Raw genomic sequence first — 56769 nt, 5'->3', positions numbered from 1 at the left:
AAGTCAGGCTTGGATTGCGGGAAAATCGATATCAGTCAACGCCACGTTGTTCAGGTAGTTGGTCAGCGTCTGCGACGCCACATGCGCCACCACTTCAACGATCTTCGCGTCGTTGATCCCGGCGGCGCGGGCGGCGGCGATCTGGTCGCTGGTCAAGTGGCCGCGACTTTCGGTGATCTGGCGGGCGAGCAAGGCGAAGGCATCGAGCTTGCCTTCACGGGCGCTGAGAATCTCCTGGCTGGACATCCCGGCCTTGCCGGCGAACAGCGTGTGGGCCGCCAGGCAGTAGTCGCAGCCGTTGACTTGAGAGGTGGCGAGGGAGATTGCTTCCTTCTCGGTGGCGCTCAGGGACGTCTTGCCCAGTGCCGCCGAGTTTTGCATGTACGAGGCCAGCACCGCCGGGGCGTGGGCCAGTACGCGGAATACGTTGGGCAGGAAGCCGATTTTCTTCTCCACGCCTTCCAGGAATGGGCGGGTGGCGTCGGTAGCGTGTTCAACTGGGACAATGCGAGTCATGGTGATTCTCCGGTTTGAAGCGCGATGGGCGCTGGGTACGGAGGTCATGCTATTGATTCGGGCTGGTCAATTGGATGCAAATCGTCGACGATATGCGACAGATCGTCCAGAACTGCTCCCGGGAGCCTCTCCATGGATCGCTTGTCCACCTTGCTTGCGCATTTCGGCGTCAACGCCGGCACCTTTCACAGCGGTACGTTCTGCGGCGTGACGGCCTTCGATGGCAGCCAGACCGGGGGCCACGTGCACCTGCTGCAGGCCGGCGAGGTCGGCCTGAAGCTTGCCGATGAGCGCGAGCTGCACCTGACCGAGCCAACCCTGATCTTTTTCCCCAGGCCGTATCGCCATCGTCTGTTCGCCACCGAAGCGTCCGGCACGCAACTGGTGTGCGCGTCGCTGAATTTCGACGGCGGCTCGGGCAATGCCCTGGCCATGGCATTGCCGGATTATCTGGTGCTCAAGCTCGATGAAATCCCGACCCTGGCCAGCACCCTTGAGTGGTTGTTCAACGAGGCGTTCGACGGCACCTGCGGCCGCGAAGCGGTAATGGATCGGCTGTTCGAGCTGCTGGTGATTCTGTTGTTGCGGCATATCCTGAGCACACGCAACCAGCAACCGGGGATGATGGCGGGTCTTGCGGATGCGCGTCTGGCAAGGCCTCTGAGCCAGATGCACGAAGCGCCGGCCAAGGCCTGGAGCGTGGCCGAGCTGTCGGTGCTGGCGAACATGTCCCGGGCCAGCTTCGCCGAACACTTCAAACGCGTGGTCGGTCAGGCACCGGTGGATTATCTGGTGAGCTGGCGCATCAGCCTGGCGCAGAAGCGCTTGCGCGAGGGCAAGCCGATTGCCTTGATCGCCGAGGAGGTGGGCTATGAAAGCCCGTCGGCGCTGGCGCGGGCGTTTCGCCGCAAGACCGGCGTCAGCCCCCGTGAATGGAGGGGCTGAACGATGACCACGGACCTTGTAGCAGCTGACGAAGCCTGCGTCCGGCTGCGCAGCAGACGCCAATTCGGATACTTCGGTCTGACAGGAAGAACGCATGCGCAGGTCTCACGACTGCTGCGCAGTCGGACGCAGCCTTCGGCAGCTGCTACAAAAGCGGCCACAAAAGCGGCGTGGCTACTGGAGGATCTGGAGGAAGAGCGCGAATACAGTTCGCCGGTCTGTTATCTCGATCAGTTCCCCGATTACTGAGATGCGAAGTTGTTCAATGACTTTGTCGTCGTACAAGCGGTAATCTCGCCGGCTCGCATGTAAAAACAATAATCAGGAGTCACCGATGCATCCGATCCGTCTCGGTCTGGTGGGCTACGGCAAGATTGCCCAGGACCAGCACGTCCCCGCCATCAGCGCCAATCCCGCGTTCCAGTTGGTGGCTGTCGCGACCCAGGGCCAGCCTTGCCCCACGGTTGAGAACTTCAAGTCCCTGAGCGAATTGCTCGAGAAAGGCCCGCAGGTTGACGCAATCGCGTTCTGCACACCGCCTCAGGGCCGTTTTGCTCTGGTCCAACAGGCGCTAGCCGCGGGCAAACATGTGCTGGTGGAAAAGCCGCCTTGCGCCACCCTGGGTGAGGCGATGGCGTTGGCGAGTCAGGCCAAGGAGCAGGGTGTCAGCGGCCTGTTCGCCTGGCATTCGCGCTACGCCCCCGGCATCGAAGCCGCCCGCGACTGGCTGGCCAGCCGCACCCTGCAAAGCGTACAGATCGACTGGAAGGAAGACGTGCGCAAATGGCACCCCGGCCAGGCGTGGATCTGGCAGCCCGGTGGCCTGGGCGTGTTCGATCCGGGCATCAATGCGCTGTCGATTGTCACTCATCTGCTGCCGCTGCCGTTGTTCGTCGAGGCTGCCGAACTGCGCGTGCCGAGCAACTGCCAATCGCCGATTGCCGCCTCCATCAAGATGTCTGACGCGCACCACTTGGATGTGCGTGCGGAGTTCGATTTCGATCATGGTCATGACGAGCTGTGGAGCATCGAGATTCGTTGCGCCGAAGGCGTGCTGCGCCTCGACAACGGTGGTGCGCTGTTGAGCATCGATGGCGTGCGCCAGAGCGTTTCGGAGGAGGGCGAGTACGCGGCGGTGTACCGGCATTTCCAGCAGCTGATCCGCGACAAGGCCAGCGATCTGGACCTGCAGCCGTTGCGGCTGGTGGCTGACAGTTTTTTTGTCGGCAGCCGTGAGTTGGTTGAACCGTTCTACGATTAATGAGCGCGATGCAGGAGCGAGTTCGTTTGCGAACTTTGCTCCTGTTACATTTTGGCAGGCCAAATTCAAAGCTGTCAGTAATGCGGCAGAAGTCGAACTTGTTAATAGTGTTCAGTCTCTTGCATAAGATCTGATCCGCTTTAGCTGACGTTGTTCTTAGATAAAAATAAACTAATTTTGCCGATAAATAGTTGGAACTTTTTCTGAAGTAGCCAGCATAATGGCCACCCCGTGACTCACGCGAACAGGCCGTGGTCCGGGGAGAAGCCCGATCAAAGCCACAAGGATTATGTGTGCTATCCGTGAACTAATGACGCGGTGAGCGCTGACGCTCTTTATTTTCCGGTAGTAAGAGCATCAGCAAGTTCAGTTAATGAATAGTGTTCCCTTGGTATTACAACTAAGTCTCTGTGTGTAACTGTAGTGGAACACCCGGGAAGATGTTTATGCACACAATTCGAAATACTCTAGTGGTCGTGAATTCCCGGCAATCCGGTGATCTGATTCTGGACCGCGCCAGGATGATCGCGAACTCCACCCGCTCACATCTGCATCTGCTGGCATGTGAAAAGGGCAATCATCATTCTCCATGGCTGAGTCAGCTACAGGATTCCCTCGTGCAGGAAGGTTTGAGTGTCAGTGCCCAGCACGACTGGCAGGGCAGTGCACACAAGACCATCATCGCCGCGCAACAGGCCGAAGGCTGCGGCCTGGTGATCAAGCAGCACCTGCCCGACAACCCGCTGATCAAGGCCTTTCTCACCCCCGATGACTGGAAGCTGCTGCGGTATTGCCCCAGCCCCGTGCTGATGGTGAAAACCGCCCGGCCCTGGATGGGCGGCATCGTTCTGGTGGCCGTGGATGTCGGCAGCGGTGACGTGGAGCATCACGTGTTGCACTCTGGCGTCGTCAGCCATGGCTATGACATCGCCAAACTGGCCGGTGGCACGCTGCACATGATCAGCGCCCATCCCTATCCCATGTTGTCCTCCAGCGACCCGATCTTTCAGCTCAAGGAAAGCATCCACGCGTATTACCGCGAGCTGTGCCTGAGGTTTCAGGCCGAGTTCAACATCAGCGATTCGCGCCTGCACATCGAGGAAGGCCCGGCCGAAGTGCTGATTCCCTTCTTGGCGCACAAGCTTGAAGCAGCTGTCACGGTGATCGGCAGCGTCGGGCGTTCGGGGCTGAGCGGCACCCTGGTCGGCAACACCGCCGAGATGGTGCTGGATGCGCTGGACAGTGATGTGCTGGTACTCAAGCCCGATGACATCATCCTGCACCTGGAAGAACTGGCCGCTCCACCGTCCAGCCCGGAAATCGACACCGACCTGACCTCCTGGCCGTACACCCACCACAACCATCACCCGTTCGTGCAGGCCCATGATCACCTGGCCCCAGACGTCGCGACACCTGCCAGCAATGCGGAGAAATTCAAACTGACGGGGCGTTGAAGGCACTTCGGGTATCACAGAGACCTGTGGGAGCGGGCTTGCCCGCGAAGAGGCCGGCACATTCAACCTTGATGTTGACTGACTTGACGCCTTCGCGGGCAAGCCACGCTCCCACAGGTTTCGGGTTGTTTGCGGGTTTTATGATCGACGCAAGAAACTGTGGGAGCGGGCTTGCTCGCGAAGAGGCCGGCACATCCAACATTGATGCTGGCTGACCTGACGCCTTCGCGGGCAAGCCCGGCTCCCACAGGTTTTGAAGGCGCTCGAAGGATTTTGGTCAGCCCTGAAATGCCTTTGATTTATGTGATTTTGATATCAGTGCTATGTGATTGGCGCTGTTTATCGATCAATTCGTGAGCGGTAAGTTGCTTCTCTGCGATATCAAATCGAGAGCAAGCAATGATTCAGTATTTCTTCCGCCATCACGCTTCGCCGGTTATCAACGCTCCGGGCTCCGGTTGGCTGGCGACAATCAAAAGCCGCATCACCCTGAAGGCTACATTGATGGCCGCCATGCTTGGCATGGCTGGCGTCGATGCCGAGGCTGCGGACTACAAACAGAACCCGTTCACCCTGACCTACGGTGGCGCGCTGACGAAGAACGAACCCGGCAAGGTCAACCTCCATCCGGTCACCTACAAGCTCAATGGCCTGGACATTGCCGCCAACGTCTACACGCCGGCCAACTATGACGTGGCGAAAAAATACCCGGTGGTGGTCGTGGCGCATCCCAATGGTGGGGTGAAAGAACAGGTCGCGGGCCTGTATGCCCAGCGCCTGGCGGATCAGGGCTACATCACGATCACGGCGGATGCGGCGTATCAGGGGGCCAGTGGTGGCGAGCCGCGTAATGTCGACAAGCCTGCCAACCGCATCGAAGACATCCACGGTATGGCGGACTTCATCGCCCGCTATCCCGGCGTCGACAGCAGGCGTCTGGGCTTGCTCGGTATCTGCGGCGGTGGCGGTTACTCATTGGCGGCGGCGCAGACCGACAAGCGCTTCCAGTCAATCGCGACCTTGAGCATGTTCAACTCCGGACTGGTTCGCCGTAACGGCTATCAGGACTCGCAAATTTCCACTGTCGAGGAACGCCTGCAACAGGCGTCGGCAGCCCGCGCCCAGGAAGTGGCTGGCGGTGAAATTCTCTACGTCGGCGACGCCAAACTGACCGATGAGCAGATCGCCAAACTGCCGTTCGACCTGTATCGCCAGGGTTTCGAGTACTACGGTAAGACCCACGCCCACCCTAACTCGACGTTCCGTTACAACCAGAGCAGCCTGCTGGATCTGATGCGCTTCGACGCAACGAACCAGATCGAGTTGATCGACAAGCCATTGCTGATGATCGCTGGCAGCAAGGCCGACAGTCTTTACATGTCACAGCAAGCCTTCGCCAAGGCCGCCGGCACCCAGGACAAACAACTGTTCACCATCGATGGCGCGACCCATATCGAGACCTATTGGGTGCCGGAATACGTGGACGTCGCGATGGGCCAGTTGACCGCTTTTTACGCCAGAACTCTTTAATCCAGAACTCGCTGACTTGAACGGATACCTCCTCATGAAAAATACCTTGATAGGCATCGCGGTCTGCGCTGCAGCGCCTTTTGCCGACGCCGCCGGTGCAGGCAGTGCCGATGAATCTCGCCGCACCGAACAGCAGATCAGCCGAGCCGGCAGCCAGGCATCGATGGCGGGGCCGGCGGATTATTTCACCGGGCGTGTACGTGTCGATCCGCTGTTTCCCGCCTCGGACGAGATCAATGCTTCCGGCGCTTACGTCAGCTTCGAACCGGGTGCGCGTTCGGCCTGGCACACCCATCCCGCAGGACAGCGGTTGGTGGTGACGTCCGGCCTAGGTCTGATCCAGGAATGGGGCAAGCCTGTGCAGGAAATCCATCCGGGCGACGTGATCGTCTGCCCGCCGGGCGTCAAGCACTGGCATGGCGCCGCCCCGGCGAGCGCCATGACGCACCTGGCCGTGACGGGCACGGTGGATGGCAAGAACGTGAACTGGCTGGAAAAGGTCACCGATGAGCAGTACAACGCTCGTGGCACGTCGACCCCAGCTGTTGCGCCACCGGTTTCGCAAACACTGTCCGCGAAGCAGCGGGCGATCCCGTCAATTGCTGCCGCCATGGCCACCAGCAACATGCCGGTGCTCAATGCGGCGTTGAACCAGGGACTGGATGCGGGGCTGAGTGTCAGCGAGGCGAAGGAAATCCTCGTGCAGCTCTATGCCTACAGCGGTTTTCCTCGCAGTCTCAATGCGCTTGGCGAGTTGATGAAAGTGGTCGAGGCACGCAAGCAGCGCGGTGTGCAGGACGATCCGGGGCGTGAGCCGGGTCGCGTTGTTCCTGTCGGAAACGAACTGTTGGCGGCGGGCAGGGCGAACCAGACACGCATTGCGGGTGCGCCGGTCCAGGGGCCGCTGTTCGACTTCGTACCGGTGATCAATCAGTACCTGCAGACGCACCTGTTCGGCGACATTTTCGAGCGTGACAACCTGGACTGGCAGAGCCGTGAACTGGCCACCGTCGCCGCGCTGGCCGCCACGCCCGGCGTCGAGTCACAACTGCGTTCGCACATGGCGGCCAGCCTGCGGGTCGGCTTGACCGTTGCGCAGTTGCGCCAACTGATTCAGGTGCTGGCCGAGCAGGGCGATACCGCTGCGGCCAAGCGTGCCGGCGAAGCGCTGGACACCGTGCAGGCCAATCAACCCGGATAACGCAGGGATTCGCGCAGTAACGTGAAGGCCGGAGAACTCTGGCGCCGGCTCGGATAATAGAGGTGGTAGCCAGAGAACGGTTCGCACCAGTCTTCCAGCACGCGAATCAGGCGACCTTGCGCCACATGTTCCTGGACCAGGTCCTCCGGCATGAACGCCAGCCCCAGCCCTTGAAGAGTGGCTTCCAGGCGCATGGCGATGTTGTTGAACACCAGTTGGCCTTCGATCCGCACCTTCAGCTCCTGTCCGCCTTTCTCGAACTCCCAGAGATAGAGACCGCCGTGCGTCGGCATACGCAGGGTTATGCAGTTATGCGCCATCAGATCACTCGGAATGAGCGGCTTCGGATACCGGCCGAAATAGGCCGGAGATCCCACAACCGCCATGCGCATGTCGGGGCCGATACGCATGGCAATCATGTCCTTGGCCACTTGCTCGCCCAGGCGAACACCCGCGTCGAAACCCTCGGCCACGATGTCGGTAAAGCCGTAGTCAACGATGATTTCGATGTTGAGATCGGGATTGTCCGGCAGCAGTTTCGCCAGCACCGGATGCAGGACCGTGATCGCCGAATGCTCACCGGCGGTGATGCGCAATTTGCCCGCCGGTTTGTCGCGGAACTCGCTGAGCAAGGCCAGCTCGGTGTCGATTTCTTCAAACCTGGGAGCGATCACCTTAAGCAGATGTTCGCCCGCTTCGGTGGGGGAAACACTGCGTGTGGTGCGAGCCAGCAACCGCACCCCCAGTCGCTCCTCCAGTTGACGCATGGCCCGGCTCAAGGCCGGTTGCGACATGCCCAGGCGGGCAGCGGCGCGCGTGAAGCTACGCTCTTGAGCCACAGCCGAGAAAATCGCGAGTTGATCGTAGCTTTCGACGGTCATTCATGCGGCTCTGATATGAAAGGACCTTGATTATGGCATCTGAGTGCCCAATCGTCCGGGTCTGTGGTCATCTACAGATATTGCGCTGTCTCTGTGGGAGCGAGCCTGCTCGCGATGGGTTGCATTGGCGCCGCGGGGTATCAGGTATCCCGCGTAATCGTTGACCACCATCGCGAGCAGGCTCGCTCCCACAAGGTTTCTGGGGGTGTTTGCGGATTTTGTTATCGACACAAGAACCTGTGGGAGCGGGCTTGCCCGCGAAGAGGTCGGTACATTCAACATTGATGCTGGCTGGACTGACGAATGTTTACTCCAGCAACGAAAGAGCCTTGAGCAGCTCGTGCAGGCCTTCAGGTACCAGCGGGGAAGTGGGGCTGAAATCCGAGCTGTCACACCATTTGGCATGAAAGGGGGCGCCGTTGCTTTCGTGGCCTACTATCTGCTGGTTTTCGTAGACACGTTCGTCGTCGAATTTTGCGTCGTAGATTTGGACGATTTCGTGCCCGGGCTTGCCAGCGTAGGTGAAAAGGCTTTCCAGAGTGCCCAGCAGGCGGAGGTCGTGAATCGACTGGTCCAGCTCTTCCTGCACTTCCCTGACGATTGCTTCGGCGCTTCGCTCGCCAAACTCGATGCCGCCACCGATGGGGCGGTAGAGGGTCTGTTGATTCACATCGTCGTAAAACTCGTTGACCAGGATTTTTCCGCGATGGTGAAAAATGCACAGGGCGAGGGCGCGGATGCGGTGTTCGGACATCGGTAAAGCTCCATGGGGAAAGCGGTTTGGGGCAAGTCCATTTTTGCGATCGACTGGCGGGGGGTGAATCGAACTGTAGGAGCGAGCTTGCTCGCGATGGATGAAGGGACACAGCGGGGCATCAGGCTTCCCGCGTTATCGTTCACGGCCATCGCGAGCATGCTCGCTCCTACTGGGTTTTGTGTTCTTCGCAGATTTTGTGATCGACACAAGAAACTGTGGGAGCGGGCTTGCCCGCGAATAGGCCGGCGCATTCTACATCGATGCTGGCTGGCCTGACGCCTTCGCGAGCAAGCTCGCTCCTACAGTTTTCACATTGACTACTTGGCTTTTGCTTTGTTGAGCGTATCGACGAATGACCCCTGGGCATTTTGAGTGCAGGCTTCGATGACCCGTGGGGTCACTGTGAGCGTGCCATCGACGTCCATCACGGCATCGACCGGCTTGCCTGCCTTGGTGAACCCTTCGGCAAAGAACACCGCATTGGGTTGATATTTCTCATCGATCTCCAGGAAGTCTCCGCATGTCCATTTGTCGACAGGCTTGGTGGGTGCTTTTGCGGCCAGTACGCTTGAGCTGGCCAGTATTGCGAGGGTAAGGACTGACACCTGCTTTGCATTCATAGAACTAACCTCCATGCCGCGCTGCGTGAGTGAGAACGTAAATGCTGGTTAATTGCATTTGCGGAAGATTCACTATAGGTCAGTGCGGACTTTCTGCATGATCGCCACCACAGGGGTTTTGTGTTGTTTGCGGGTATTGCTTCTACAGTTGGTGAGGGTTCCCTCGTGATTGGAGAGGCGATATGCCGATTGCCAAGGTCATCGTGCTGTTGGGCGCGTGGATGGTGGTGCAGGCGAGCGCTGTGGAGATGCCGCCACAGGCTCAGGCCTGTGTTGCCTGCCATGGCGCCACCGGTGAAGGGACGCCTCAGGCGCCGATGCTTGCCGGGCTTTCGGCCTCTTACATCAGCGCCCAGATCGAAAACTTCATCGCCGGCCGGCGCAGCAATCCGGTGATGTCGGCCATTGCCCAAGGCTACAGCGATGCGACGTTACGCAATCAGGTCGCCGCCTATTTCGCCAGTCAGGGCACGACGCCCAGGCTCCAATTGCGCGGCGAGCAGATCGCATCCACGCCCGCAGAGCAGCTTTACTACCAAGGCGACCTGCAACGCGATCTTCCCGCCTGCTACAGCTGTCATGGCCCTTCTGCGGTGGGCGGCGGTGCGTTTCCCAGGCTTGCCGGGCAACAGGCGGCCTATCTGAAGGAACAGCTCCTGGCCTGGCAAAGCCGGCAACGCAGCGGCGACCCGGACGATCTGATGGGCAACGTCGCCCGCAAGTTGAGCGCGGGCGATATCGATGCACTGTCCAGTTACCTCTCCGGGATTCGATAAGGAGCACAAGCCGATGACTTCATGGCGAGGTTCGATGGCGGTGTGGCTGGCCTTGGTCTGGCTGACCTTTGTGACGCAGGGCATGGCCGCACAACCGGACATGAGCGTGGAACTCCAGGCCCAGCCCAAGGCGCCTTTGGACTTCACACCACGAGCGCTGACAACCGTCCCAAAAGGCGATTTCGGCGACAAGGTGCGCCGAGGCTACGAGCTGTTCGTCAACACTCAGCAACTCAAAGGCCGCTACGTCGGCAACCAGCTCAACTGCGCCAATTGCCATCTGGGCAACGGCGCAAAAGCCTGGTCGGCGCCCTTGTGGGCGGCCTATCTCGCCTATCCGTCCTTCCGCGCCAAAGACAATCGCATCGATACCTTCGCCGAAAGGATTCAGGGCTGTTTCAACTACTCGATGAACGGCAAGGCACCGGCCCTGGATTCGCCGGAAGTGGTAGCGCTGTCGGCGTATTCGTACTGGATGCTGATGGGCGGATTGCTGGACAAGGCCGGCAAGCCTGACGCCCCCGTCCCGGAGCTGAGCGACCAGCAACTGCAGTTGGGCGGCAACGGCCAGTCACTCTCGCTGCCAGCGCCGATCGCGCAGCAGGCGGATCGTCAGAACATGCCGGGCCGGGGCTTTGCCACCATTCCCGCACCACCGTCACCGCCGTCGCCTGATCGCGGGCGACAGGTGTACACGCAACACTGCGCCATCTGTCATGGCGCAAACGGCGAGGGCACCGCGATGGCCGGCGTACCGGTGATGCCGGCACTCTGGGGCGATGACTCCTACAACTTGGGCGCCGGCATGCACCGGATCAACACCGCTGCGCAATTCATCTTCGAGAACATGCCGCTGGGCAAATCCGTCCAGCTCGAACCACAACAGGCCTGGGACGTAGCCGCCTGGATCAACAGCCAGCAACGCCCGCAGGATCCGCGGTTCAACGGCAATCTGACCAGCACGGCCAATGCGTTTCATCACGGGGAGCAGTGCTTCTACGGGCAAACGGTGGATGGCGTGGTCGTGGGCAACTCCAGCCCTGTAGGCGTCCGATAGTGCGCAAATCGCCGGTGCTATGATCGATGCATTTCCACTTCGCCAAGAGATTTTCCATGGATCGCCTGTCCACGTTGCTGTTGCAGTTCGGTGTGCGCGCAAGCCTGTTCTACAACGACAGGCTTTGCGGCAAGGCGTCGTACGGCGGGGCGGATCAGCTGGGGCATATTCATCTGCTGCAGGCCGGTTCCGTCACTTTGCGGGGAACTGATCGCAAGGAAATTTTGCTGACCCGGCCCAGCCTGATTTTTCTTCCACGGCCCAGCCGCCATCACCTGTTGGGTGGTAATCCCGAGGGCGCTCAACTGTTGTGTGCGTCCATGGAGTTCGAGGGCGGCGTCGATAACCCGTTGACGGCTTCGCTGCCCGATTGTCTGGTGCTTTCGCTGGATGAGTTGCCGCTGCTGGCCGACGTGTTGAAGTGGATGTTCGCCGAGGCAGCCGAAGTGCACTGCGGCAGGGAGGTGGCGCTCAATCGCCTGTTCGAGCTATTGATCGTCCTGCTGTTCCGCCATCTGCTCGATCACCACCAGTTGCACACCGGCATGATGGCCGGGCTCGCCGATGCGCGGCTGGCGCGTTCGCTGATGCAGATGCACGACACGCCTCAGCACGGCTGGTCGATCGAAGAGCTGGCCCGTGCCTCGAACATGTCCCGTGCCGCCTATGCCGTGCATTTCCGCACGGTGATCGGGCAGACGCCTGCGGATTATCTGTTGAGTTGGCGGATCAGCCTGGCGCAGAAGCGTCTGCGTGAAGGGCGACCGATTGCGCTGATCGCCACTGAGGTCGGTTATGAAAGTCCATCGGCGCTGGCGCGGGCATTTCGGCGAAAGACCGGGTACAGCCCGCGGGATTGGATGAAAGAAAGGGAGATGGCCTGAGTTACATTGACTTCATCAGGCCATATCAAGTGCTTCGGCTTATCGGGTTTCCAGTGCAGACAACGAGTGACCGGCAACAAAGATCGAAGCGGCCAGCAGCCCGATGTCCTTGAGCAGGAACTGTCCCGGCGCCACCGAAATCCCCGGGAAGCCAAGGCCGGGCTCGATCACCCCCGGCGTCGAGAACATGAAGCTCAAGGTGGTAAAGAACAACCCGGCGGACAGCGCACCACCGATCAGGGAGAGCTTGGGCGACAGCAGGCGCGCGGCGATCAGCAACCCGATCGAGACTTCCAGAACACCCAGCAGGGCCGAGAAGGTATCGACACTGAACAGGTCATAAACCCAACCCAGCAAAGGACTGTTGCTCACCAGCGGCACCAGGCCCATGGCTTCGTAGTGGGTGAACTTCATGCCGCCGAACCAGAAGTAGATAACGGCCAGGGCCAGGTAGATACCGTAGGTGCCCAGCGCGGTGATTTGGCTACCGAGGGTCGAGCGGTCGACGAGCTTTTGAGTTGCGTGGTTTTCGAGGTTCAGGGTTTTCATGATCAAGGCTTCCAATGATGTGATGACAAAGGTTATTGAGCAGCCCCTGTTGGTGTTTGGGGGTGACGTCATTGTTGTCTTTGCCTGCACGGCACTGGCTGCCGAGCGTATTGCGTTTAATGCAGATCGTCTTGACAGAGGAGCGCCCGTGAGACGCTCCATAGGCCGGTATCAGTGTCGTTTCACAGCAGCAACCATGATCAATCGGGCCACGTCCTGTTTGAGCAGATAGACGGAAACCACCAGCAATACGAGATCCTTCAAAAGGAAGGCCGATACGATTGTCATGGCAGGGAAACCACCGGCGCCTTCGTGCCAGGCACCTGGCGCGAACGGCATGATCGTGATGGTCCCCATGAAGGTTGCACAAGAACCCAGAGCGCCGAGAACTCCAAGTTTCTTGTTCCAGAAACCCAGAAAAATCAGCAAGCCGAAAGTCCATTCCGCCGTCCCCAGGAAGATGCTGGTGCCCTTGACGCCCAAGACCGGAATCGTCCACGAAATGAGTGGGCCGTTGGTGATCAGCGGAAGCAAGTCGGTGATTTCTGCCACGAACCATTTGTCGTAACCGAACCAGACAAAGATGACGACCATGGCGGCGCGAAGCAGGTGATAGTCCAGGTCGCGCTTGAGCAGTACCGAGCGACCGAGTAGATCGATGAGGTAGTTCATGATGTTTTCCCCATCGGCGCGGATGAGTGTCTGGCGCCGGGGGCGCCTTCGCTTGCGAAAAGCTGGATATGCAACATGGGTAGCTCCATTGATGAGTGTTTCGTCGTTGAAGCCATCATATGAAGAGCCTTTGATACCTGTAAGTCGATATGGTCTCGTAATAATGCTCAAAAGTTCCAATCGTGAAGGTTGGATACTTTCGCAACGAAAAGAGTCGCCCAACTCGCCTCGCGCTGGGAGCGTCAGGACAATTGATTCAAAGGTAGAATGCTTCGAGTAACCTTTTTGATTGAATCAAAAAGGTTACGTTGAGGCGCGGCATCGACAGGCATCCGGCAAGCGGATACCAAAGACCCAGTCAGATGCCGCCGAGGAATTCACAGAAGTTTCTTGCGCTGGCGATGCGCTGCGGCCTTGGCGCGATTTCCACACACCGCCATGCTGCACCAGCGACGCTTTTTACCTCGGGTATGGTCTACGAACATCAGCGTACAACCGGCACCCTCGCAGCTTTTGACATCGGCAAAGTCTTCCTCGCAGATGAATTTTGCCAGCACTTCACCGATCGGCAGCAGCAGGGATTCAGGTGTTTTCCAGCGTCGACGCGGCTGAAGCTGCAGGCTGGCGGGACCCTGGTTGGCGAGGGTGATCTGCGTAAAGCCGTCGTCTCTTTCAAGCAAACGGTTAAGCGTCGCTAACTCGTCCATGACCTCAGGGGTCAGCGGTGTTCCCTGATGCTTGAGAACGAATGCTCTGAACCAACCCCGCAACGCCCTCGCTTGTGCAGCGACGCCATCCAGCTCACCAGGCATGGCACTTTGCGCGACGCCCTCCAGCGTTTGCCGGCTTACCCACCCCGACTGTTCCAGCCAGTCCAGCAATCCGTCGGCATCGCCAATCCAGTCAACGATTTCGTCGATCGGGGTCGCAATTGAATTGAGGAAATCCAGCGCCGGGGCATCTGCGATGAAGATAGCCGGTTCGCTCAAGTGGGTACGCATTGGACTCTCCGCCATTACAAAGCTGGCAAAAATAGTAACCGGTCAAAATATGTTTGACAAGTTACTCAACCGTTAATAACCTCATAAACGGAATCAGGCAGGTTACTTTTTGGGCGCCGCCATGCTATCGCAGATGGATAGTCGTGGCGGTTTCCTCTGGCGACGAAATGAATTCGAACAGGCCTTCACGGCCCATCAGGAGCACCTCATGAAAGCGATCGTTCTAGAAAAATTCGGCGGCCTGGACAGTCTGGTTTACCGGAACATCCCTGAGCCGGTGGCTCAGGATGGTTTCGTGGTCATCCAGATCAAGGCGTTCGGAATCAATCACGCTGAAATGCACATGCGCCGTGGTGAATGGGCGGAATCGGCGCCTGTCAGCGGAATTGAATGCGTGGGCATAGTGAAGTCATGTCCCGGCGGCGAATTCCCGATCGGTGCGAAGGTGGCCGCGCTGATGGGCGGCCTGGGTCGTACGATCAACGGCAGTTATGCGCAATACACGCGAGCGCCGGTTTCCAACGTCGCATTGATCAATGCCGAGTTGCCCTGGGCGGAACTGGCCGCAATCCCGGAAACCTATGCGACGGCGTGGACATGTCTTTTCCGCAACCTGGAAATCGAGAAGGGCCAGACACTGCTCATTCGCGGCGCAACATCGTCTTTCGGGCAGGCAGCTTTGAAGCTGGCGGTGAATGCGGGCGTCCGGGTGGTTGCCACGACCCGTAGTGAAAAACGCGCGCAGATGCTGAAAGCTCTTGGCGCTTGGGCCGTTGAGTTGGAGGGGCCGCAATTGTCGACCCGAATCGAGGGCGCGAAAACCTTCGATTCGGTACTTGATCTGGTGGGTAACAGCACGGTGATCGATTCTCTGGCGATCGTGCGTCGCGGTGGCCGCGTGTGTCTCGCAGGATGGCTGGGCGGGCTTGATCCGATCGCGGACTTCAATCCGCTGCTGCAGATGTCCAGTGGCGTCTATCTCACATTCTTCGGCAGCTTCGTTTTCGGAACTGAAGGTTTCCCGTTATCCGATGTGCCGTTGCAGGCGATTGCGCAAGAAGCGGAGGCCGGGCGGCTCGATGTCAAACCGACCCGGATCTTCAGCTTTGAGGAGATTCATGAGGCTCATCGCGTCATGGAAGCAAACGAAGCGGCCGGCAAAATGGTCGTTGTCGTCGACTGAATTCCCTTCACATTACTCGAATCAGGAGGCTTCAATGGCGAAGTCGGTTGCGATTGTCACAGGTGCAAGTCAGGGAATCGGTCGCGCGACTGCGATCCGGTTGGCGAAGGACTTCGAAGCGATAGTGCTGGTGGCCAGGCATCGTGAAAACCTCGAGGAAACCGCAAGGTACGTTCACGAGACAGGGGCCGAGTCGTTGATCATCGATGCCGATATCGCCGCACCAGGTGTGCCGAAGGTGGTGATAGATCAAGTGATGGCGAAGTTCGGCAGAATCGACGCCCTGCTGAATATCGCCGGTGCAGTACCTCAAATCGATCTGTTCGAGATGACTGACGACCAATGGGACCAGGCGACCGAGCTCAAGCTGCACGGCGCGCGACGGCTTACGCTGGCTGCGTGGCCGGCTTTGAAGGCATCCGCAGGTGCGGTGGTCATGATGTCCGGCAACTCGGCGCAGGTACCCAAATCCGGGTACGCCGCCGTGGCGGCCATCAATGCAGCCATTGTGGCTCTGGCCAAGGCTTTCGCGGATCGTGGAATTGAAGACGGCGTCCAGGTGAACAGTGTGATGCCGGGGCCGGTGATGACAGGGCGCAGACGATCATTTGTGCAAAAGTGGGCGTCTGCCAATGGCATGAGTGACGAGGAGGCGCTGATCAGGTTTCCGCAAAATGCCGGAATATCCAGATTCGGAGAACCTGAAGAGATTGCAGACCTGTTGGCCTTTCTGGTTTCCCCTTCCGCACGCTGGATAACGGGGTCCGCTCTGCGCATGGACGGGGGAGAAGTGAAAGCCGTTTGAGTTTGCGCTAGCCTTTCACCATTCCAGCCATGACCTGAACCAGGTGCGAATCGTTGTACGCACCTGGTTCAGTCATTCCCGCTAGAGCGGACGCGGGGTTTCATCCCTGATTTGATCGACGCATATCCCCCGGTGTCATGCCCATGCGCTGAGCGAAAGCGCGTCGAAACGCAGCCACCGATTGATAACCCACCCTCTCGGCGACGACCTCGGTCGGCAACGTTGTGGAGGTCAGTTCATTCGCCGCAATGGTCATTCGCAGGTCAGTCAAAATAGCATTCGCCGATTTGCCGACCTTTTCCTGGAAGTGGCGGATAAGGGTTGCCCGGGACATGTTGCACAGGTCCGCCAGCTCAGGGAGTGTCCACGGGTGAGCAGGGTCGTTGAAAATAGCGGTCAATGCGGGAGCGAGCCTCGGATGTGCAGCCATCGCCAACAAGCCGGTCGGCGTATCCGCAGACTCGCTGGCCAGCCGCAATGTCATCGTCAGCAGCGCGGCGGACAAAGCGTTCAGCATGGCGTTGCCGCCCAGGCTCGCAGCGATGGATTCTGCCCTCATCAAGTTCAGAAGGCTGGCCAGTTGCGCAGCGGTCTGAGTGTCAGGCGAGTGTGCCGGGTTCGATGTGCGGACAATCAGGGTTCCGGGCAAGTATTCACGGATGAAGCGATCATGGGGCGGTGTGATCACGAAACGGCCACACAGCATCTCCAGTCGCTCTCGGGTACCGGCGTTCTCGCTAACCACCAGATTGAGCTCATTACGGTGAATTGCTTGCGCAGGGATTTCTCCACTCCCGTCGTTGAGCACATGCCGAGATCCATCGAGCACCACCACGACATCACCTGCCTGTAATCGCCGGGGGATACTCATGCCCGGCGTTTGCAAAGTGGCTGTACCCCGCAATATCACGTGGTAGGGCATCTCTCCCGGTTCCGAGTCTTCATAGGCTACTTGCCAAGGGGCTCCGTACGCACAACGGATTTCCAGCCGACCTCTTACAGTCATCATGTCCAGCAGGCGACTCAGCCAGTCCAGCTGAAGGGGTGAGGTGGTCATGAACATCTCCGATTTTGAGACTTTTGAGCGCTAAAGCTGGCAATTGATCTCTACAAGTTCATGACGCACCGCCCTGACGCCGCTTGCGGAACTCGGCGACCTTATGCCGGTTTCCGCACAACGCCATGCTGCACCAGCGCCGTTTGTGCGACTTGGTGCGGTCGTAAAACATCAGTGAACAGTCCGCGCTTTCGCATTTACGCACGAGGTTGAAATCGCCTTCGGCCAGTAGTTCGGCGGCGTTGTAGGCCAGGCGGCCAAGGCGCTGGTTGGTGGCCTCAGCCTGGCGGAAGCGATCGAGCAGCGGGGCGCCGGCTTCCTCCCAGATCAGTTGCGGCACCGCTTGCAGCAGAAAGCCATTGAGTGCCGCCGGATCCGCCAAGCGATTCTCCCGGCGAGCGGCGAGCAGGTCTTCGATGCAGTCGCGCAACGTGCGCAATCGGGCAAGCAAATGCCCGTCACCCACCACCATTTCATCCGCCGGTCCAAAGCCGGTCTGCTCCAGCCACTGCGCCGCATCGGCATCACTGGTCAGCAGATCGCGGCGCTGGCCGTCGACCATCATTTGAGTGTTCAACAGATCTAGCGCCGGGTGGTCGGCGAGTATCAGCGGGGCGGGCAGTTCGATGGGGGAGGTGGTCATGACAATTTCCGATGAGTCGATGTGCAGAGTGTAACCGATAAAAAGCATTTGACTAGTTACAAATCCCGTGCAGAATGGAAATCAGTAACCGGCAAAATCAATTTAACAAGTTACATGAGGGCTTAGCCATGACCATTTCTCAACACATTCAGGTTGCCTACAAGTCCGTCGAAGCCGATGGCGTGAAGGTTTTCTATCGCGAAGCGGGCGCTGCGGATGCACCGGTGCTGTTGCTGTTGCACGGATTCCCCAGCTCGTCGCACCAGTTCCGTGACCTGATCCCGCTGCTGGCGGACAAGTACCGGCTGATCGCACCGGATCTGCCGGGTTTCGGCTTCACCGAGGTTCCGGCGCAGCGCAATTACCGTTACACCTTCGACGCCATCGGCGAGACGATTCGTCAGTTTGTCGATGTGCTGGAGCTCAAGCGTTATGCGATGTACTTCTTCGACTACGGCGCGCCCACCGGCCTGCGCCTGGCGCTGGCCTATCCGGAGCGGGTGAGCGCGATCGTTTCGCAGAACGGCAACGCCTATCTTGAAGGTCTGGGGGAGGCCTGGGCGCCGATCCGCCAGTACTGGGCAGACCCGTCGCCGGCCAATCGGCAGGTGATCAAGGATGCCATCCTGCATCTGGAAGGCACTCGCTGGCAGTATGTGGAAGGGGTGAGCAATCCTGATCTCATCGCCCCCGAGGCTTACTATCTGGATGCGCTGCTGCTGGAGCGGCCGGGTAACAAGGACATTCAGCTGGACCTGTTTTTCGACTACCAGAACAACCTGAAGCTGTATCCGGCGTTCCAGCAGTTCTTCCGTGATACGAAGGTGCCGACGCTGGCGATCTGGGGCAAAGGCGATCCGTTCTTCATCCCGCCGGGGGCTGAGGCCTACAAGCGCGACAATCCGAATGCTGTTGTGGAGTTGCTGGATACCGGGCACTTTGCACTGGAGACGCATGTCGAGCACATTGCTCGGCGGATTGTCGAGGTGGTGGGGGAGTACATTGACTGAGTTGGGCAAACCTTAAGTTCAGTCCGTTGAGCCAGAACGCGATCCTTGTAGCAGTCGAACGCAGGCTTCGCCAGTTGCTACATGGATCGAGTTCAGGATTAGCAAAACGGGATCCGGACTACCTGGCTTCCGGTGGTCGTCAACGATGATGTGGGCTTCCTGATTTCCCGCGGTGTCTGGGCCTGCATCGCGTGCAAGCTCGTTCCTGCTGTGAAGAGGGGCGTGAATCAATGTAACTCCCGCTCATCCAGATACTCATTCAGGCACTGGATAAACGCCTGATGCTTGCGCGTATGCCGCCGGTGCGCCGGGTAAATCACATGAATCTTTCGGCCGAACTGCTCCGGATCGAGGTCGGCTTCGGGCAGCAGGTGCACCAGTTCGCCGCGCCTGATGTACGGCGCGGCGCTCCATTGCGGGCAGAACTGCAAACCCCGGCCAGCCAGCAGCGCGCTGAACAGTAAATCGTAGTTGTCGCTGCTCAGGCGTGGAACCGGCTGCGGGATGCGCTGGCGTTCGCCGTTGTGTTCGATCCACCAGAAATGCGGGTTCAGGGCCGGATGGCGGAACAGCAGCCAGTCATGCTGAGCGAAGGTGTCCGGTTGCACGGGCAGCGGGTTGCGTTGCAGGTATTGGGGGCTGGCGCACAGGAGGATGCGGTTGGCGGTCAGGGGGCGGGTGATCAGGTCGGGCAGCTCCACCGGGCCGTCGCGCACGGCCAGGTCGAAGCGGCCTTCGGCGAGGTCGACGAATTCATCGGTCAACACCACGTCCAGGCGCATCTGCGGATACAGCTCCAGAAAGCGACAGCACACCGCATTGAGAAAGGCCGGCGCGAAGGAGGGCGGGGCGGTGATGCGCAACAGGCCGTACATCTCGCTCTGCAGCTGATCGATGTCTTCCCGGGCCTGCTCCAGTTGCGTGAGCACTTGCCTGGAGCTGGCGAGGAAAAGTTCCCCGGCTTCGGTCAGGGCGATTCGCCGCGTGGAGCGCTCGAACAGGCGCGTGCCCAACTCTTCTTCAAGGTGGGTGATGGCGCGGGTCAGTGCCGAGGTGGTCTTGCCCAATTGCGAGGCGGCCCGGGTGAAGCTGCCCTGGTCGGCGGTCTCGACAAACATGGCGATGGCGCTGAGCTGGTCCATTCAGTGTTTCCTGTCTGGAAAGTATGAGTTGCGTGGGGTGAGTATTCTGCACTGTCACGTACTTCGCTAGTCTCCGGCCATTCCAACAAGAAAAAGGTGTGGGACGATGAAGCGAGTATTCCTGTCGGCATTGGCGGTGGCCATTGGTCTTTCCTCAATGGAAAGCATGGCGGCGACCGACTTGATTTTGCATAACGGCAAAGTCTTCACGGCGCAGCAGGGCAAAGGACTGCAACAGGCCGTCGCGGTGGAGAACGGAAAGGTCGTCAAAGTGGGCAGCGACTCCGAGGTGATGGCGCTGAAGGAGCCCGGCACTGACGTCATCGATTTGCAGGGCAAGGTGCTGATGCCCGGCTTCATCGACACCCACAGTCATGCGGTGTTTGGCGGGGTGAAGCTCAAGTCCGCCGACCTCGAAACGCAAATGCTGCCGTTCGACGAACTGGAGCAACGCCTGCGCGAATGGCGCGACAACGGAAAGGCCCGGCACGGCGACATCCTGAGCGTTAGCGGCACGCCCTCGACCTACTGGAGCGAGGTGGCGGAGTTCGAAAAGCGCTTCAACCAGGGTGAATGGAAAGACACGCCGATCCTGTTCCTCGGCTGGGATTACCACACCGGCTGGGCCAACAAGGCGTTGCTCAAACGCGCGGGCATCGATGCTGCGCGGGTCAAGGCGCTGACCGGTGAGGCAGTGGCGACCATCGGCCACCACCCGGACAACACGCCGAACGGCTTCGTCGCCGACGCCGGTCTGTCGGCGGTGATGTCGCAACTGCCACCGGCCAGCCTCGAACAATTGGTGGGCGCCGCCGAAGCCGCTCGCGATCTCTACCACAGCCTGGGCGTGACCGCGCTGATGGACCCGGCGGCCAACGCGGTGCCTGGCGATGCACTGTTCGACTTCAAGCCCACGGTGAAAAACGTCGGCGTACTGCCGGCCTACAAAGCCCTGGCCGACAAAGGTGAACTGGACCTGCACGTGGCCGCGCTGATGGTGGTCAACCCCAAGAGCAAGCCCGCCGACCTTGAGGTCATGGAGCAGGTGCGCAAGCAGTTTGCCGGCGTCGACAACCTCAGCCTGCCCGGCATCAAGGTGTTTGCCGATGGCGTCGTGGAGTTTCCCGCAAAAACCGCGTCGCTGTTATCGCCCTATAAAAACTCGCTCAAGGGCGGGGAGCTGCTGATCGACCCTGCACACTTCGGCGAACTGGTGGGCGCAGCCGATGCTCGCGGCTGGCTGGTGCACGTGCATTCCATCGGCGACCGCGCCGTGCGTGAATCCCTCAATGGCATCGAGCAGGCGCGCCGCGAAGGGCACAACAACGTCGCCCACTCCATCACCCACCTGCAAATGGTCAACCCCAAGGAATTCACCCGCTTCAAGCCGCTCAATGTCATCGCCTCGATGCAGCTTTACTGGGCTTCGGCGGACGAGCTGAGCATCGACCTGCTGCAGCCGTACATCAACGCCATGCAATTCCAGTTCATGTATCCGGCCCGCTCGCTGCTCAAGAACGGCGCGACCATTTCCGGTGCCAGCGACTGGCCGGTTTCCACACCAGAGCCCTGGAAAGCCATCGGCCAGGCGATCAGCCGCAAAGGTCCGAAGGGCGTGCTGAACGCGGCCGAAGCCATCGATCGCGAAACCATGTTCTACGCCTACACGCTCAATGCGGCGAAAACCATTGGCCTGGAAAAGCAGATCGGTTCACTGGTGCCCGGCAAGCAGGCGGACATGATCATCGTCGACCGCGATGTGTTCACCGCGCCCGAGACGGAGCTGGCGGGTACGCAGGTGCTCAAGACGTATTTTGCGGGGCGGGAGGTGTATAGCCGTCCTTAATGAGCACCTGCCCCCTGTAGGACCGAGCTTGCTCGCGATGGAGGCAGAAGCACCGCGGGGTGTCAGGCATCCAGCGTCATCGTTGACGTCCATCGCGAGCGTGCTCGCTCCTACAGTGATTCGTGGCGATGGCGAAATCGTGCACGAAAAAGCCCGGCTGATCAGGCCGGGCTTTTTGTGGGTGTTGCGGTGACGCGAAGGGCTTAGGCGATAGTGTTGCCTTTCAGGCGGTCGGAGCCGTCGGCTGCGACGGTGTTGCCGTGGAGGCGGTCAGAGCCATCGGCTGCGACGGTGTTACCGTGGAGGCGGTCGGAGCCATCAGCAGCGACAGTGTTGCCTTTCAGGCGGTCAGAGCCATCAGCGGCGACGGTGTTGCCTTTCAGACGATCAGAACCGTCAGCAGCAACCTCGTTACCTTTCAAACGATCCGAACCATCGGCTGCAACTGCATTGCGTTTTTCCAGCAGACGATCAGCGCCACCTTCGGCAACACGATTCTGTTGCAGACGGTCGGAACCACCTTCAGCCACACGGCTTTCGATCAGCCGATCCGAGCCGCCTTCGGCAACTACCGGTTGAGCGGAAGAAGCGGCAAAAGCGTTAACTGCGAAAACCGAGAAAACGATGCTGAGGATGGTTTGGCGTTTCATGATCGTGTGCTCCGGGTGTTTTGGGTTGGTATGGAGCAGATGTTACGCCGCAGGATTTTTAAGAGAACTTCATTGAAGTGATTGTGAACATCGACGGCATTGATAGGGCCGCGGGCCAACCGCCGCCATCGGTGATAACGCATCACCTGTAGGAGCGAGCTTGCTCGCGATGGTCGTCAACGATGACGTTGGTCACCTGACACTCCGCGGTGTCCCGGCTTCCATCGCGGGCAAGCCCGCTCCCACAGTGGTTGAGGTCGCTCGTCAGTTTTGTGTACATCCGCAGGTCCGGTAGCAGCTGGCGAAGCCTGCGTCCGGCTGCGCAGCAGTCGCAAAACCTGTACACCGGATATATCTGACACACCGAGGCGTCTGGGGTTACGGCTGCTTCGCAGCCGGACGCAGCCTTCGGCAGCTGCTACAGAGATTGCATTCCTTGCTTCCCGCCAACTAAAGAAATCCCCAGTACGAATGGGAGATTTGCTTGCACCACCGGCTGTTCATCTTGATACCACCCCGGCATCCACTGACTTACCTTACCTGCAGCGATGCGCATCATCGCTGTGGTCTTGCTTCATCCCGTACGCCTTGCAGTCAAACCATAACAACAAGAGAACCGACAATGTCCAAGCCCTCCGTCCCTCCTGAAATCTGCCCTCCATCCCCCGGCACACAGCGTGCATGACCGGTGCCCCGGTCACGCATCCGAACGGATTCCAAGAGGAGCTAACACCAGTGAATATCCAGGTCGATAACGCGGTCCTGCAAAAGAAGAAAACCTACATCTACGAGTGGTATGTGGTGGGCCTGTGCATGGTGGCCTACATCTTTTCATTCGTGGACCGGCAGATCCTCGCGCTGATGATCGAGCCGATCAAAGCCGATTTGCAGATCAGCGACACGCAGTTCAGCCTGCTTCACGGGCTGGCGTTTTCCCTGTTCTACGCCTTCATGGGCATGCCCATAGCCTACCTGGCCGACCGTTTTTCCCGGCCGAAGATCATTGCCGTCGGGGTGGTGTTCTGGAGTCTGGCGACGGCGGCTTGCGGGTTGAGCAAGAACTTCCTGCACATGTTCCTCGCCCGCATCGGTGTGGGTGTCGGTGAAGCGGCGCTGTCGCCGTCGGCGTATTCGATGTTCAGCGACATGTTCCCCAAGGAGAAGCTCGGCCGTGCCGTGGGCATCTACTCGATCGGCTCGTTCGTCGGTGGTGGCCTGGCCTTTCTGGTGGGCGGCTATGTGATCGCGCTGCTCAAGGACATGAGCACCTTCGAAGTCGCCTTTCTCGGCGCCATGAAAGCCTGGCAGCTGGCGTTTTTCATTGTCGGCCTGCCGGGCATCCTGGTCGGCATTCTGATCTGGCTGACCGTGCGCGACCCTGCGCGCAAAGGCTTGCAGGTGGATGAGCAGGGTCGGCCGAAGAAAGTCGCGTTGAGCGATGGTTTCCGCTTCCTGGGTCGTCACCGCGCCACCTTCACCTGTCATTACCTGGGCTTTTCGTTCTACGCCATGGTGCTGTTCTGCCTGATGAGCTGGAGCCCGGCGCTGTATATCCGCAAGTTTGGCCTGACGCCGGTCGAAGCGGGCTACATGCTCGGCACGGTGCTGTTGCTCGCCAACACCACCGGCGTGTTGTTCGGCGGCTGGCTCACTGATCTTCTGGCCAAGCGCGGTCATTCGGACGCCGCGATGCGCACCGGGGTGATCGGCGCCCTCGGCATGGCGGTGCCGGCGGTATTGTTCTCGCAGGTCGATCAACTATGGCTGTCCGTGGCGCTGCTGGTGCCGGCGATGTTCTTCGCCTCGTTCCCGATGCCGGCCTCGACCGCCGCCATGCAGATCCTCGCCCCGAATCAGGTGCGCGCCCAGGTCTCGGCGGTGTTCCTGTTGATCAGCAATCTGCTGGGCCTGGGGTTGGGCACCACGCTGGTGGCGCTGCTGACCGACCGTTACTTCGGCTCGCCTGCCGCGGTGGGTTCGTCGATGTCGCTGGTGATTGTCGGTGCCTCGGCTTTGACCGTGCTCCTGCTGTGGCGCGGCTGCCGCTGCTTCCGTGAAAGCCATGCCCGGGAGTATCCGACCCAGGCCTGATCCACGTTGCCCATGATCCGCGTCTCGGCCTCGCCCTGTCTGAACGGGGCGGGGCCGAGGCGCGCCTGATCAGGAGAACCCTCGATGCTCAATGACGTACACCTGCTGGAACGGCACAGCCTGCTGAGCTCGGCCGATTACCGCGAGATCAAGGACAAGGTCAGCCATTACCTGTGTCCGCACAGCTTCAACGTGCTGTGCGACGAGCCCATGCACACCCGGCTCAACGGCGTGTTCTTCGGCGACGCGGCGCTGCTCGACCTGAGCTATGGCGCGCCGGTGGAAGTCACCATCGGCGACATCACCCACCAGTACCTGTTTCGCATCACCCTGCGCGGCAATTGCGAAGTGGCCCACGGGCAGCGCAGCGCGGCGATGCAGACCGGGTGCCTGAGCGTATCCTCGCCGTTCGCGCAAAGCCGCATCGTCACCGACGGCGAATGCCGCAACCTGATCCTGCGCATCGACCGTGACGCCCTGGAAACCCAGCTGCAACGCCTGCTCGACCGCAGCCTGCAGCAGTCGGTGATCTTCGATGTCAGTGTCGATCATCAGGGCGCCGGCGCCGTCAGTCTCTACCACACTCTGGACTACATCTGCCGGCTGTACGGTAGTGGCGTCGACGGCTCGCTTCTGGCCGGCAACCTGTCCGAATACCTGATGCAATTGCTGCTCACCCAGTTGCCGCACAACTACTCTGCGGACCTGTTGAACGACACCCGCGTGGCGCTGCCGCACCACGTGAAGAAGGCCCGGGACTACATCGAGGCGCACCTCGATGAACCCATCAGCCTGACCACCCTGAGCGAACTGTGCGGCGTTTCGGTGCGCACCCTGCAGAACGGCTTCAACCAGTTCCTCCAGCAGGCGCCGCTCAATTACATCCGCGACCGCCGCCTGGCCGTGATCCATGAATCCTTGAAGCAGGGCAGGGCCGGCGAAACCGTCACCGACATTCTGCTGCGTCACGGGATCAACAGCTTCGGGCATTTCTCCAGCGCTTACCGGCAGCGTTATGGCTGCCTGCCGTCGGACACCCTGCGCCGACAGAAGCATTGAGGCATGTGCGCAATCGGTGAGTCGGTTGCGCAATCGGGAGAGTCGCTGGGGGTGGGGCTCGATAGGATCGAGCTACTGACAAGAGGAGCTTTCCCATGAAGATTACCGTGCTGGGTGGTGGTCACGGCTGCTACGCCGCTGCTGCAGAAATGGCTGAAAAGGGGCACGCAACCCGCCTGTGGCGTCGTGACAGTGCAGCGTTCAAGGCGCTGCTGGACATCGGCAGCCTGACCATCAAGGACTACCGTGGCACGCGCCAGCTGTCCGTCGGCAAACCTGGCGATGCGCTGTCGCTGACCGACGATCTGGCCGAAGCCCTGGGCGATGCGCAGCTGGTGATCATCCCGCTGCCCTCGACCTCCCACGAGGATCTGGCCAAACAGGTCGCCCCGCATCTGCGCGACGGTCAGGTGGTGTTCCTGCCGCCGGGCACTTTCGGCAGCTTCGTGTTTGCCAAGGCCATGGCCGATGCGGGTAATCGGAGCAGTGTCGCCTTCGCCGAAACCGGCACGCTGCCGTACCTGGTGCGCAAGCACGGTGCCAGCGATCTGGTGATCAGCGGCTACGCGACCCGCCTGCCAACCGGCGTGTTCCCCAGCAACCTGTCCGAGCATGCCTTTGCGGTACTGCGCGAGGCCTATCCGAGTGTCGAGCCAATCGAAGACGCCCTGAGCGGCGCGCTGATGAACGCCGGTCCCGTCATTCACCCGCCGCTGATCATGATGAACGCAGGTCCCCTGGAGCACTTCGAGACCTGGGACATTCATCACGAAGGCACCCAGCCGTCGATCCGCCGCGTGACCAACCAACTCGACGCCGAGCGCATGGCCGTGCGTGAAGCCCTGACCTACGGCGCGCCGCACTTTCCGCTGGCCGATCACTACAACACCACCGAAGGCGAGGAGTGGATGTACGGGCGCGGCGCCCACGGCAAGTTGACCGACAGCGGCGACTGGCGCGAAGACATCGACCTGCAGAAACACCGCTACATGCTCGAGGACACCCGTCTGGGCCTGTCCTTCCTGGTGTCCGTTGGGCGTTGGGCCGGTGTGCCGACACCGGTGGCGCAGGGCTTGCTGAGCATTGCCTCGGCGGTTGCCGCCCGCGACCTTTACGCCGAAGGCCGCACCCTGGAAAACCTTGGCTTGGCCGGGTTGAGCCGAGTGCAGATGACCGAGCTGCTGACCCGGGGTTTCAATTGATGAGCGCCGCGCTGCCTAACGTCAGCGTGGTCGGCGCCGGGCGGATGGGCGAGGGCATTGCCCTGGCCTTCATCCACGCGGGCCTGCCCGTCACCCTGATCGACATCAAGGAACGCGCCGAGCAAGAGCGGCGCGATTATTTCGAGCGCGTGCGCGGCAATGTTCGCAGCGAACTGCAGATGCTGGTGCGTCTGGGCATGCTGTTGCCGGAGCAGGCGGACATCGCGTTGTCCCGGCTGACGCTGCAATCCCGATCCGCCGCCACGGCGACCTTGCGCGAATGCGAGTTGGTGTTCGAAGCGGTGCCGGAAGTCATCGCGGTCAAGCAGGAGACCTTCGCCTGGGTCAGTGAGTGCGTCCCGGCGACGGCCATCATCGCTTCGACGACCTCGACCTTCCTGGTCACCGAGCTTGCGGAAATGGTCAGCGAGCCCAAGCGTTTCGTGAACGCCCACTGGCTCAATCCCGCCTACCTGATGCCGCTGGTGGAAGTCAGCCGCAGCGAAGTGACCTGCCCGCAAGTGGTGGAACGCCTGCTGCAACTGCTCAAGCAGATCGGCAAGGTGCCGGTGGTGTGCAATCCGGTGGCCGGCTACATCGTCCCGCGCATCCAGGCGCTGGCGATGAACGAGGCAGCGCGGATGGTCGAGGAGGGCGTGGCCAGTGCCGAGGATATCGACACCGCGGTGCGCGTCGGTTTCGGCCTGCGGTTCTCGGTGCTGGGCCTGCTCGAGTTCATCGACTGGGGCGGCGGCGACATTCTGTATTACGCCTCGCGTTATCTGAGTGGTGCGCTGGCGCCGCGTTTCGAGTCGCCCCAGGTGATCAGCGACAACATGCAGAACGGCCGCAACGGCCTGCGCGATGGCCAGGGTTTTTACGATTACCGAGGCCAGGACGTGGACGCCTACAAGCAGCAGCGCCTCGGCGACTTCGTGCGCAAGCTCGAACTGTCCGGCCTGACGCCCGCGTTCGAGGGGGCTTTGAAACGCCCCTGATCCCGACTCCTTTTATTGACCTCCTATATGCACAGTGCCCCGGCACATACAAACGTGGAGATGTGAGATGGTTCATGGAAACCGGCTTTGCCGTGGGCTGGGTATCGCCAGCGTAATGGGTTTGACCTGCTCGACGTTGACGGCACAGGCCGATGTGATCGATGACAGTCACTTCAAGCTCGACACCCGCAACTTCTACCTGCATCGCAACTACACCAATACCAATGCGCCGGTGTCCGAAGTGCACAGCTGGTCCCAGGGTTTCGATGCGCAGTTCACCTCCGGCTACACCGACACGGCCCTGGCCATCGGCCTGGATGTGGATGCGCAATACGCCGTGCGCCTGGACTCGTCGGGCAATGACGGTTCGTTGCCCTACAGCGTCCGCAAGCAGCAGACCGCCGACGACTACAGCCGCGCCGGCGCGACTCTGAAGATGCGCTACAGCAAGACCGAGCTGAAGGTCGGCGACATGCGCCCGCAATTGCCGGTGGCGTTCGATGATACCAGCCGCCAACTGGACACCATCTACCAGGGCGCGGTGGTCGAGTCCAAAGAGGTCGATGGCCTGACCCTGACTGGCGGGCGCTTCTGGTCTGCGGTCACCCGTGAATCGTCCAATCACGAGAAACTCTACAAGTGGGGCACCACCGACAATCTCGACAGTGACGGCCTGGACTTTGGCGGGGCCACCTACGACATTACCAAGAACCTGCAGGCCAGCTACTTCTACGGGGTGCTGCACGACATTTACCAGCAGCACTATTTCGGCCTGATGCACATGGCTGACTTGGGTGGTGGGTACAAGCTCAAGAGCGACCTGCGCTACTTCAACAACAACGAAGACGGCAATGCGGTGGCCGGTGAAATCGATAACCGTGCCTATGGCGCGTTGTTCACACTGCTCAAGGGCGCGCACATGTTCGGCGTCAGTTACCAGCGCATGCTCGGTGACAGCATCTTCCCGACCATGAATGGCTACATTCCGCAGCCTTACCTGGTGAACTGGTCGTCACTGGCTTTCATTCGCCCGGACGAAAAATCCTGGTCGGCGCGCTACGGCTATGACTTCGCGGGGCTGGGCGTGCCGGGGCTGAAGTTCTACAGCCGCTACACCAAGGGCACGAACTGGGATCGAGGCGGGAATTTGAGCGACAACGAGGAGAGCGAACGCAACCTGACGCTGAGCTATGTGGTGCAGAGCGGGGCGTTGCAAGGGTTGGCGTTTGATTTGCGCAATATCGATGTGAAGCAGAAATATGGGTATGACTACAACGAGTATCGGTTTGCGACGACCTATACCTGGAAGTTTTGGTAAGGCGCGCGCCGGTGCGGACACTGCCTGACCTTGTGGAAATGAGATCATTGTGGCGAGGGGGCTTGCCCCCGTTGGGTCGCGAAGCGGCCCCAAAAGATGGGACTGCTGCGCAGTCCAACGGGGCGGTGCGACGATTCGACAAGCCCCCTCGCCACAGGTTATGTGTTTAGCCGTACTGCATCCCGAATCAAAGGAAGCAGGCCTACTCGATCAACGAACCATACACGGCCGCTTGTTGTTGAACTCCCAACCCGGCACCAGATAACGCATCGCCGTTGCATCATCCCGAGCACCCAGGCCCATGCCCTTGTAAAGCTCATGCGCCTTCATCAACTCATCCCAATCCAGCTCCACCCCCAACCCCGGTTTCTTCGGCACCTCGACCATCCCGCCCTTGATCTGCAGCGGCTCTTTGGTCAGGCGCTGGCCGTCCTGCCAGATCCAGTGGGTGTCGATGGCGGTGATGGTGCCCGGTGCGGCGGCTGCCACGTGGGTGAACATCGCCAGGGAAATGTCGAAGTGGTTGTTGGAGTGCGAGCCCCAGGTCAGGCCCCAGTCGTCGCACATCTGCGCCACGCGCACCGAGCCCTGCATGGTCCAGAAGTGCGGGTCGGCCAGCGGAATGTCGACCGACTGCGACTGGATCGCATGGCCCATCTGGCGCCAGTCGGTGGCGATCATGTTGGTGGCCGTGCGCAGGCCGGTGGCGCGACGGAACTCGGCCATGACTTCGCGACCGGAGTAGCCGTTTTCCGCACCGCAAGGATCTTCCGCGTAAGCCAGCACGTTGTGCTGATCGCGGCACAGCGCCACGGCTTCCTTCAGCGACCAGGCGCCGTTCGGATCGAGGGTGATGCGCGCATCCGGGAAGCGCTCCGACAAGGCGGTGACCGCCTCGATCTCCTGCTCGCCGCGCAGCACGCCACCCTTGAGTTTGAAGTCCTTGAAACCGTAACGATCGTAGGCCGCCTCGGCCAGCGCCACCACCGTCTCCGGTGTCAGTGCCTCTTCGTTGCGCAGGCGAAACCAGGCGTTGTCGGCGTCCGGTTCCGAGCGGTAGGCCAGGTCGGTTTTTTTGCGGTCACCGACGTAGAACAGGTAGCCGAGCATCTCCACGGCATCGCGCTGCTGGCCCTGGCCGAGCAGGGCTGCCACCGGCACGTCCAGGTGCTGGCCCAGCAGGTCGAGCAGGGCCGACTCCACGGCGGTCACCGCATGAATGGTGATGCGCAGGTCGAAGGTCTGCAGTCCGCGGCCGCCGACATCGCGATCGGCGAAGGTGCTGCGCACGGTGTTCAGCAGGCTCTGATAGTTGCCGATGGACTGGCCGATGAGCAGGTCACGGGCGTCTTCCAGGGTCTTGCGGATGCCTTCGCCGCCCGGTACTTCACCGACGCCGGTGTGACCGGCGCTGTCCTTGAGGATCAGCACGTTGCGGGTGAAAAACGGGCTGTGGGCGCCGCTCAGGTTGAGCAGCATGCTGTCGTGACCGGCAACCGGAACCACTTTCAGTTCGGTAATGACAGGGGCACCAGTGTGGCGTTGGATCAGAGTTTCCATGGATTCATACCTTTCCTGCAGTGGTGGGTAATGTGCCTGCTTGCACGGCGTGATCCGGCTCTGCGGACACGCCCTTGAGTTCGATTCGCTTGATGTCACCGACGATGAACAGGTAGCTGATCGCGGCCAGAAGGGCGTTGGCGCCCACGAAGACCAGTGCCATCTTGAAAGAGCCGGTGGCGGCGATGATGTAGCCGATCACGATCGGGGTAGAGATCGAGGACAGGTTGCCGAAGGTGTTGAACAGGCCACCGGAGAGGCCGGCGATCTGTTTCGGAGATGTGTCGGAAACCACGGCCCAGCCCAGTGCGCCGATGCCTTTGCCGAAGAACGCCAGGGCCATGAAGCACACCACCATCCAGTCGGCGTCGACGTAGTTGCAGATGATCATGCTCATCGACAGCATCATGCCGCACACGATCGGCGTCTTGCGCGCCACGCTCAGGGAGTGGCCGCGGCGCAACAGCATGTCCGACAACACGCCGCCGAGCACGCCACCGAGGAACCCGCAGATCGCCGGCAAGGAGGCGATGATGCCGGCCTTGAGAATGGTCATGCCCCGTTCCTGCACCAGATAGACCGGAAACCAGGTCAGGAAGAAGTAGGTGAGGGCGTTGATACAGAACTGGCCCAGGTAGATGCCGGCCATCATGCGGTTGGTCAGCAGTTGACGGATGTAATCCCATTTCGGGCCACCGTCCTTCTTCTTGCTCTTGTCATCCAGATCGACCAGACCGCCGTTTTCAGCGATGTACTGGACCTCAGCGGCATTGACGCGCGGGTGATCCTTGGGGCTGTAGATGGTCTTCATCCAGATCATCGAGAACACGATACCCAAAGCGCCCATCACGATGAACACGTGCTGCCAGCCGAAGGTGTAGACGATCCAGCCCATCAGCGGCGCGAACAGCGCGGTGGCGAAGTACTGCGCGGAGTTGAAGATCGCCGAGGCGGTGCCGCGTTCCTTGGTCGGGAACCACGAGGCGACGATCCGCGCATTGCCCGGGAACGACGGCGCTTCGGCCAGGCCCACAGTGAAGCGCAGCAAGAACAGCAGCACCACGGCGGTGGAGATGCCGAATTCGCCAATGTAACCCTGCAAGAGGGTGAAGAACGACCAGGTGAAAATGCTCCCGGCGTAGACCTTTTTCGAGCCGAAACGATCGAGCAGCCAGCCACCCGGAATCTGCCCCAGAACGTAGGCCCAGCCGAAAGCGGAGAAGATGTAACCGAGGGTCACAGCGTCCAGGCCCAGGTCTTTCTGGATGCTGGAGCCGGCGATGGAGATGGTGGCGCGGTCGGCATAGTTGATCGTCGTCACCAGGAACAGCATGAGCAGGATCAAATAGCGGACGCGGGTTTTCTTGGGTTGTTGCATGTTTGACGCTCCCACGAATTATTTTTGTGCGGGTAGATCTGTCAGGACGACGCGAGCCGTCGTGTGTCGTTGTAGGTTGTCGTACAACGATAGCGCTATCATAAACAGATAGCGCTATCATTCAAGCGCCGTTTGGCGACTTTTCGAAAACCGCGATCAGGTGCTGGCGCGTTCGATCAGCTCGAAGCCTGTATCCATCTGGCTTACAGACAAATCGGCGGTGCCGGAAAATCTTTTGAGCAGGGCTTCGGCGATTTCTCGCCCCATGCTCGCGGCATTGACACTGACGGTAGACAGCGCGGGGTGGGCAAATTTCGCATTGGTGATGTCGCCGAAACCGAGTACGGCGATGTCCTGGGGAACGCGCAGGCCCTGCAGGGCGGCTTCAGCGAGTACGCCGAAGGCCAGGGTGTCGGAGCTGCAGAAGATCAGCTCCGGTGGTGTTTCCCGTTGCTGGAGGCGTTTCAAACCTTCACGGCCGACTTCCCAGGTCGCCGGCAGCGGGAGGATTTCAACGGGGACCTGATCCAGTCCGTAGGTCTTCAGGCGCGCGATCAGGCTGTCGCAGCGGCGAATGGCGCGCGGGTCGTCCACCGAGACCACGGAGAATCGACGATACCCCTTGGCAAAGAAGTGATCGGCGACCACCTCGCCGACTTTCTCGTGGGAAAAGCCCACCTGCATGTCCAGCGCCGTTTCACTCAAGTCCCAGGCTTCTACCACCGGAATGCCCGCCGACGCCAGCCGGCTGCGACTGGCTTCGGTGTGCAGGGTGCCGGTCAGCACGATGCCGTCCGGACGCCGGCCGAGAATGGCTTCGAGCAGCGCTTCTTCCTTTTCCGGGGAGTAACCGGTGGGACCGAGCAGCGACTGATAACCGGCCTCGGTCAGCCGATCCATGATGGCTTGCACGGCACCGGCGAAAATCGAGTTGGCAATGGTCGGCAGCAGAATCGCCACCAGCCGGCTTTTGCTGGAGGCCAGGCTGCCGGCCAGCAGATTGGGCACGTAACCCATCTCGCGCACCACTTCCAGCACGTGCTGGCGTGTCGCATCGCTCACCAGTTCCGGGCGATTCAAGGCGCGGGAAACGGTAATGGGCGAAACGCCTGCCTTCACGGCCACGTCAGCCACCGTGAGGGGAGAGTTGCAATTGCCGGTGGTCAGGGCAATTTCGCGTTTCGATTTTTTGGCCACATGGCACCTGGCGGGACTGAGAAAGACAGGCGAAATGTTAACGGTCTTTTCAGTGTGGTTCCATGAGGTAAGCCCAGTCAGTCAAACCACCGCAAAACCTGTAACAGCTGCCGAAGGCTGCGTCCGGGTGCGCAGCAGCCGTGAAATCAGCCATCGCGGTGTGTCAGGTTGATCTCGTACTCAGGTTTTGCGACTGCTTAGCAGTCGGACGCAGCCTTCGGCAGCTGCTACAGGATCGCGGTGTTCACGAACCTGTAGCAGCCGACCTTTATAGCGGATCGCGGGTGGTCACACCGTCCACCAGCCGTGCGATGGCCAGCGGGTTAGCGTTTTTCAACGCTGGCGGCAGCAGCGCATCCGGGTAGTTCTGGTAGCACACCGGGCGTAGGAACCGATCGATGGCCAGGGTGCCGACCGACGTGCCACGGGCATCGGAAGTCGCAGGATACGGCCCGCCATGGACCATCGCATCGCTGACTTCCACACCGGTCGGGTAGCCGTTGAGCAGCAGGCGACCGGCTTTGCGTTCCAGCAGCGGAACCAGTGCGGCGAAGGCTTTCAGATCGGCAGGTTCGGCAATCAGGGTCGCGGTGAGCTGACCGTGCAGGCTGGCCAGTACCTGTTGCAGTTCAGCCGCGTCGGCCACTTCGACCACTACGGTGGTTGGACCAAACACTTCCTCTTGCAGCAGCGGATCGCCAGTCAGCAACAGTCGCGCGTCGGCCTTGAACAGCTGCGGCGCGGCCTGGTTGCCTTGTTGTGGCTGGCCGGCCAGATGGCTGATGCCATCGTGGGCATGCAGACGTTCAACGCCTTTGGTGTAGGACTTCAAGGTGCCGGCGTTGAGCATGGTCTGGGACGCCTGATCGGCCATGCGCGCGGCCAGCGCAGTCAGGAAGCGTTCGAACTCGGGGGAACGAATGCCGATCACCAGGCCCGGGTTGGTGCAGAACTGGCCGCAACCCTGAACCACCGAGGCGGCCAACTGGCTGGCGATGTCGTCCGAACGGGTCTTGAGTGCTTCGGGCAGCATGACCACCGGGTTGATGCTGCTCATTTCGGCGAAGACCGGGATCGGCTGCGGGCGCGCCGCGGCCATGTCGCACAGGGCGCGACCGCCGTGCAGCGAACCGGTGAAACCCACGGCCTGGATGGCCGGATGCTTGACCAGCCCGGCGCCGACGCCGTTGCCGTGGATCAGGTTGAATACGCCGGCGGGCATGCCGGTTTTCTCGGCGGCGCGCAGGATGGCCGAGGCCACGAAGTCAGCGGTCACCATGTGGCCGCTGTGGGCCTTGAAGACCACCGGGCAACCGGCGGCCAGCGCCGATGCGGTATCGCCGCCGGCAGTGGAGAAGGCCAGCGGGAAGTTGCTGGCGCCGAAGACGGCGACCGGGCCGACGCCGACGCGGTACTGGCGCAGGTCAGGGCGCGGCAGCGGGGTGCGCTCCGGCAAAGCAGTGTCAATTCGCGCGCCGAGGAAGTCGCCGCGACGCAGCACCTGGGCGAACAGACGCAGCTGGCCGCTGGTGCGGGCACGCTCACCGATGATGCGGCCTTGTGGCAGGGCAGTCTCGCGGCACACGTTGGCAATGAAGTCTTCACCCAGCGCATCGAGCTCGCCGGCAATCGCGTCGAGGAACGCTGCGCGCTGCTCCGGCAGGAAATGGCGATAGGTCACAAAGGCGGATTCGGCGGCCAGTGCGGCAGCGTTCACTTCCGCCTCGGTAGCCTGGTAAAAAGCGTAGGGCAGTGCCTCTCCGGTCGTTGCGTCGAGGCTGTGCAGCAGGACGTCGCCTTCACCGCTGGTGCGGCCGCCAATGTAATTCAAGCGGTGTTCAATCGACATCTTCGTCTCCTGTTCGTCAGAGCGTAGATGTATAGCCAATTGAAGCGATTACGCCTAATGAGATGTTTTGATTATTCGATAACCACAGGGAATCGGTCCGATCAGCTCTCCGAGGAAGTCACCGAGTCGTCAGCAACCTCGGCCGCCAGCTTCAGGCGGTCGGCTTTGCTGATGTATTTGGGTTTATTCTTCGGTGCCAGCTTGGCATTGGCCTTCTTGGCGTGGGCTTCGAGCAACTGCTTGATTTTTTTGCGGCGGTTCATTTGGGCTTCTCGGTCTGTAACTTTTTGAATGATATCAGATCGAGGTTTTCGGCCTGTCTCTGCAAACACGGACCTGTAGGAGCGAGCTTGCTCGCGATGGTCGTCAACGATGACGCTGGCAGCCTGATACCCCGCGATGTTCTTGATACCATCGCGAGCAAGCTCGCTCCTACAGTGAGGGGCGGTTGTCAGTTTGAAGTAATGGACGTCCTCGTTGCTGGCGATGTCTACCGAAAATGTGCGCACGGTGTTGAAGCCTGCCCACGAAGTCACGCACCTGATAGTGGAATACCGGACCGCATGAGCACTAAACCCAAACACTCCGCCATGGAACGAGAACTGTCCCGCGCACTGACCTGGGCCTGCGAGCTGGCCAAGAGCGAAATCGTCGGTTACGAGTGGCTGACCCATCGGGTGGATTACCAGCGCTTCCCCGACAGCCTCATCGTCACATGGGTGTTCCAGGGCGAGAGCGACCTGAAGACCGCTGTCGCCGGCCAGGCCAAGGCGAGGATGCACGAACTCACCCAGGCCGCCTTCGAGGACATCGGCATCACCGTCACCGACATCGCCGCCCACGTCGAATTCGACTCCGAAGAGGGCTGCGCCTCCCAACACGGCGGCGATTGGAATGCACGGCTGAACTCACGCAAACCCTCGGGCGGCAAGCATGGCAAAAGACATTGAAAACCCCTGCGTTTCGCTGTGTCAGCTCAACAGCGAAATGTGCGTGAGCTGCGGCCGCACCCGCGAAGAAATCCGCAAATGGCGAGGCATGAAACGGCCGGAGAAGATGGCGACCGTGCAGAGGGCGACGGCGCGGATGAAAACCATCAGAAAGAAACGCGGCTAATCCCTTGTGGGAGCGAAGCTTGCTCGCGAATGCGCTGGGTCAGTCGATATTGATGCTGGCAGATATGACGCCTTCGCGGGCAAGCCCGGCTCCCACAGGGTTTTGTGTCGTTCACAGATTCTGCAGATGACTCATAACCCTGTGGGAGCGGGCTTGCTCGCGAATGCGCTGGGTCAGTCGACATTGATGCTGGCAGATGTGACGCCTTCGCGGGCAAGCCCGGCTCCCACAGGGTTTTGCGTCGTTCACAAATTCTGCAGACGCCTCATAACCCTGTGGGAGCGGGCTTGCCCGCGAAGACGGCCTCCCAACCGACCTGATTCTTGAGAATGTACCCAATCCCATTGTGGGAGCGAGCCTGCTCGCGATGAATGTTCAGGCAACGCGTGCATCCAGGCAGTCAGCGTCATCGTTGACGACCATCGCGGGCAAGCCACGCTCCCACAGTGGTTTTGTGTCGTTCGCAGATTTCGCAGGTGCCCGCACCCGCAGCGGATCTGGCCAACTACGGGTCGGATTCGCGCAAAAAACCGCCCCTTGCATCTGTTCGAATGATCTTCAGCGGCTCGCCAGATTGGCGCCCTCTGTCGCTCGATCAATGACAAGGATAAATGACATGCAAATGCCGAAAACCATCAAGATCAAGAACGGTGAAAAAGTCAGCCCGACGTTTTCCGCTAAGGAATACGCCAACCGCCAGGCCAAATTGCGGGCTTATCTGGCGCAGAACAATATCGACGCAGCCGTCTTCACCTCGTATCACAACATCAACTACTACAGCGATTTCCTGTTCTGCTCCTTCGGGCGTCCGTACGCGCTGGTCGTGACCCAGGACAGCGCCGTGACCATCAGCGCCAACATTGACGGTGGCCAGCCATGGCGCCGTACCGTCGGCACCGACAACATCGTTTACACCGACTGGCAGCGCGACAACTACTTCGTTGCGATCCAGCAGGCATTGCCAAAGGCCGGACGCATCGGCATCGAGTTCGACCATCTGAACCTGCTCAATCGCGACAAACTGGCCAGCCGCTATCCGCAGGCGGAGCTGGTGGATATCGCCTCACCGTGCATGCGCATGCGCATGATCAAGTCCGCCGAAGAACACGCGATCATCCGTCACGGCGCGCGCGTTGCGGACATCGGTGGTGCCGCCATCGTCGAAGCGCTGCGTGATCAGGTTCCGGAGTACGAAGTCGCGCTGCACGCCACCCAGGCAATGGTGCGCGAAATTGCCCGCACCTTCCCCGATTCCGAATTGATGGATACCTGGACCTGGTTCCAGTCCGGCATCAATACCGATGGCGCGCATAACCCGGTGACCTCGCGCAAGGTCAACAAGGGCGACATCCTCAGCCTCAACTGCTTCCCGATGATCGCCGGTTACTACACCGCGCTGGAACGTACCTTGTTCCTCGACCATTGCTCAGATGAGCATCTGCGCCTGTGGGAAGTCAACGTCAAGGTGCACGAGGCCGGCCTGAAGCTTATCAAGCCGGGCATGCGCTGCTGCGACATCGCGCAGCAACTGAACGAGATCTTCCTGGAGCACGATCTGCTGCAATACCGCACCTTCGGCTACGGCCATTCCTTCGGCACGCTGAGCCACTACTACGGTCGCGAAGCGGGGCTTGAGTTGCGCGAAGACATCGACACCGTGCTGGAGCCAGGAATGGTGGTGTCGATCGAACCGATGATCATGCTGCCTGAAGGCCTTCCAGGTGCCGGCGGGTATCGTGAACACGACATCCTGATCGTCAACGAACAGGGCGGGGAGAACATCACCAAATTCCCGTATGGCCCTGAACACAACATCATCCGCAAGTAATCGCCCGCGCCGCACAGTGAACCTGTGCGGCGTTGCTTTTTGGCGAGAGGCACCGGCCGTCACCGCGGCCGGGTTTTACCGGAAAAACCAACGCATGCACGCGAAATGCGCGCAGCATCTACTGACCCTTGACCCTGCCAAGTACAACAATAGGGGGTTTCTGTCATGTTCTGTGTCCCTGCCTTTCATCCCGCCCACCGCACCTCTACCTACGGAGGTGCCCTATGAGCACTCCAAGCGCAAGCCTGACGCCAGCCATGGCCCGGGAACTTGAACAGACCGCCGAGCGCAAGGCCCTGCGCCGCGCCGCCAGCGCCAGTTTCATGGGCAACTTCGTCGAATGGTTCGACTACGCGGCCTACGGCTATCTGGCAACGGTGATCGCACTGACGTTTTTCCCGCAAACCGACAAGACAACCGCGCTGCTGGCGACCTTCGCCGTGTTCGCGCTGTCGTTCATCGTGCGTCCGCTGGGAGGCCTGGTCTGGGGGCACTTCGGCGACAAGTACGGGCGCCGCAGCGCGTTGTCCTGGTCGATTCTGATCATGTCGGTCTCGACCTTTTGCATCGGCATCCTGCCCACCTACAACCAAATCGGTCTGTGGGCACCGGCCTTGCTGTTGCTGATTCGTCTGTTCCAGGGTTTCTCCGCATCGGGCGAGTACGCCGGGGCATCGGCCTTTCTCGCCGAGTACGCGCCCGAGGGCAAGCGCGGTTTGTACACCAGCATTGTTCCGGCAAGCACAGCGGCCGGCCTGCTGTTCGGTGCGGTGTTCGTCGCAGGTCTGCATGCCTGGATCAGTGTCGAGGACCTGCACAGTTGGGGCTGGCGCTTGCCCTTTCTGCTGGCGGCGCCATTCGGGCTGGTGGGGCGCTATATCCGCATGAGCCTGCAAGACACGCCGAAGTTCCTGGAGATGGAAAAGCGCCTCGAGGCCAAGGAATGCGCGACCCACGCGCCGGTGCGTGAACTGCTGACCGTGCATCGGCGCAGCGTGATGATCGGGATCGGCGCGACCTGCCTGAACGCGGTGGCTTTTTACCTGTTGCTCAGCTACATGCCGACCTACCTGTCCACCGAAATGGGCATGAGCGAGAGTGATTCGTTCCTCGCCTCGACGGTGTCGCTGGCGACCTACATCGGGCTGATTTTCCTGATGGGCAAGCTGTCGGACAGGTTCGGGCGCAAGACCATGTTGCTGACTGCGTCGGTATTGTTCCTGGTGCTGACCTTCCCGCTGTTCGGAATGCTGGATCATCAGCCGTTGATGGTGATCCTGATGATCCAGATTGCCTTCGGCGCGATCCTGGCGATGAACGACGGCACCTTGCCGTGCTTCCTCGCCGAGATATTCCCGACGCGCGTTCGCTTCAGCGGGTTTGCCTTCAGCTTCAACATCGCCAACGCCGTGTTCGGTGGCACCGCACCCTTTATCGCCACCTGGCTGATTCAACTGACCGGCAACAAAATGGCTCCGGCGTGGTACCTGCTGGCGGCTGCGGCGGTGGCGTTGATTGCGATGCTGGCGAGTCGGGAGACGGCGCATAAGGCGTTGCAGGACTGATTGACCGGAATGCTATCGCGAGCAGGCTCGCTCCCACAGGGGATCTTCATTGAACACACGTTCGGTGTTCATCAGGATCAAATGTGGGAGCGAGCCTGCTCGCGATGGGGCCAAACCATCCACCCAATCAATGCACCGCCGCCACCTGCCTGCGCTCACCCATCGGCGATACCCCAAAAAACCGGCTATAGCATTTGGAAAAATGCGCCGGCGAAACGAAGCCGCAGGCGAGGGCGATGTCCCGGACCTGCGATTCGCTGCGCAGCAGCAATTGCCGCGCCCGTGACAGGCGCAACTCCAGGTAGTACTGACTCGGCGTGCGCTGCAAGTGCTTGTGAAACAGGCGCTCCAGTTGCCGCACCGACACCTCGTTCAACCGCGCCAGTTCCTCGAGCCCCACCGGCTCCTCGAGATTGGCTTCCATGATCGCCACCATCTGACTGAGCTTGGGCTGCGAGGTACCGAGCTTCTGCCGCAACGGCACACGCTGTTGTTCCTGTGCCCCCCGTACCCGATCACACAACAGCAACTCCGCCGTATGGGCCGCGATGTCACGACCATCAGGCTGGTTGCGGGCAATCAATTGCAGGGTCATGTCCATGGAGGCCACGCCACCGGAGCAGGTGTAGCGATCGCGGTCGAGCTCGAACAGCTGGTTGGAAATGATGATCCCCGGGAAACGCTCCTTCAGCGCCTCGATATCTTCCCAGTGAATCGTGCAGCGATAGCCCTTGAGCAGGTCGGCCCGCGCCAGCAGGTGACTGCCCGTGCAGATCCCGCCCAGCGGCACCTGGTCATGCGCCAGCTTGCGTAGCCAATTGAGCAGCGGACGGCTGCTGTGATCGGAGACGATCGGGTTCGACCCGACGACGAACAGCACATCGAGTCTTGGGGCGTCGGCGATGGTGTGATCGGGCAGCACGCGCATGCCATTGCTGGCCGTGACCGGGTCCAGACTGGACGCGATGATGACGGTGCGGTACAGCGTCTTGCGGGCGGCCAGATTGGCCATGCGCAAGGTTTCCACGGCAGAGGCGAAGCCGATGGTGGTGAAGTTGGGGATGATCAGAAAGCCTATGGTTTTCACCGGCGTTTGTTCATTTGCCGAACGTCCTGCAGCGGGTTTCGCCACTTGGAGTTTCGCCATTTTTACCGCTCCTCGACTGCATCGGTGAGGTGCCCTTCGGCAGTCGGCCGACAGGGTCACCCTCATCTTGTTTTTATGGTTGTCGGCCCTGTTGCAGGGTCGGTGGAATCTTACACCCGGCGCCGGATCAGCAGGTCCTGACGGGACGAACAGGCATGTCGGGTGCGTGTGTGATCGAGCATGGAACCCTCAACGAAAAAAAGCGGCCTGCTCGTGGAGGAGAGCGGGCCGCAAAGAGGTGAACAGGGGATTTTTTTCGTGGGTGGATAATCCTCAGGCGTTCTCTGCCTGGGTCATTTCAACACCCGGCACGGTCTTCTTCCGAGCATTGAAGATGGCGCCGATACACACGATGGACAGGGTCAGCGCACCCGTCGCGATCACTTCCATGCGGTGTCCGGGCAGGATCAGCATGACCGCCAGAATGCTCAGGATGGCGGCAATGACCAGGTAGCTGAGCCAAGGGTAGAACCACATCTTGAAGGCGATCGGTTGACCTGACGCATTCATTTTCTTGCGCAGTACCAGTTGCGAAACGGCGATGACCAGGTAGACCAGCAAGGCAACCGCCCCCGAGGTGGCGAGCAGGAAGGAGAACACTTCGTCAGGCGCGAAATAATTGAGTGCTGTGGTCAGGAAGCCGACTGCGGTACTGGCCAGGACCGCAATGAACGGCACCCCTGAAGACGATGTTTTCTGCAGGACCCGGGGGCCATCCCCGCGCTTGCTCAGTGAGTAGACCATGCGTGATGCGGTGTAGATGGCCGAGTTCAGGCAACTGGCGACGGCAATCAGCACGACGATGTCGACGATCAGTTTCGCGTGGGGAATGTTCATCAGCTCAAGCGCCCGCTGATAGGATCCGACCTGCACGAGCATCGGGTCGTTCCACGGAACGATGGAGATGATCAGGAACACCGACACGATGTAGAAAATGCCCATGCGCCAGACCACCGAGTTGGTGGCGCGGGTGATCTGTTTTGAGGGGTTGCGCGATTCGGCCGCGGCAATGGTGACGATTTCCGTGCCCATGAAGCTGAATACGGTGGTGAGCATTGCACCGACCACGGCGGTCATGCCGTTGGGCATGAAACCGCCGAACTGACTGCTCAATTGAGCGACACCGCTGACCGTCCTGTCCGGCAATGCACCTGCCAATGCAAGTCCGCCAAGGACGATAAAAGCCAGTACCGCGATGACTTTGAGCATGGCGAACCAGAACTCGAATTCTCCGTAGCGGGCGACACTGAACAGGTTGGTCAACGTCAACAGGCCGGTCACCGCTATCGCAAATTCCCAGGTTTGAATCGAGGGGAACCAGGCATTGAGGATGGCAGCAGCGGCGATGGCTTCAATCGGAATCACCAGCACCCAGAACCACCAGTACAGCCAGCCGATGGTGAAACCGGCGCCGCGTCCCATCGCCCGTTCGGCGTAGGTCGAAAACGAACCCGTATCGGGCGAGGCTACCGCCATCTCGCCCAGCATGCGCATGACCAGCACCACCAGGGTGCCGGACAAAATGTACGCCAGGATGGCGGCAGGGCCCGCCGAGGCGATGGCGTGTCCCGATCCGATGAACAGGCCGGCGCCAATCGCTCCGGCAATGGACAGCATGGTGACGTGACGCTGCTTGAGGCCTGGGGAGAGATTTGAGCTGTTGGACATGAGACTTACCCTTTTTATTGTATTTGGGAGGGTGAAGCGTTAACAGTGAATCGCTTGTTTCGGCACGTCCGTGCGCTCGTTATGTCTTCAGATCGAAAGCTTCCCGTACCGCGGCACTGATGCCCGAGACACACACTTCAAGAATCAGCTCACCTTTCTCGCGGCTGGAGCCTTTGGGCGATGACAGCGTTCCGCAGGCGGGGGTGCGCTCCGGGATGATCGGGAAAACGTCATAGGGCGGGAAAGTGGCGGGTGGGTGATCGACAGCGCGACTCAGGTCGACCTTGTCCGGATGCAAGGCCAGCATCAGCGACGTTTCGAAAACGCCGCCATGTTCGATGTCCCAACCGAGGAAACCCTCGGGGTACAGCTTTTCAATCACGGCCGGGTCGTTGACGAAGTCCCAATAGGACAGCACCACCACCTTGAAGTCGTCGATGCCACCGTAGCGCAGTTCTCGCAGGGCAAGGTCGATGCCCTCGACGATGAACATCGAGTTTTCATAGTGACCGTTCATCATCACCAGCTTGCGTGCGCCATGGCGAGCAAGCTCTCGGATGATGTCCTGCACGGTATGGGTCAATGTGGCGCCATCGAGGCTGGTGGTGCCGGGAAAGTGGTTGCCGCCACCGGATTTCTGCTGTGATTTGTAGCCGTAGTTGAGCGCGGGCAGCACCAGACCGCCGACATTGCGTGCGACTGCCTTGCACACCGCGCTGGGCAACAGCACATCGACCTCCATGCACATGTGATGACCATGCTGCTCAAGGGCACCCACAGGCAGAAAGATGGGGCAGCCGGTCGCGACCTTCTGCGCGTATTCCGGCCACGTGAGTTCTCCAATAACGACACTGTTGTTCATTTACGCACCCTCTGAAATGGGTTGACCTATTGGCGATTGTCGACTGGTGGTTGCAGTCGTTCGCCGTTGTCTGACCGAGCCTTTCGATTGCGCAATCGAAGTTGGCGATGAGGGCGATTCGACCAGATCACGAGGAGGGCAACTTGTCCAAATCCGACCTGTAAATGACAGAACACCCTCTAATTTGGCATTTATGAAGGTGGATCCAAGTATGTGGATGCCGCTTTTGGGCAAGAGGGGTGAAAAGTCGGATCTGGAAAAGTCAGAGTCGAGGGCGCGCAAAAGTGTCTGATGGAGGTCTGCTGCAATCAATTGTGGGAGCGGGCTTGCTCGCGAAGGCGGCCTCACAGCCAACCCGATTCTTGAGGATGTACCCAATCCAATTGTGGGAGCGAGCCTGCTCGCGATGGTCGTCAACGATGACGCAGGAAACCTGATGCCCCGCGCTGTTTTTGAGCCCATCGCGAGCAGGCTCGCTCCCACAGGTCAGGTGGGGCAGGCATATCGCGGTGTTATCGAATCCCAGTCCCCGCCATCGCCTCCGGCACCCACTGCGCGGTCGACAGCGGCTGGATATAGCGAATCCCGCCGTGCGGCCCGACCACGCCGTTGATGTTGTAGGTGCCCCGAGACAGGTCGTAGGTCATGAACGGGGTGGCGTCGGGCACTTGCTGGTCATAGCTCTGGCTGAAGAAGGCGAAGGAGCCGCGGTAGAGTTGGCCGCTGGTGTCGTATTGGTCGGAGGCCAGGGCGGCCCAGGTGTCTTCATCCAGGTAGAAGCGGCGCTTTTGGTAGATGTGTTTGGCGCCTGGCTTGAGGTTGCCTTCCACCACATAGACCCGGTGTTTTTCCCAGCGCACGAAGTCCGGGGAGATGAAGTTTGGCGTGGTCAGCGACTTGGCGTCGTGCACGTAGGTCAGTTTGTAGGTGTTGTAGGGCACGATCATTTCGCGCTTGCCCACCAGGGTCCAGTCGTACAGCTCCAGCGCGCGGGCGGTGCCGGGGTTGGGGGTGTCGTAGGCCAGGATCGAGATCTGTTTGACCCGGCGCTGACCCGGCAAGTACTGCCAGGCACGGCCCGGGTACTGCACCGGGTTGCTGGCGTTCTTCAGCATGATCGACTCGCCGGCCCGACGCGCAGGGCCGGTGTAGGACAGCTTCAGCTGGTGATAGATGTCGGAGTTGTTGAACGGCTTGGACAGGTTTTCGTAGATCGGAAAGGAAACGAACGCCTCGCCGCTGACCGCCAGGCTCGGCACGCCCGCCGCGTCGACGTTCCAGGAATCGTACTTGGAGTGGATGTTCACGCCCTGATAGCGCAGCAGGAAATTCCACATCGCCTCGGCGCCGGACTGCGGGATCGGGAAGGGCACGCCGGGCAGCACGTTGTCGATGGCGGCGCCACCGTCCAAAGACTTGGCGGCGGTGGCATTGCGGCGGCTGTTGTTAAGCACCGTCTGTGGCAGCGATGCAGTGCGGTGGGTCGGATAGACGTCGATGCGGTAACCGGGGTAGCGCTTGGCCAACTCCACGGTGGTGGCGGTCAGCAGGCCTTTGTACTGATCGACGTTCCTGCCGTTGATCACCAGCAGCGGCTTTTCGTTGGCAAACGGGTCGGGACGCATGCTGTCGCCGGTCTTGAAGCCGGCGGGAGCGGTGGTCAGGCCACCGTTGTAAGGGGGAATCGAGCCGTCGGCGTTGCCGGCCTTTTCGGCGCCGACCAGGGTCAGGCTGGTGCCCAATCGGGCGGCTTCCTGACTCGATACAACGGCATGGGCATTACAGCCGAGCACTACCAGGGGCAGGGCTGCCAGCAGACTTTTCACGAATGTCATCTTGTTATTTCTCCTGCCGGGCGTACCTGGCAACTCGTGACTGAAGTGGAGCAGTCGCGTACGGCGATCGAGCGCCGGAGGTTTTTTGTTGCTGACATTAAAAAGCCCCCAAGGAGGGGGCGCTTTTCATTTGACGACAGTCAGTTGGCTTTTGATGACAAGCCCGAGGCGGGGGTGTTGGCGGCCGGAGTCAGACTATGCCGATGAACGACAGGATAAACAGCACGATCACAACGGCACCGACGAGGTAAATGATGTTGTTCATGACTTCACCGCTCCATTCAGTTGGGATGTGAAACAGGCGTGGAAATACAGAGATGTCTAAACAGCTGACATCTCTGTTTACCGTTCCGTTCCCCCGAATGCGGCGTCTATCGGTTGAAGCGCTCCGCCAGGCTGTGCAGGTAATCGGCCATCGCTTCCAGATCCCGACTGATCGCCGCCCCTTGCTCGGCCTGCCCGGCACTGTGCTCACAGAGCTGGGCGATGCGGGTGATCTGCTGATTGATGTCCTCGGTCACGTGGCTTTGTTCTTCCGAGGCCGAGGCCATCTGCTGGCTCATGTCGGTAATCCGGCTGACGGCCTGGCTGATGCCCACCAGCGCCGACTGCACTGCCTCCACACGCTGCATGCTTTCCCGGGAAATCTGCTCACCGCGGCTGGCCGTCGACACGGCGCGGTCGGCACCCACATGCAACGACGTGATGATGCCGTGGATCTGCTCGGTGGAGGTGCGGGTGCGTTGGGCCAGGGAGCGCACCTCGTCCGCCACCACGGCAAAACCCCGACCCTGTTCGCCGGCCCGCGCCGCTTCGATCGCCGCATTGAGTGCCAGCAGGTTGGTCTGTTCGGCGATGGCGGTGATGACATCCAGCACGCTGGCGATCGATTGCGTCTCGCTGGCCAGAGTATTGACCGCCTGACCGATCTCGTTGACGGCCTCGTTCATGGTTTGCATGGCGTGCAGGCTTTGCTGGGCCAGTTCCTTGCCTTCGCGGGTCAGCTGGTCGGCTTCGGAGGCGGCGTGGGCGGTACTGAGGACGTTCTGCGTGACCTGCTGATTGGTCGCCGCCATCTGCGAAATGGCGGCGGCGGACTGGTCGGTCTCGCTGCGCTGGCGGTCCAGCGACTGGGCCTGCGAACCGGACAGTTCGGACGATTGCGCCGCCTTGGCTTTCACATTGACCCCGGCATCGAACAGCCGCGACAACGCCGTCTGCAGGCGGGCCTCTTCGCTGAACATGGCCATGTCCAGCCGGCCCTGGGGGCCGTGGTTGTCGCTGAAGGTGAGCGCCACCAGCGGATCGGAAAAGGCTTTGGGATGTTCGGCGAGGGTGTGCTCGATGGCCTTGCGATGGCGGGCATTGATCAAGTACCAGGCGATTCCAAGGCTCGCCAGCATCACGCCCTGGGCCGCCGTTTTCGCCAGCCACTGAAAGGCGAGCAATGACACCGCACCGGCCAGCAGAATCGGCCAACCGTGCTGCAGCGGGCGAAGGATCCGCGCACTCAGCGAAACGATCGGCTTGCCGGCACGCATCCTGGCATAGAGCGCCGAGGCCCGACGGATCTGCTCACGGGTGGGCACCGAGCGCACCGACTCGTAGCCGCTCAGGCGGCCGTTTTCATGGATGGGCGTGACGTAGGCACTGACCCAATAGAAATCTCCGTTCTTCGCGCGGTTTTTCACGATCCCCATCCAGGGCTTGCCCTGCTTGATGGTGTGCCACATGTGGATGAACACCCCCGGCGGCATGTCGGGGTGGCGAACCAGATTGTGGGGCTGGCCGACGAGTTCGTCATAGGTGAAACCGCTGATGGCGACGAAGGCGTCGTTGCAGTAGGTGATGCGGCTATCCAGATCGGTCGTGGAGATCAGGCGCTGGTCGGCGGGGAACAGTCTTTCATGCTCGGTTATTGGCAAATTCACACGCATGGGGGCGCGATTCCTCTTCGGATTATTAGTATGAGCGCAGCCTGTGAACCGGAACGCGGGGCACGCCGATATGCCCGGTCCGGATTCGGCTGGGGGTTTTGTTCTACGTGGAATTTGCCGGTGTGAACCGCGCATTGGACGACACGGGCTTTTCATTTCATGACAGCAAGAGGCGCAGACGATGAGTGGCTTACCGCGCTTCAATTGTGGGAGCGAGCCTGCTCGCGATGGTCGTCAACGATAACGCTGACAACCTGACACCCCGCGCTGTTCTGGCGTTCATCGCGAGCAAGCTCGCTCCTACAGAAGGGGAGTTGTCCGCCAAACCCATGACCCCGGTCGCATAAATTTGAAATGCACCGCAATGCCCGACAGAATCGCCCCCCGATCCGGCCCTGGGCGCCGGACGTTGGTGGTGGGAAGGGGTTGCAGTTGAACGAACAGACATTGTCCATGCGCCTGGAACGCGTGGCGGCGCATGTGCCGGCGGGGGCACGGTTGGCGGATATCGGCTCGGATCATGGGTATCTGCCGGTGGCGTTGATGCACCGTGGCGTCATCTCGATGGCGGTCGCGGGGGAGGTGGCGTTGACGCCGTTCCATGCCGCCACGCGCACGGTGCGCGAGAACGGCCTGGAACAGGAAATCACTGTGCGCCTGGCCAACGGTCTGGCGGCCATCGAGCCAGGCGATGAGATTACCGCGATCAGCCTGTGCGGCATGGGCGGCGAGACGATCCGCGACATCCTCGACACTGGCAAGGCGCGTTTGAGTGGTCAGGAACGCCTGGTCCTGCAACCCAACGGTGGCGAGCAGCCGTTGCGCCAATGGCTGATGGATAACGGCTATCGCATCCTCTGCGAAGAAGTGCTGCGCGAGAACCGCTTCGACTACGAAATCATCGTCGCCGAACGCACCGGCCCGGTGACCTACACCGCACAAGAACTCTACTTCGGCCCGCTGCAGCTGCAGACCCGCACCCCGGCGTTTCTGGCCAAATGGCAACGCCGACTGCGCCAGAAGCAAAAGACCCTCACCAGCTTCACCAAGGCCCAGGCCGTGCCCGAGGAAACGGTGCAGGACATCGCCCGACAGATCCAATGGATTACCCACATTCTGTAGGAGCCGAGCTTGCTCGCGATGGTGGTCAACGATAACGCTGGCGGTCTGACGCCCCGCAGTGTCCTGGCGTGCATCGCGAGCAAGCTCGCTCCTACAGAGGTCGTCAAGGGATGATGTGGGAGGGCCCAGAAACAAAAAATCCCGGAGACAGTCCTGTTTCCGGGATTTTTCGTTATCGGGCAATGCCCATGTAAAAGAGGAACTCTTGCATCAGACCCCGGCCGCCAGAGGGAACAAGCCCAGGACCAGGCACACCGCCAGAATCAGGAAGCTCAGCGCAAAGGCCCATTTCATGGTGTATTTCTGGTGGTCGCTGAACTCGACACCTGCCAGACCGCAGAGCAGGTAGGTCGATGCAACCAGCGGGCTGAGCAGGTGCACAGGTTGGCCCACCAGCGAAGCCCGGCCGATTTCGGCGTGGGTAATGCCATAGACTTCGGCAGCCTTGGCCAACACCGGCAGCACGCCATAGTAGAAGGCGTCGTTGGACATGAAGAACGTGCCCGGAATGCTCGCCAGTGCAGTGATCGGCGCCATGTACGGGCCCCAGGTTTCCGGCAGCATGGCCAGGAAACTTGCCGACATCGCATTGACCATGCCGGTCCCGGACAGGATGCCGGCCAGGATACCGGCTGCCAGAAAGATTGCGATCTGGTTCAACGCCGTCGGGGCGTGGGTGGAGATGCGGCGACGCTGATCGTCCATGTGCGGGTAATTGATGACCAAGGCAATCGAGAACGCGACCATGAACAGAATGGACAGAGGGAGAATCTCGGTGACCAATCCCGCCATCAGGGTAATGGTCAGGCCGGCGTTGAGCCAGAACAGCTTTGGTCGACGCAGTTCGGCGTTTTCATCCGACATGGATGGCAGGCCTTCGTCAGCCTCATCGTCAAACACGGTGGCCGCGGCACCTACCGACAGGCGCAGCGTACCCAGGCGCTGGCGTTCGCGAGTGCCGACGAACCAGGCCAGGCCCAGAACGCCGATGAACGCCACCACCATGACGGGGATCAACGGGATAAACAGCTCGGAGGTGTCGACCTGCAGCGATGCTGCGGCACGAGCCAGCGGTCCGCCCCAAGGCAAAAGGTTGGTCACGCTTGCGGCAAGGATCACGACGCAGGTGAGCGACAGCGGATCGATTCTCAGGCGTTTGAACAGCGGCAGCATGGCCGTGACGGTGATCATGTAGGTTGTCGATCCATCGCCGTCCAGCGAAACCAGGCCGGCCAGCAGTGCGGCAAACACCACGGCTTTCATGGGGTCGCCATTGATCAGCTTGATGAACTTGCGAATGATCGGATCGAACAGGCCGGTATCGAACATCACACCGAAATAGAGGATCGCGAACATCACCATGACCGCAGTCGGCGCCACTTTGCGCAGGCCTTCGATCATCATGTCGCCCATGTCCGGGCCGAAGCCTGCCAGCAGAGCGAAGACGATCGGAACGGTGGTCATGGCCACCAAGGGTGACAGCCGCTTGGTCATGATCAGCGCCATGAAGGTCACGATCATGCCGTAGCCGAGGATTGAGAGCATTTGTATCACCTTGACGTAAAGTACAATTGTTTTTATGGGATCTGCGCTCAAAGCGCATCAAGGTTCCCGCTGTTTTGATTGTTCCAGCAGGTGCTGCCGAGTCTCACACGAGGATCAGCTCATGTGAAGGCCACCATTGAGGGAGAAGTCGGCACCGTTCGCGTATCCGGCCTCGTCAGAGGCGAGCCAGGCGCACATGGAGGCAATTTCCTCCGGGGTGCCGAGGCGACGAGTGGGGATATCCTGGATGATGCGGTCCATGACGTCGTTGGTGGTAACCGACTTCAGCTTGGCTGTGTCGATGTAGCCAGGCGACACGGTGTTGACGGTGACACCGCGAGATCCCACTTCCCGTGCCAGGGCGCGGGTGAAGCCGCGGATCGCGGACTTGGCGGTGGAATAGTTGACTTGGCCGACCTGACCGAGCTGGGCGTTGACCGAAGAGATATTGATCACCCGTCCCCAGCCTCTCTCGACCATGCCGTCGATCACCTGCTTGGTGACGTTGAACAGCGAGTTGAGGTTGGTGTCGATCACGGTGGACCAATCACTGGGCTGCATATCATGGAACACGACATTGCGGGCCGTGCCGGCATTGTTGATCAGGACATCCACCGGGCCTACGTTCTTTCTGATCTGCTCGAACGCTTCGCGGCAGGAATCCCAGTCCGCGACGCTGCCCTCAGAGGCGATGAAGTTGAAGCCCAGCTCCTTCTGCTGAGCCAGCCAGGTGTCCTTCAATGGGGAGTCGGGACCGCATCCCGCAACCACGGTGAAGCCGTCCCGCGCCAGTCGCTGGCAAACTGCTGTGCCCAGATTACCCATACCAGCAGTTACGAAAGCGATTTTCTTGGTCATGCGTTAACTCCTTTTGTGTTTTTTGTGGGGAGCATTGCGTGCAACCTTCAAGGGCTACTGGCGCTTAATAAACTCCAGTCGAAATTGTTTTGCAAGTTAACGCAGTACAATTTCTCCAAAAGGAAACGTTTTCTTACCAACGGTCATTGTCTCGGGCAGCGGGTTTCAATGTTTGCCACAGACCATCGAGTCCCTCCTGCGTGGAGTGAAGAGGGCGATACTCGCATCCCACCCACCCTCGGTAATCGTTGTCCTCAAGGATCGCGAGCAGTTTCCTGAAGTCGATACTGCCGGTGCCTGGCTCATGTCGCCCCGGAAAATCGGCCACCTGGATATGGCTCACCCGTGGCCACCACTGGCTCAGCTTGCGCAGGCAGTTCTCGCCCAGACGCTCGGTGTGGTAGGTGTCCAGAATCAGCCCCAGCTGGGGATGGGTCTCCAGCAGAGGCTGCGCCAGCTCGAAGCGGCTCATCAGGTAGCCAGGAACCTGCGATGAACTGATGACTTCAATCAACGGCTCGATGCCTTCTCCGGACAAGAACTCGACCGCGTACCGCAGATTGCGTCGATACAGACCGTAATCGGCAATCGCCCCGAGTTCGCTGACCGAAGCCCCGGACATCAGGTGGAGTTTGCTGCAGCCCAGTGCCCTGGCGTAACGAACGGCCTGGCGCAGCTGAGCCAAAAAATCCTGTTGTGAGGTGCACAGTCCGGTCGTTCCTTTGGTCGAACCGGCAGGCGCGGCGAACTGCACCATCTGCAATTGATGTTCTTCGAGGCGCTCGGCGATCTCCAGCGCCTCGTATTCGTAGGGTGATGGAAACTCGACCGCTCGAAACCCTGATTTCGCAGCGGCAGCGAACCGCTCGAGAAAGGGCAGCTCCGTAAACTGGAAGCCAATGTGTGCGTTCAACCTGATCATGATGTGCTCCTTCAATCGCGCAATCCGCATCACGCCTTCAGCAGCCGGCGCAGCTTCAGCACGGCGCTGTCGGGCGTGGTCAAAACCCTGAGCCCACTGGCCTGGCTGGCCTGTTGCGCAGCGCTGGTCATGGAGAACTGCGCGAAACACAGCAGTTCACTGCCCGTCGGCAATCGAGCCGAATCTACGATCAAGGCGTCGTGACGTTGGGCATTGCCTTGGCGCAGCTCATCGAATGCACCGGGGCAAACACGGGTCTCGAGTTCAAGCCCGATGCCAAGCTGGCGGGCATGGTCCATGAACTCTTCCGTCATCGAGGCGATGGCGGGCTCGAAGGTCGCGAGGATGGACACCTTGCGTGTGTGCTCAAGGGCCTCTTCGATCATGGCTTCATTGGGTTTGAGTACCGGTATCGTCAGGGAGCGTTTGCACAGATCGATGGCGCCCCCGAATGCCGAGCAGGTAAACAGGATGGCGTCGGCGCCAGAGTCGGCGGCATAGGTTGCAAGCTTCAGGAATCGCTCATTCAAGGCTTCGGTGATTTCACCGGCCTCTGCCAGGTCGCCTGAAAGAGAGTCCTCCAGCAGATTGGCTAGCCTGGCCTGCGGCCAAAGCCGGGTAAACGCCTCTGTGATGGGGGCGATTGCGACCGGTGTTGCATGGATGAGATAGATGCGTGGTGCTTTCATTGCGGTTCCTGACTTGGTTGCGGATCGGATTGATGTACGGTGATTGCCCGGTAATCCAGTGACGTGTTGATGCGCGGCAGGTGTGTTATTTTTCTTCATCCGCCTCTGAAACCCGATTCTCATGAATTCAGCAGAAACGCCTCCTGATCAACCATTGACGGGCACCCAGTCCAAAATGAAACCCAGGATCAAAAAAGACCTCGCCGAGCAATTGGCTCCCAAGATCATCGACATGGCCAGGGCCAGATCGATGCGCGCGGGTGACCCTTTGCGCGAGGAGTCCTTTGCCAAGGAGCTGGGCGTTTCCCGTTCGCCGATTCGCCGTGGTTTTGCGTTGCTGGCCGAATTGGGGTTGGCGACAAAAGAGCCCAATCGCGGCTACTTTCTGACGGCGGATGCGCGAGGCATCGACAGTCGCAAACTGCCTCTTGAAATTGATCCGTTCGAAGACTTCTACCTGCGCGTTGTCGATGACGTGTTGCGCGGTGACATCCCCACGACTTTTTTCGAAGCCGAGCTGATGCGCAAATATGAGGTGCCCCGGGGGCAGCTCATGAAAGTCCTGAACCGCTTGACCAATGAGGCGATGATCGAGCGCAAGCCGGGGCAGGGGTGGGAGATCAACAGCTTCTTGCACGACTCCAAGGCGCATATCCAAAGCTACCGTTTTCGAATGGCGATCGAGCCGGCTGCCGTACTGGAACCTGGCTACGAGGTGGATAAGGCCGCGTTTGCCAAGGCCCGTGAAGTCCAGCAGCAATTGCTCGACGGCGACATTTTCACCCTGTCGCGATCGCAGCTGTTTCAGATAGGCGCACAGCTTCATGAGCTGGTGGTTCGTTGTTCCGGCAATGCCTTTTTCCTCGAGGCGATCCGCAGGCAAAACCAGTTGCGTCGATTCATGGCCTACAAGGCCAACGTCGACCGCCCCCGGTTGATCAACCAGTGCAAGGAGCACATCCATCTTCTGGACCTCATCGAAAGTGGACAGCGCGAAGCCGCTGCGGAATTTTTGCGAAACCACCTCGATGTCGTCGGCCGCCAGAAAACGGACAAAGAGGCCAAGGATGAGCTGGAGTACCAGCGCAGCCTCGAGGTATCGGTCGTCAGTTAGCGTGGGGCTCGTTCAGAAGCACCACACCGTCATCATCGCCATACAGTTGATCGCCGTCGGCGATGGTGTGGCCGGCGAACTCCACCGACATTCCAATCTGTCCTTCGTTGCGTTTGACCGTTTTACGCGGTGACGTGCCCAGTGCCTTGATGGCGATCGGCATCTGGCGCAACGCAGCCTTGTCGCGGATGTAGCCGTAGATCAGCACGCCCGCCCAGCCGTTTTTCACCAGGTCCTCGGCAATCACATCGCCAAACAACGCGTAGCGATCACTGCCACCTCCGTCCACCACCAGCACCCGGCCTTGACCGGGCAAGCTGCTTATTTCCTTGATCCTGGAATTGTCCTCGAAGCATTTGACGGTGAAGGCGCGTCCGGCGAAATCGTTGCGGCCGCCGAAGTCCTGAAACAGGGGGGTTAGCACGCGGATGGTGTCCGGGTATTGATCGCACAGATCGGATGTTTTGACTGTCATGAAGCTGTCTCCAGGAGGGTTTGATGGGTGACCGTTGAGCGCAAAGGTTGCACAAACTGAATATTCATGCAATAAAATGCAATCTGTCGAAGGCGAAAACGACACTGCTCCGGAAAATCACAGGACGAACGGGAGCAAATGGTTAAGGACTTCGCCTCGCCAATATTGTACTTTGTATTTACAGCGTACAGAAATGGGGCTGGTTTTCCTGACACGCCGGCTTCGAACAATTCAGCTCAAACAATAAGCAAGGGGTTAGCGATGCGTATTTTGGTTCTTCCTGGTGATGGTATCGGTCCGGAAATCGTTGAGTCGTCGATGTCGGTGCTCAAGGCTGCCAACACAAAATTCGATCTGGGCCTGAGCTTCGATTACGACGATGTCGGCTTCACGAGCCTCGATAAATATGGCACCACCTTGCGTGATGAAGTGCTGGAAAAAGCCAAGGGTTATGACGGCATCATTCTGGGCACTCAATCCCACGCCGACTATCCAGTGCCTGAAAAGGGTGGTCGCAACGTTTCCGCCGGTTTCCGTATCGGCCTGGATCTGTATGCCAACGTGCGTCCTGCCCGTACTCGTCCATTCCTGACTTCGAACATGAAGGAAGGCAAAACGATGGACCTGGTCATCATGCGCGAAGCCACCGAAGGCTTTTACCCGGACCGCAACATGAGCCGCGGCTGGGGCGAAGTGATGCCGACCCCTGATATGGCTTTATCCACGCGTAAAATCACTCGCCATTGCAGCGAGCGTATCGCGCGTCGTGCCTTCGAGTTGGCCATGAAGCGTGGCAAGAAAGTCACCGCCATCCACAAGGCCAACAGCTTCCACATGACCGATGGCCTGTTCCTTGAGTGCGTTCGCGACGTCGCCAAGGACTTCCCGGAGGTCGCGCTGGACGACCTGCTGGTCGATGCCTCGACCGCCCACCTGGTGCGCAGCCCTGAGCGTTTCGACGTGCTGGTCGCCACCAACTTCTACGGCGACATCATCAGTGACCTGGCCAGTGAGCTGTCCGGCAGCCTGGGTCTGGCGGGCTCCATGATGGCTAGCGACAGCCACTGCTGCGCTCAGGCGCAGCACGGTTCCGCTCCGGACATCGCAGGTCAGGACAAGGCAAACCCGGTATCGATGATTCTCTCCGTGGGCATGCTGTTGCAGTGGATGGGTGAACACCACAACAACCAGGCGCTGATCAAGGCCGGTCTGGAAATGGACAAGGCGGTCGACGTGGTGCTGAAGGATCCGAAACAACGTACTCCGGATCTGGGCGGCTCCAGCGGCACCAAGGCGTTCGGTGAAGCGGTGGCCAAGATCATCCTGGGCTGATTGACCGGGGCGGCATGAGATTCATGCCGCCCCTGTCTGGTTTGAGTGCGCGATACACAACAAGAATTTGCCTGTTCTTCCCAGGGTTCACTCAGGAAGAGGGCACGAGGAGAGAACAGTGAGTCAGTTACTACTGGGTTGCATCGCTGACGATTTCACCGGCGGTACGGATCTGGCCAGCACGCTGGTGCGAGGCGGGATGCGCACGCTGCAGGTGATCGGCGTACCGCAAGGGCCGCTGCCGGACGATATCGATGCGGTCGTCATTGCCCTGAAAAGCCGCACCATCAGTCCCGACGAAGCGGTCAGTCAATCGCTGGAAGCGCTGGCGTGGTTGCGCGCAGCCAACTGCCAACAGTTCTTCTTCAAATATTGCTCGACGTTCGATTCGACGCCGCGCGGGAACATCGGCCCTGTAGCCGATGCTCTTGCCGATGCACTGGGTGTGTCATTTGCTGTGGCATGCCCTGCGTTTCCGGAAAACAAACGCACGATTTTCAACGGACATCTGTTCGTCGCCGATCAGCTGCTCAGCGAGTCCGGGATGCGCAATCACCCGTTGACACCCATGACCGACGCCAATCTGGTCCGGGTGCTCCAGCAGCAGACCGGCAAGTCGGTTGGCCTGGTTGCACACTCGGTTGTCAGCAAGGGCGCACAGGCTATCTCCACCGCCTTTGCCGAACTCTCGGAGCAAGGCCGCGGCTATGCCATTGTCGATGCGATCGATGATGCCGATCTCTACGCGATCGGGCAGGCCGTGGCCGATCACAAGCTGGTGACCGGTGGTTCGGGGGTTGCCCTTGGGCTGCCAGAAAATTTCCGTCGCGCAGGCTTTTTGACGGATTGCGCAACGGCCTCGACCTTGACTGTGATCACGGGGCTGGGCGCGGTGGTTTCCGGTAGCTGTTCGGTGGCAACCAACAGCCAGGTCGAGCACTGGCAGAAGACTCATCCAAGTTTTTCTCTCGATCCTCTGCTCCTGGCCAATGGTCATGATCAGGTCGCCGAAGCGCTTGCCTGGGCCAAGGACTTGATTCGACGAGGGCCGGTTTTGATTTACGGCAGTGCCCAGCCGGAGACGGTCAAACTCGCTCAACAGAAGCTGGGTGTCGAAGCCGCAGGCCAGATCGTCGAGGACGCGCTGTCGGCCGTTGCTGTGGGCCTGTATGAAATGGGGGTGCGCAAGCTGGTGGTTGCCGGTGGCGAAACCTCGGGCGCCGTGGTCAAGGCGCTCAAGGTCAAGGCCTTGAGAATCGGCGCCATGATCGATCCGGGTGTGCCCTGGACCCTGGGCTTGCGGGACGACCCGATAGCCTTGGCGCTGAAGTCCGGCAACTTCGGAACGGTCGACTTCTTCGAGAAGGCATTGGCCAATGCGCCATGATTTGCTCAGCCTGGAAATTTTCATGGCCGTGGCGGAGCAGCGGAACCTGACCAAGGCTTCGCAACTCTGTCACCTGGCCACGTCGGCGGTCAGCAAACGGATCAGCGAGCTGGAAGAGAAAGTCGGCTCGCCGTTGTTCGTTCGTTACCCCCGGGGCATGGAGCTGACGCCCGCCGGGCTGTCGCTTCGGCATTACGCCCAGCAAGTGAACGAAACCCTGCAGAAGATGGATCAAGAGCTGAGCGAGTACGGGGCCGGGATAAAAGGGCATGTAC

Annotated in this window: 51 protein-coding genes and 3 pseudogenes (1 of these 54 cut by a window edge); 27 read left to right on the top strand and 27 right to left on the bottom strand. The window is 60.2% G+C overall.

The window, feature by feature from the left end; genetic code table 11:
- Nucleotides 1–3: 3 nt before the first annotated feature.
- Complete coding sequence (locus K9857_RS01180; RefSeq protein WP_224533080.1) at nt 4–516, bottom strand: carboxymuconolactone decarboxylase family protein; 513 nt, start codon at nt 514–516, stop codon at nt 4–6.
- A gap of 132 nt (nt 517–648) precedes the next feature.
- Here K9857_RS01180 and K9857_RS01175 point away from each other — a divergent pair, with 132 nt between their 5' ends.
- The 6 genes and pseudogenes from K9857_RS01175 (at nt 649) to K9857_RS01150 (ending at nt 6907) form a co-directional block, all read left to right on the top strand.
- Complete coding sequence (locus K9857_RS01175) at nt 649–1461, top strand: AraC family transcriptional regulator (RefSeq protein WP_224533079.1); 813 nt, start codon at nt 649–651, stop codon at nt 1459–1461.
- A 3-nt stretch (nt 1462–1464) separates the two neighbouring features.
- Nucleotides 1465–1710 carry a hypothetical protein gene (locus K9857_RS01170; protein WP_224533078.1) on the top strand — a complete coding sequence of 82 codons (246 nt, stop codon included), beginning with the start codon at nt 1465–1467 and terminating at the stop codon, nt 1708–1710.
- Between the two features lie 85 nt (nt 1711–1795).
- Entirely contained in the window at nt 1796–2722 is a 927-nt protein-coding gene (locus K9857_RS01165) for a Gfo/Idh/MocA family protein (protein WP_224533077.1), read from the top strand.
- Between the two features lie 446 nt (nt 2723–3168).
- A pseudogene (locus K9857_RS01160) lies at nt 3169–4023 on the top strand (universal stress protein); the annotation flags it as partial.
- Between the two features lie 657 nt (nt 4024–4680).
- The gene (locus tag K9857_RS01155) at nt 4681–5706 is read left to right on the top strand and encodes an alpha/beta hydrolase (RefSeq protein WP_224533093.1); all 1026 of its coding nucleotides are present in this window, start codon (nt 4681–4683) and stop codon (nt 5704–5706) included.
- Nucleotides 5707–5740: 34 nt separating this feature from the next.
- Entirely contained in the window at nt 5741–6907 is a 1167-nt protein-coding gene (locus K9857_RS01150; RefSeq protein WP_224533076.1) for a cupin domain-containing carboxymuconolactone decarboxylase family protein, read from the top strand.
- Here K9857_RS01150 and K9857_RS01145 read toward each other — a convergent pair.
- The 3 genes from K9857_RS01145 to hdeA all read right to left on the bottom strand — a co-directional run bounded on the left by K9857_RS01145 (nt 6895) and on the right by hdeA (nt 9165).
- Nucleotides 6895–7788 (bottom strand): LysR family transcriptional regulator, encoded by an 894-nt coding sequence (locus K9857_RS01145; RefSeq protein ID WP_224533075.1) that lies wholly within the window; start codon nt 7786–7788, stop codon nt 6895–6897. The two genes, K9857_RS01150 and K9857_RS01145, sit on opposite strands and share 13 nt — an antisense overlap.
- A 307-nt stretch (nt 7789–8095) precedes the next feature.
- On the bottom strand, nt 8096–8542 hold the full coding sequence (locus tag K9857_RS01140; RefSeq protein ID WP_224533074.1) for an NUDIX hydrolase: 447 nt from the start codon (nt 8540–8542) through the stop codon (nt 8096–8098).
- Between the two features lie 320 nt (nt 8543–8862).
- The gene (gene hdeA / locus K9857_RS01135; RefSeq protein WP_224533073.1) at nt 8863–9165 is read right to left on the bottom strand and encodes an acid-activated periplasmic chaperone HdeA; all 303 of its coding nucleotides are present in this window, start codon (nt 9163–9165) and stop codon (nt 8863–8865) included.
- A gap of 182 nt (nt 9166–9347) precedes the next feature.
- Here hdeA and K9857_RS01130 point away from each other — a divergent pair, with 182 nt between their 5' ends.
- Genes K9857_RS01130 through K9857_RS01120 form a run of 3 tightly spaced genes read left to right on the top strand, consistent with a single transcriptional unit; the run spans nt 9348 to nt 11882 of the window.
- Nucleotides 9348–9941 carry a c-type cytochrome gene (locus K9857_RS01130; protein WP_224533072.1) on the top strand — a complete coding sequence of 198 codons (594 nt, stop codon included), beginning with the start codon at nt 9348–9350 and terminating at the stop codon, nt 9939–9941.
- Nucleotides 9942–9954: 13 nt separating this feature from the next.
- Entirely contained in the window at nt 9955–10998 is a 1044-nt protein-coding gene (locus tag K9857_RS01125) for a c-type cytochrome (RefSeq protein WP_224533071.1), read from the top strand.
- 56 nt (nt 10999–11054) lie between these two features.
- The gene (locus K9857_RS01120; RefSeq protein ID WP_224533070.1) at nt 11055–11882 is read left to right on the top strand and encodes an AraC family transcriptional regulator; all 828 of its coding nucleotides are present in this window, start codon (nt 11055–11057) and stop codon (nt 11880–11882) included.
- Between the two features lie 39 nt (nt 11883–11921).
- On the opposite strand, the gene K9857_RS01115 is transcribed toward K9857_RS01120, so the two are convergent.
- The 3 genes from K9857_RS01115 to K9857_RS01105 all read right to left on the bottom strand — a co-directional run bounded on the left by K9857_RS01115 (nt 11922) and on the right by K9857_RS01105 (nt 14104).
- On the bottom strand, nt 11922–12431 hold the full coding sequence (locus K9857_RS01115; RefSeq protein WP_224533069.1) for a YkgB family protein: 510 nt from the start codon (nt 12429–12431) through the stop codon (nt 11922–11924).
- 171 nt (nt 12432–12602) lie between these two features.
- Nucleotides 12603–13103, bottom strand: coding sequence for a YkgB family protein (locus tag K9857_RS01110; RefSeq protein WP_224533068.1), 501 nt, complete (start codon nt 13101–13103; stop codon nt 12603–12605).
- A gap of 377 nt (nt 13104–13480) precedes the next feature.
- Nucleotides 13481–14104, bottom strand: a complete 624-nt coding sequence (locus K9857_RS01105; RefSeq protein WP_224533067.1) for a CGNR zinc finger domain-containing protein — start codon at nt 14102–14104, stop codon at nt 13481–13483.
- A gap of 208 nt (nt 14105–14312) precedes the next feature.
- Here K9857_RS01105 and K9857_RS01100 point away from each other — a divergent pair, with 208 nt between their 5' ends.
- Nucleotides 14313–15287: a zinc-binding alcohol dehydrogenase family protein gene (locus tag K9857_RS01100; protein ID WP_224533066.1), complete on the top strand. Its 975-nt coding sequence runs from the start codon at nt 14313–14315 to the stop codon at nt 15285–15287.
- Between the two features lie 34 nt (nt 15288–15321).
- Entirely contained in the window at nt 15322–16092 is a 771-nt protein-coding gene (locus K9857_RS01095; protein ID WP_224533065.1) for an SDR family oxidoreductase, read from the top strand.
- A 100-nt stretch (nt 16093–16192) separates the two neighbouring features.
- Here the strand turns inward: K9857_RS01095 and K9857_RS01090 are convergent, their stop codons facing one another.
- Together K9857_RS01090 and K9857_RS01085 are read right to left on the bottom strand one after the other, a co-directional pair.
- Nucleotides 16193–17149, bottom strand: a complete 957-nt coding sequence (locus tag K9857_RS01090; RefSeq protein WP_224533064.1) for a cupin domain-containing protein — start codon at nt 17147–17149, stop codon at nt 16193–16195.
- Nucleotides 17150–17207: 58 nt separating this feature from the next.
- A complete protein-coding gene (locus K9857_RS01085; protein WP_224533063.1) occupies nt 17208–17792 on the bottom strand; it encodes a CGNR zinc finger domain-containing protein in 585 nt (194 codons plus the stop codon).
- Nucleotides 17793–17920: 128 nt separating this feature from the next.
- On the opposite strand from K9857_RS01085, the gene K9857_RS01080 reads away from it, so the two are divergent.
- Nucleotides 17921–18802 carry an alpha/beta fold hydrolase gene (locus K9857_RS01080; protein ID WP_224533062.1) on the top strand — a complete coding sequence of 294 codons (882 nt, stop codon included), beginning with the start codon at nt 17921–17923 and terminating at the stop codon, nt 18800–18802.
- A 227-nt stretch (nt 18803–19029) separates the two neighbouring features.
- On the opposite strand, the gene K9857_RS01075 is transcribed toward K9857_RS01080, so the two are convergent.
- Nucleotides 19030–19944, bottom strand: a complete 915-nt coding sequence (locus tag K9857_RS01075) for a LysR family transcriptional regulator (protein WP_224533061.1) — start codon at nt 19942–19944, stop codon at nt 19030–19032.
- 106 nt (nt 19945–20050) lie between these two features.
- Between K9857_RS01075 and K9857_RS01070 the strand changes: the two genes are divergently transcribed.
- A complete protein-coding gene (locus K9857_RS01070) occupies nt 20051–21790 on the top strand; it encodes an amidohydrolase (RefSeq protein WP_224533060.1) in 1740 nt (579 codons plus the stop codon).
- A gap of 203 nt (nt 21791–21993) precedes the next feature.
- On the opposite strand, the gene K9857_RS01065 is transcribed toward K9857_RS01070, so the two are convergent.
- The gene (locus K9857_RS01065; RefSeq protein WP_224533059.1) at nt 21994–22440 is read right to left on the bottom strand and encodes a hypothetical protein; all 447 of its coding nucleotides are present in this window, start codon (nt 22438–22440) and stop codon (nt 21994–21996) included.
- A 735-nt stretch (nt 22441–23175) separates the two neighbouring features.
- Between K9857_RS01065 and K9857_RS01060 the strand changes: the two genes are divergently transcribed.
- From K9857_RS01060 to K9857_RS01040, 5 genes are all read left to right on the top strand, one after another.
- Entirely contained in the window at nt 23176–24531 is a 1356-nt protein-coding gene (locus K9857_RS01060) for a spinster family MFS transporter (RefSeq protein ID WP_224533058.1), read from the top strand.
- A gap of 84 nt (nt 24532–24615) precedes the next feature.
- Nucleotides 24616–25590: an AraC family transcriptional regulator gene (locus tag K9857_RS01055; RefSeq protein ID WP_224533057.1), complete on the top strand. Its 975-nt coding sequence runs from the start codon at nt 24616–24618 to the stop codon at nt 25588–25590.
- A 95-nt stretch (nt 25591–25685) separates the two neighbouring features.
- Complete coding sequence (locus K9857_RS01050; RefSeq protein ID WP_224533056.1) at nt 25686–26792, top strand: NAD/NADP-dependent octopine/nopaline dehydrogenase family protein; 1107 nt, start codon at nt 25686–25688, stop codon at nt 26790–26792.
- Nucleotides 26792–27790: a 3-hydroxybutyryl-CoA dehydrogenase gene (locus K9857_RS01045; RefSeq protein WP_224533055.1), complete on the top strand. Its 999-nt coding sequence runs from the start codon at nt 26792–26794 to the stop codon at nt 27788–27790. Before K9857_RS01050 ends, K9857_RS01045 begins: the two co-directional genes overlap by 1 nt.
- Nucleotides 27791–27857: 67 nt before the next feature.
- Nucleotides 27858–29108, top strand: coding sequence for an OprD family outer membrane porin (locus K9857_RS01040; RefSeq protein ID WP_224533054.1), 1251 nt, complete (start codon nt 27858–27860; stop codon nt 29106–29108).
- 210 nt (nt 29109–29318) lie between these two features.
- Here the strand turns inward: K9857_RS01040 and gudD are convergent, their stop codons facing one another.
- From gudD to K9857_RS01015, 5 genes are all read right to left on the bottom strand, one after another.
- On the bottom strand, nt 29319–30668 hold the full coding sequence (gene gudD, locus K9857_RS01035; protein ID WP_224533053.1) for a glucarate dehydratase: 1350 nt from the start codon (nt 30666–30668) through the stop codon (nt 29319–29321).
- Between the two features lie 4 nt (nt 30669–30672).
- Nucleotides 30673–32046 (bottom strand): MFS transporter, encoded by a 1374-nt coding sequence (locus K9857_RS01030; protein WP_224533052.1) that lies wholly within the window; start codon nt 32044–32046, stop codon nt 30673–30675.
- A gap of 156 nt (nt 32047–32202) precedes the next feature.
- Nucleotides 32203–33243, bottom strand: a complete 1041-nt coding sequence (locus K9857_RS01025; RefSeq protein WP_224533051.1) for a LacI family DNA-binding transcriptional regulator — start codon at nt 33241–33243, stop codon at nt 32203–32205.
- Nucleotides 33244–33511: 268 nt separating this feature from the next.
- A complete protein-coding gene (locus K9857_RS01020) occupies nt 33512–35092 on the bottom strand; it encodes an aldehyde dehydrogenase (NADP(+)) (protein WP_224533050.1) in 1581 nt (526 codons plus the stop codon).
- A gap of 101 nt (nt 35093–35193) precedes the next feature.
- Complete coding sequence (locus K9857_RS01015; protein WP_224533092.1) at nt 35194–35355, bottom strand: DUF2986 domain-containing protein; 162 nt, start codon at nt 35353–35355, stop codon at nt 35194–35196.
- Nucleotides 35356–35655: 300 nt separating this feature from the next.
- On the opposite strand from K9857_RS01015, the gene K9857_RS01010 reads away from it, so the two are divergent.
- The 4 genes from K9857_RS01010 (at nt 35656) to K9857_RS00995 (ending at nt 39601) form a co-directional block, all read left to right on the top strand.
- On the top strand, nt 35656–36042 hold the full coding sequence (locus tag K9857_RS01010; RefSeq protein WP_224533049.1) for a hypothetical protein: 387 nt from the start codon (nt 35656–35658) through the stop codon (nt 36040–36042).
- The gene (locus K9857_RS01005) at nt 36026–36208 is read left to right on the top strand and encodes a DUF1289 domain-containing protein (protein WP_224533048.1); all 183 of its coding nucleotides are present in this window, start codon (nt 36026–36028) and stop codon (nt 36206–36208) included. The genes K9857_RS01010 and K9857_RS01005 overlap by 17 nt, the downstream gene beginning before the upstream one ends.
- Nucleotides 36209–36824: 616 nt before the next feature.
- Nucleotides 36825–38036 (top strand): M24 family metallopeptidase, encoded by a 1212-nt coding sequence (locus K9857_RS01000; protein WP_224533047.1) that lies wholly within the window; start codon nt 36825–36827, stop codon nt 38034–38036.
- A gap of 224 nt (nt 38037–38260) precedes the next feature.
- A complete protein-coding gene (locus K9857_RS00995) occupies nt 38261–39601 on the top strand; it encodes an MFS transporter (RefSeq protein ID WP_224533046.1) in 1341 nt (446 codons plus the stop codon).
- Between the two features lie 127 nt (nt 39602–39728).
- Here the strand turns inward: K9857_RS00995 and K9857_RS00990 are convergent, their stop codons facing one another.
- The 6 genes and pseudogenes from K9857_RS00990 to K9857_RS30435 form a co-directional block, all read right to left on the bottom strand.
- A complete protein-coding gene (locus tag K9857_RS00990; RefSeq protein WP_224533045.1) occupies nt 39729–40748 on the bottom strand; it encodes a GlxA family transcriptional regulator in 1020 nt (339 codons plus the stop codon).
- A 273-nt stretch (nt 40749–41021) separates the two neighbouring features.
- On the bottom strand, nt 41022–42416 hold the full coding sequence (gene gabP, locus K9857_RS00985; protein WP_224533044.1) for a GABA permease: 1395 nt from the start codon (nt 42414–42416) through the stop codon (nt 41022–41024).
- A gap of 79 nt (nt 42417–42495) precedes the next feature.
- Nucleotides 42496–43278: a creatininase gene (locus K9857_RS00980; protein WP_224533043.1), complete on the bottom strand. Its 783-nt coding sequence runs from the start codon at nt 43276–43278 to the stop codon at nt 42496–42498.
- A 512-nt stretch (nt 43279–43790) separates the two neighbouring features.
- Nucleotides 43791–45113, bottom strand: coding sequence for a DUF1329 domain-containing protein (locus tag K9857_RS00975; protein WP_224533042.1), 1323 nt, complete (start codon nt 45111–45113; stop codon nt 43791–43793).
- A gap of 371 nt (nt 45114–45484) precedes the next feature.
- Nucleotides 45485–46459: pseudogene (locus K9857_RS30440) on the bottom strand (methyl-accepting chemotaxis protein); the annotation flags it as partial.
- A 276-nt stretch (nt 46460–46735) separates the two neighbouring features.
- A pseudogene (locus tag K9857_RS30435) lies at nt 46736–47050 on the bottom strand (PAS domain-containing protein); the annotation flags it as partial.
- Nucleotides 47051–47482: 432 nt separating this feature from the next.
- On the opposite strand from K9857_RS30435, the gene K9857_RS00965 reads away from it, so the two are divergent.
- Nucleotides 47483–48172, top strand: coding sequence for a tRNA (adenine(22)-N(1))-methyltransferase (locus K9857_RS00965; protein ID WP_318011737.1), 690 nt, complete (start codon nt 47483–47485; stop codon nt 48170–48172).
- A 210-nt stretch (nt 48173–48382) separates the two neighbouring features.
- Here K9857_RS00965 and K9857_RS00960 read toward each other — a convergent pair whose 3' ends face one another.
- The 4 genes from K9857_RS00960 to K9857_RS00945 all read right to left on the bottom strand — a co-directional run bounded on the left by K9857_RS00960 (nt 48383) and on the right by K9857_RS00945 (nt 52186).
- Complete coding sequence (locus K9857_RS00960) at nt 48383–49717, bottom strand: CitMHS family transporter (RefSeq protein ID WP_224533039.1); 1335 nt, start codon at nt 49715–49717, stop codon at nt 48383–48385.
- A 114-nt stretch (nt 49718–49831) separates the two neighbouring features.
- On the bottom strand, nt 49832–50575 hold the full coding sequence (gene phbB / locus K9857_RS00955; RefSeq protein WP_224533038.1) for an acetoacetyl-CoA reductase: 744 nt from the start codon (nt 50573–50575) through the stop codon (nt 49832–49834).
- 133 nt (nt 50576–50708) lie between these two features.
- Nucleotides 50709–51497 carry a hydroxypyruvate isomerase family protein gene (locus K9857_RS00950; RefSeq protein WP_224533037.1) on the bottom strand — a complete coding sequence of 263 codons (789 nt, stop codon included), beginning with the start codon at nt 51495–51497 and terminating at the stop codon, nt 50709–50711.
- A gap of 29 nt (nt 51498–51526) precedes the next feature.
- Complete coding sequence (locus tag K9857_RS00945) at nt 51527–52186, bottom strand: aspartate/glutamate racemase family protein (RefSeq protein WP_224533036.1); 660 nt, start codon at nt 52184–52186, stop codon at nt 51527–51529.
- A gap of 175 nt (nt 52187–52361) precedes the next feature.
- Between K9857_RS00945 and K9857_RS00940 the strand changes: the two genes are divergently transcribed.
- A complete protein-coding gene (locus K9857_RS00940; RefSeq protein WP_224533035.1) occupies nt 52362–53300 on the top strand; it encodes a GntR family transcriptional regulator in 939 nt (312 codons plus the stop codon).
- Here K9857_RS00940 and rraA read toward each other — a convergent pair.
- Entirely contained in the window at nt 53293–53775 is a 483-nt protein-coding gene (gene rraA / locus K9857_RS00935; RefSeq protein ID WP_224533034.1) for a ribonuclease E activity regulator RraA, read from the bottom strand. The two genes, K9857_RS00940 and rraA, sit on opposite strands and share 8 nt — an antisense overlap.
- Nucleotides 53776–54036: 261 nt before the next feature.
- Here rraA and K9857_RS00930 point away from each other — a divergent pair, with 261 nt between their 5' ends.
- The 3 genes from K9857_RS00930 to K9857_RS00920 form a co-directional block, all read left to right on the top strand.
- Entirely contained in the window at nt 54037–55107 is a 1071-nt protein-coding gene (locus tag K9857_RS00930) for an isocitrate/isopropylmalate dehydrogenase family protein (RefSeq protein ID WP_224533033.1), read from the top strand.
- 118 nt (nt 55108–55225) lie between these two features.
- On the top strand, nt 55226–56494 hold the full coding sequence (otnK, locus tag K9857_RS00925) for a 3-oxo-tetronate kinase (RefSeq protein ID WP_224533032.1): 1269 nt from the start codon (nt 55226–55228) through the stop codon (nt 56492–56494).
- A protein-coding gene (locus K9857_RS00920; protein WP_224533031.1) for a LysR family transcriptional regulator crosses the window boundary here: on the top strand, nt 56484–56769 show its 5' end (the start). It continues 596 nt past the right edge of the window; 286 of the gene's 882 nt are visible here — the first part of the coding sequence; it begins with the start codon at nt 56484–56486; the stop codon falls past the right edge of the window. The genes otnK and K9857_RS00920 overlap by 11 nt, the downstream gene beginning before the upstream one ends.

It is taken from the genome of Pseudomonas sp. REP124 (genome assembly GCF_020164475.1).
Taxonomy (GTDB): domain Bacteria; phylum Pseudomonadota; class Gammaproteobacteria; order Pseudomonadales; family Pseudomonadaceae; genus Aquipseudomonas.
This window is presented reverse-complemented; position numbering and strand designations above follow the sequence as displayed.

What these genes read in the sequence shown, in the direction of transcription:
- K9857_RS01180 (WP_224533080.1), bottom strand. Translation starts at nt 516, where the DNA reads ATGACTCGCATTGTCCCAGTTGAACACGCTACCGACGCCACCCGCCCA.
- K9857_RS01175 (WP_224533079.1), top strand. Translation starts at nt 649, where the DNA reads ATGGATCGCTTGTCCACCTTGCTTGCGCATTTCGGCGTCAACGCCGGC.
- K9857_RS01170 (WP_224533078.1), top strand. Translation starts at nt 1,465, where the DNA reads ATGACCACGGACCTTGTAGCAGCTGACGAAGCCTGCGTCCGGCTGCGC.
- K9857_RS01165 (WP_224533077.1), top strand. Translation starts at nt 1,796, where the DNA reads ATGCATCCGATCCGTCTCGGTCTGGTGGGCTACGGCAAGATTGCCCAG.
- K9857_RS01155 (WP_224533093.1), top strand. Translation starts at nt 4,681, where the DNA reads ATGGCCGCCATGCTTGGCATGGCTGGCGTCGATGCCGAGGCTGCGGAC.
- K9857_RS01150 (WP_224533076.1), top strand. Translation starts at nt 5,741, where the DNA reads ATGAAAAATACCTTGATAGGCATCGCGGTCTGCGCTGCAGCGCCTTTT.
- K9857_RS01145 (WP_224533075.1), bottom strand. Translation starts at nt 7,788, where the DNA reads ATGACCGTCGAAAGCTACGATCAACTCGCGATTTTCTCGGCTGTGGCT.
- K9857_RS01140 (WP_224533074.1), bottom strand. Translation starts at nt 8,542, where the DNA reads ATGTCCGAACACCGCATCCGCGCCCTCGCCCTGTGCATTTTTCACCAT.
- hdeA (WP_224533073.1), bottom strand. Translation starts at nt 9,165, where the DNA reads ATGAATGCAAAGCAGGTGTCAGTCCTTACCCTCGCAATACTGGCCAGC.
- K9857_RS01130 (WP_224533072.1), top strand. Translation starts at nt 9,348, where the DNA reads ATGCCGATTGCCAAGGTCATCGTGCTGTTGGGCGCGTGGATGGTGGTG.
- K9857_RS01125 (WP_224533071.1), top strand. Translation starts at nt 9,955, where the DNA reads ATGACTTCATGGCGAGGTTCGATGGCGGTGTGGCTGGCCTTGGTCTGG.
- K9857_RS01120 (WP_224533070.1), top strand. Translation starts at nt 11,055, where the DNA reads ATGGATCGCCTGTCCACGTTGCTGTTGCAGTTCGGTGTGCGCGCAAGC.
- K9857_RS01115 (WP_224533069.1), bottom strand. Translation starts at nt 12,431, where the DNA reads ATGAAAACCCTGAACCTCGAAAACCACGCAACTCAAAAGCTCGTCGAC.
- K9857_RS01110 (WP_224533068.1), bottom strand. Translation starts at nt 13,103, where the DNA reads ATGAACTACCTCATCGATCTACTCGGTCGCTCGGTACTGCTCAAGCGC.
- K9857_RS01105 (WP_224533067.1), bottom strand. Translation starts at nt 14,104, where the DNA reads ATGCGTACCCACTTGAGCGAACCGGCTATCTTCATCGCAGATGCCCCG.
- K9857_RS01100 (WP_224533066.1), top strand. Translation starts at nt 14,313, where the DNA reads ATGAAAGCGATCGTTCTAGAAAAATTCGGCGGCCTGGACAGTCTGGTT.
- K9857_RS01095 (WP_224533065.1), top strand. Translation starts at nt 15,322, where the DNA reads ATGGCGAAGTCGGTTGCGATTGTCACAGGTGCAAGTCAGGGAATCGGT.
- K9857_RS01090 (WP_224533064.1), bottom strand. Translation starts at nt 17,149, where the DNA reads ATGACCACCTCACCCCTTCAGCTGGACTGGCTGAGTCGCCTGCTGGAC.
- K9857_RS01085 (WP_224533063.1), bottom strand. Translation starts at nt 17,792, where the DNA reads ATGACCACCTCCCCCATCGAACTGCCCGCCCCGCTGATACTCGCCGAC.
- K9857_RS01080 (WP_224533062.1), top strand. Translation starts at nt 17,921, where the DNA reads ATGACCATTTCTCAACACATTCAGGTTGCCTACAAGTCCGTCGAAGCC.
- K9857_RS01075 (WP_224533061.1), bottom strand. Translation starts at nt 19,944, where the DNA reads ATGGACCAGCTCAGCGCCATCGCCATGTTTGTCGAGACCGCCGACCAG.
- K9857_RS01070 (WP_224533060.1), top strand. Translation starts at nt 20,051, where the DNA reads ATGAAGCGAGTATTCCTGTCGGCATTGGCGGTGGCCATTGGTCTTTCC.
- K9857_RS01065 (WP_224533059.1), bottom strand. Translation starts at nt 22,440, where the DNA reads ATGAAACGCCAAACCATCCTCAGCATCGTTTTCTCGGTTTTCGCAGTT.
- K9857_RS01055 (WP_224533057.1), top strand. Translation starts at nt 24,616, where the DNA reads ATGCTCAATGACGTACACCTGCTGGAACGGCACAGCCTGCTGAGCTCG.
- K9857_RS01050 (WP_224533056.1), top strand. Translation starts at nt 25,686, where the DNA reads ATGAAGATTACCGTGCTGGGTGGTGGTCACGGCTGCTACGCCGCTGCT.
- K9857_RS01045 (WP_224533055.1), top strand. Translation starts at nt 26,792, where the DNA reads ATGAGCGCCGCGCTGCCTAACGTCAGCGTGGTCGGCGCCGGGCGGATG.
- K9857_RS01040 (WP_224533054.1), top strand. Translation starts at nt 27,858, where the DNA reads ATGGTTCATGGAAACCGGCTTTGCCGTGGGCTGGGTATCGCCAGCGTA.
- gudD (WP_224533053.1), bottom strand. Translation starts at nt 30,668, where the DNA reads ATGGAAACTCTGATCCAACGCCACACTGGTGCCCCTGTCATTACCGAA.
- K9857_RS01030 (WP_224533052.1), bottom strand. Translation starts at nt 32,046, where the DNA reads ATGCAACAACCCAAGAAAACCCGCGTCCGCTATTTGATCCTGCTCATG.
- K9857_RS01020 (WP_224533050.1), bottom strand. Translation starts at nt 35,092, where the DNA reads ATGTCGATTGAACACCGCTTGAATTACATTGGCGGCCGCACCAGCGGT.
- K9857_RS01015 (WP_224533092.1), bottom strand. Translation starts at nt 35,355, where the DNA reads ATGAACCGCCGCAAAAAAATCAAGCAGTTGCTCGAAGCCCACGCCAAG.
- K9857_RS01010 (WP_224533049.1), top strand. Translation starts at nt 35,656, where the DNA reads ATGAGCACTAAACCCAAACACTCCGCCATGGAACGAGAACTGTCCCGC.
- K9857_RS01005 (WP_224533048.1), top strand. Translation starts at nt 36,026, where the DNA reads ATGGCAAAAGACATTGAAAACCCCTGCGTTTCGCTGTGTCAGCTCAAC.
- K9857_RS01000 (WP_224533047.1), top strand. Translation starts at nt 36,825, where the DNA reads ATGCAAATGCCGAAAACCATCAAGATCAAGAACGGTGAAAAAGTCAGC.
- K9857_RS00995 (WP_224533046.1), top strand. Translation starts at nt 38,261, where the DNA reads ATGAGCACTCCAAGCGCAAGCCTGACGCCAGCCATGGCCCGGGAACTT.
- K9857_RS00990 (WP_224533045.1), bottom strand. Translation starts at nt 40,748, where the DNA reads ATGGCGAAACTCCAAGTGGCGAAACCCGCTGCAGGACGTTCGGCAAAT.
- gabP (WP_224533044.1), bottom strand. Translation starts at nt 42,416, where the DNA reads ATGTCCAACAGCTCAAATCTCTCCCCAGGCCTCAAGCAGCGTCACGTC.
- K9857_RS00980 (WP_224533043.1), bottom strand. Translation starts at nt 43,278, where the DNA reads ATGAACAACAGTGTCGTTATTGGAGAACTCACGTGGCCGGAATACGCG.
- K9857_RS00975 (WP_224533042.1), bottom strand. Translation starts at nt 45,113, where the DNA reads ATGACATTCGTGAAAAGTCTGCTGGCAGCCCTGCCCCTGGTAGTGCTC.
- K9857_RS00960 (WP_224533039.1), bottom strand. Translation starts at nt 49,717, where the DNA reads ATGCTCTCAATCCTCGGCTACGGCATGATCGTGACCTTCATGGCGCTG.
- phbB (WP_224533038.1), bottom strand. Translation starts at nt 50,575, where the DNA reads ATGACCAAGAAAATCGCTTTCGTAACTGCTGGTATGGGTAATCTGGGC.
- K9857_RS00950 (WP_224533037.1), bottom strand. Translation starts at nt 51,497, where the DNA reads ATGATCAGGTTGAACGCACACATTGGCTTCCAGTTTACGGAGCTGCCC.
- K9857_RS00945 (WP_224533036.1), bottom strand. Translation starts at nt 52,186, where the DNA reads ATGAAAGCACCACGCATCTATCTCATCCATGCAACACCGGTCGCAATC.
- K9857_RS00940 (WP_224533035.1), top strand. Translation starts at nt 52,362, where the DNA reads ATGAAACCCAGGATCAAAAAAGACCTCGCCGAGCAATTGGCTCCCAAG.
- rraA (WP_224533034.1), bottom strand. Translation starts at nt 53,775, where the DNA reads ATGACAGTCAAAACATCCGATCTGTGCGATCAATACCCGGACACCATC.
- K9857_RS00930 (WP_224533033.1), top strand. Translation starts at nt 54,037, where the DNA reads ATGCGTATTTTGGTTCTTCCTGGTGATGGTATCGGTCCGGAAATCGTT.